Here is a 57,671-nt window from a genome sequence, read left to right on the forward strand (position 1 = left end):
TTCGTTTCCCCAATTTAATAATAACAGGTGGTGTGTTGTGGCCAAGGCGACAATCGATGACGTAGCAGCGCTGGCAGGCGTGTCTATGAAAACAGTCTCACGGGTAATGAATAACGAACCCAATGTGCGGCCAGCAACGCGTGAAAAAGTTGAAGCTGCAGTAGCTCAATTGGATTATCGCCCCAATATGTCGGCGCGCAGTTTGGCTGGCAACCGCTCTTATCTTTTGGGATTGTTATACGGAATTCCGTCTGCGCATTACGTGTTGGATATTCAGGAGGGTGTGCTCGACATCTGCCGTCCCCAAGGTTACGAATTACTTGTTCACCCCTGTAATCATCAAGACCCTAATATCACCCAGGAAATCGTCGACCTGATGCGCGACAAGCGCATCGACGGTGTCATGCTGACTCCACCGATTTCCGACAACATGACATTAATGCATGCGCTCAAACGCATGTCTGTACCTTTTGTGCGTGTTGCTCCCACAGAGAGCAAAGGCTTATCACCCTACGTTGAAACCAACGATCAGGAAGCCTCTTACGATATGACCTGCAAACTGATTGCTTTGGGGCACACACGCATTGGATTTATTTGCGGACACCCGGATCACCGTGCCGTGACTTTGCGTTTTGATGGCTACAAAGCTGCACTGATTGAAAATGATATTCCGCTCTCCAATGATTTGGTTGCGAACGGTTTGAACTCTTTTGAATCGGGTGAGGCCTGTGCACGCAAATTGTTGGAAAAAAAATCTCGTCCCACGGCTATTTTTGCGGCCAACGATGACATGGCGGCGGGTGTGATGATGGTTGCGCATCAATTAGGCATTAAAATTCCGGAAGAATTATCGGTAGCCGGTTTTGACGATACCCCGGTTGCTCATCAAATTTGGCCAGCCTTAACAACGGTTCGCCAACCAATTCAGGCGATGGCGAAAAAAGCTACGGAATTATTGATAAAACAATTGCGCGGCAAAGACGTGCAGTTACCTGCGAGTATGCTGACATCAACAATTATTGTGCGGGAATCAACGGGTGTTGCACCGAAGAAGCATTCTTGATTAATTATTCTGCATAAAAAAGCCGCGGTAGTAATGCCGCGGCTTTTTTATTTTCTAACAAATGTTTAAACCAACACTGGTTTCAATGCTGGAGTATTGTGAATCAACCAGGCAGCAGAACCAACTAAAGCCGCTTTATCGTTCACGATTACTTTGATTGAAATATCACTTACGTAACCGCGCATCGGACCTTTGTTTTTGTAGCGCTCTTCAAAGTTTGTTTCAGGCAAAATGCTCATCAGCTTTGGCGTAATACCGCCACCAATTACCACGCCGCCGCGTGCACCGGTAGAAACAGCTTTATCACCAGCAACTGCACCCAATGTATTGCAGAAGGTAATTACTGCTTCACGGCAAATTGCATCTTCATTAGCCAAACCTTTGGTGCTTACATCAGCAGGAGAATAGTTTTGTGCTTCTACGCCAGCGATGCTCGCCAAAGCGCGGTACAAATGTACCAAACCAATACCAGACAAAATATTTTCTACCGATACGTGTGATTGCTCTTTCAGTAGATAAGATTTGATCGCTAATTCTTTTTCTGTGGTGGGCGCAAAGCTCGCATGGCCACCTTCGGTAGGAATAATTTTCCAGCTGCCGTTTTCAGGCACCAATAACGCCATACCAAAACCTGTACCTGGGCCCATTACACAAATCGGGGCTTCCGGGTCTGAATCGGCAGAGTAGAGGGTTTTGGTTTCTTCTGCAGATAAGAAAGGTACAGCGTAAGCCAGTGCGGCAAAGTCGTTAATGACGTGCAGGGTTTTCATGCCCAACTGATCGCGCAGTTCATTGATATTGAACTTCCAATCAAGGTTGGTCATTTGCGCGAAACCATGCTCAATCGGGCCAGCAATCGCTAAGCACGCAAATTCGGGCATATCAATTTTGAACTCGGCGCAGCAGGCTTTAATCATGCTGCCCATGTCAGGGTAGTTGGCGCATCGCAGCGTAATTTGCTGTGCGCTCGTATAGTTAGGTTTGCTGGTGTTAGGAGCCTGTTCGACCAAGCCAAAGCGAGCGTTGGTGCCGCCGATATCTGCAACCAATAAAAAGCCCATGCGTTAGTCCTCTAAGTGTATGGAGTTGGAGTTTTTCTAATGTGGTGAAAGTAAAAGGTTGGAGTATTGAAGTGGAGACTCTAAGCCAGCTTTCGGGTGTTGATTATGACTTATTTCTGAGTACATGGAAGTCTATGTGTCATTGACAGCGCTGTCAATAAACAGTAGCCTACACATATTCGGTTAAGATGCGGTTTTTACTCAACTTTTTGTTGATAATTTCCATCAGAAAGCCATTTTTTAAGAGTAAAATTGCGTCAGTGCTGGAGGCGGTTGCAGCGTCCTAGCGTGTGTTGTTGGAAATCTAATAAAAGATGTAATAAGCATCTCGATAAGCATGTCTTAATCCTGATTATTTTGTAAAACCTGCACCTTCATAGTTCCATGAAGCGGTGCTTTATTTGTATTTTAAATTTATCAGTAACTTGGAGGTTTAGAAGGTGATGTGGCCTACGCTCACGCACGCGGTAAAAAAAGATCCTGCCATCGAACAAAGAATCGATGAGCTTTTGGCTCGCATGAGCGTGGAAGAAAAGGTAGGGCAGTTGATTCAACCTGAAATTCGTCACCTGACAGCCCAGGATGTTAAGGATTACCACATTGGGTCAGTGCTCAATGGTGGTGGTTCTGTTCCTAATGGCAACCGCTACTCAAAAGCAGCTGATTGGCTGGCTATTGCAGATGCTTATTACCAAGCATCTATGGATGAAAGCGATGGCAAAGTAGCCATTCCTATTATGTGGGGTACTGATGCCGTTCACGGTGTGGGCAATATTGTGGGCGCGACTTTGTTCCCTCACAACATCGCTCTGGGCGCAGCTAACAATCCCGAATTAATTCGCCGCATTGGCCAGATCACTGCGACTGAAATCGCGGTGACGGGGTTGGATTGGGATTTCTCTCCAACTGTCGCAGTGGCACGTGACGACCGTTGGGGGCGCACTTATGAATCTTATTCCGAGCATCCTGAACTCGTGCGTTCCTATGCGGGCAAGATGGTTGAGGGCTTGCAAGGCGTTGCTAATACTGATGATTTCCTCGCTAAAACGCGTGTAATTTCTACCGCAAAACATTTCCTTGCCGATGGCGGCACCCTAAACGGGATTGATCGCGGCAACACCATGGTTGATGAAGAAGCCCTGCGCGATATTCACGCTGCGGGTTATTTCAGTGCGATTGAGGCGGGCGTGCAAACTGTTATGGCCTCGTTCAATAGTTGGCAGGGCGAACACATGCACGGCCACAAATATTTATTGACCGATGTGCTCAAAGATAAATTGGGCTTTGATGGTTTGGTTGTTGGCGATTGGAATGGACACGGTTTTATTGCTGGCTGTACAGCGCTTGATTGCCCCAAAGCGATCAATGCCGGCCTTGATGTTTTTATGATTGCTGATCCTGAGTGGAAAACGCTTTATAAAAACACGCTTGATCAAGTAAAGAGTGGCGTTATTTCAATGGAGCGTACGGACGACGCCGTTCGCCGTGTGCTCCGTGTAAAATTGCGCGCTGATTTGTGGAACAAAGGTTTGCCTTCCACTCGTCCATTGTCGGGCAAAGATGAATTGCTCGGCGCCGCCGCTCACCGTGAAGTCGCTCGCCAAGCAGTACGGGAATCCATTGTGTTATTGAAAAACAAAAATAATATTTTACCTCTATCGCCAAGCGCCAATATTTTAGTTGCCGGCGACGGTGCAGATAATATCAGCAAGCAAACCGGTGGTTGGTCAGTCAACTGGCAGGGCACTGGTAACACCATGGCAGATTTCCCCGGTGCGACCACTATCTGGATGGGTATTGAAGCTGCAGTTAAGGCCGCTGGCGGTAAAGCGACCCTCAGCCCTGAGGGTACTTATAGTGAAAAACCTGATGTTGCTATTGTGGTGTTTGGTGAAGATCCCTATGCAGAAATGCAGGGTGATGTGCAAAACGTATTGTTGAAATCGGGTGATACTAAAGATCTCGAATTGCTGCGCAAACTTAAAGCCGATGGCATTCCCGTTGTTTCTTTGTTTGTGACGGGTCGTCCACTGTGGGTTAACCGCGAGTTGAATGCATCTGATGCATTCGCTGTTATTTGGCAGCCTGGTACTGAAGGCGCAGGTATTGCCGATGTGATTTTCAAATCAACCGATGGCAAGCTGCGTTACGACACCAATGGACGTTTGACCTTCTCCTGGCCCAAGCGTCCGGATCAAGCGCCTTTGAATATTGGCGATGAAAATTACGATCCGCTTTTCCCGTACGGTTTTGGTTTGAGCTACAACGACAAAGATACTTTGAGTAGCGAGTTGTCTGAAGAAGGCATCCAGCATCAGGCAACTACTGATGTGTTGGAATTGTTCAAGCGTCGTCCAATGAGCCCCTTCTCGATTATTCTGGAAGGAAAAAATAACGACCGCGCTGATTTGAATGGCAACATTGCAGCCGTTTCTTCGCTCACGGTAACAGCGGTTGACCGTGATGTTCAGGAAGATGCCCGTCGCGCGCAATGGAATGGTAATGGCGAAGGCTTGGTTGCAATCTCAACATTGAATCGCCAGGTATTGAGCGATTATCTGCATGCTAATTCTGCATTGATCTTTGATGTAAAAGTTGATGATGCACCTAAAGGCAATGCACGTGTGCGCATAGGTTGTGGCCCTTCATGCTATACCGAGGTTGATCTCACTGCGCAATTCAAGGCTATTAGCGGTCAGGGGTGGAAGACGATTAAGGTCGATTTAGTATTATTCCCGGATGCAGGAACTGACTTCGGCTTGAAGCGCACCCAGGAAGAGCTGTTTGAGCTAGTGCTCGAGCCTTTCTCATTAGTTGCCAATGATAAGCTCGATTTGGTTTTCTCGAATGTTCGTATTGAAAAGAATGCTGGACAGAACGGGCAAGTTCGTTACGAATAATGCTCTAATATCCAGCCATAAAAAAAGCCGCCTAGTGCGGCTTTTTTTATGGCTGCGATTTGGCTTTGGTCGGCAGGTAAAAAAGAGTGCAAGGCGATAACACCGGTTTGTAGAGAAACATGTTGCAAACAAACGTGCATTCTTTTGAGGCTTGCACGTTTCAAAAAGTACACCTATGAAAACCTCGAGTGGGGGTGTCTGCCTTTAAATGGAGCAAATGCTTAAGTCGCGGTGCATTTTTTTGTAATTAAATGGCGCACAGATTTTTAACGAAATGTTTATTTTTAGCGCGATATTTTTTAATCGGTCACCAACAGAGTGCGTTACCAAATTGTGACAAAAAATACACGTTAAAAAAATCGCTTTTGTAACTGGTTGATTTGAATGGACAAAATATATTTATTTGGCGCATTTTTTTTGTTTGGCATAGGCCTTGCTCTAGTGAAAATTACTCATGCCAATAAAATCTAACTTCAAAACTTAGATAAAAATGCGATGAAAATATTTTAATTGCGTCGCAAAAAAATTAGGCAAGTGTGATTGTTACTAACGCTAACTTTTGGAGAAAGTCCTATGAAAAAACACACTGCTCATCTTCTTTGCGCTGCAGCCGGTTCATTATTTTTTTCTGCACAGAGTGCGCACGCCGCGCAAACCTTAACCGAAGGTTTGGTGTCAGGCAGTACAATTAAAGTAAATGTTCGCACTCGCTATGAAGATGTGAGTTGGGATGGTTATGAAGATGCAAACGCTCTTACCATAAGATCACGTTTGTCTTATCAATCTGGTGCCTGGAATGGTTTCGCCATCACTGCTGAAATGGATAACGTTACTGAAGTTGATCACGACGTTGATTACGCAACTTGGGCTGCAGATCCAATTAATGCGGGTACAAAAAAATACGCACAAATTTTTGATCCACAGGGCACTGATTTTAATCAGGCGCTGGTGTCTTACACTACGTTTAATAATTCCATTAAGTATGGTCGCCAACGTATTATTTTAGATAACGCGCGTTTTATCGGTAACGTGGGCTGGCGCCAGAACGAGCAAACTTATGATGGTATTTCATTTACCAACAAATCAATTCGCTACACCAATATTTTTGCTGCGCACATCACTAACGTAAACCGTATTTTTGGTAACGCTGTTCCTGTGCAAGGTGATTACAAACAAGATACCAATTTGTTTAACGTGAGTTACACCGGATTTGAAGCAGGAAAATTAACGGGCTACGCATATCTTATCGATAATGTTGATGACGCAACTTTGGTGGGAACTGGCGCAGCGGCAAATAAATCTGCCGCTATATCCAGCAATACTTATGGTGTGCGTTGGTCGAGCACTGCAAATCCATCGTTTATGTACACATTGGAATACGCCAAGCAAAAAGGTGCTGGTTCAAATCCATTGGATTACAGCGCAACCTACAGCTTGATTGAGGCGAGTACTACTATAGGTCGTTTTGTACCCTTAATCGGTTATGAAGTCTTGGGTTCAGACAATGGCAACAAAGGCTTCGCAACACCCTTTGCAACACTGCATATTTTTAATGGCTGGGCAGATCGTTTCCTTGCAACACCAAAAGAAGGTATCAAGGATATATACGCAAGTTTGACCACCACTGTAAAAGGTGTGCAATTGGTTGCGGCTTATCATAGTTATGAAGCGGATGAAAAAAGTCTTGCAGCGGGCGCAACCCTGGGCAAAATTATTGACTACGGTAATGAATGGAATTTGAGCGCCAGCAAAAAAATCGGTGCAGTTGTTTATACCGCTAAATATGCCACCTTTGATAACGGTAACTGGGTACAAAAAATCGGTACTAAATCTTTAGTTTCCGATACCTCAAAAGTATGGCTTCAGGCTGATTGGAATTTCTAATTGCAGCCAATAAAAAAATCCCCGGTAGATGCCGGGGATTTTTTTTACGTCATTCGTATTTAAACTTCCTTAGTGCTTTCGTCACTCGCTTTAGTTTCTAGCTTGGGCGCAGGAATAATATCTGCGTCCGCATCCCACAATCCGCGATAACTTAATTGTTGCCACGCCCAGCGCAACCATTTCAATAATGATGCTGCGAACCACAGCGACCAAATTAAAATAATGACTTTGTAGCACCATAGCGGCAAGGAAATTACCCAAGCGGTGGGGAATGCCAAATCGCTGTGGTCTTGGTACCAGTAGAAATTATTGCCATAAGTATTGTGACCTACGATATGCATATCGGGTGAACTCAATAATCCGTCTGGCAAGGTGGTAACTAATGCAAAGAACACGAACAATGAAAGTGCGAATAATCCAAGTTGCAAAAATCTGAATTTCCATTTGCTACCAATGGCGCTGAGTTTTCCGCGCTGGCTTAATGCCAACAACCAAACGGCGAACCAAATAAAGGTTCCCATGTTCAGTGTGCAAATTCCCAAACTGAGCAATATCCATTCATATGGTTTAAGTGGTGTTAATTGCGCGCGGCCTAAACCATAAGCCACGATTGCCATAACAACCAGCATTCCCCAAAGCAAAATGCTTGGGCCAATTTGTGGCCCGCCTACCCATAGCACCCAGCGGTTATAAGGAATTCCCATAGAGATATTTTGGTTGCTGCTACCATTCTCCAAATTAAATAAAGGTGTTTTGGTGAGCAATCCAATAGCATCGTCTTGCTTCCAATTGATACTGACTTTTTGTGAGCCTGGGTGTAATGGAACTTTTAAAACACCTTTAGTGGAGCTGATTAGTTGTTCGGTGTTGTCAATTTCCAGTTTGGAAAGCTGTGCACCCTCCGGCAAGGTAAACGTGTATTGCCCGCCTTGATTGGAGCGAATATTTAAATTCAAAATGCTCAAGCTGTTGTGATTACCGGGGTTATGAGAGAGCGAGGCTTCATCAACCGTAATGTGTTGTCCTTGCGTTGCCTGAGGGCGATGCACATCAATTGTTAAGCTTTCACCGGGCCAAGGTTGCCATACAGGAATATTTTCGTGCTTCGCCATTTGTATGGGTGCTATACCGGTAGTTTGAGAATGCCAACGAGGCGAAATATCCAGCGTCCAAATTTCAACCCAGGGAACATTTTGTGCTGCTTGTAATTTAATGGGCGAAATTTCTTTAAGATTAGATGACCACTCAAATTCATCGTCATCGCTCTCTAAATGCACGGCCACTTTTCCGTTGGGATTTGCTTTGGTTGTTAAAGGTGATTCACCATTTAATATGGGTACTTCAATATTAATAGTGCCAACAGCAGGTGCAACTCGTGTAACTGTGGTAACCAGCGTCCAATCCAAATCGAGTTTTAATGTGCGTTTAACAAGCACAAATGCTGCGATGGGATCCGGGCGTAAATGTTCTGTTTGTGATGCGCTTTGATCGCGCTCAACGCGTTGTAATTGCAATGATTGGCTGCTTTGTTCTGCGTTTGGTAATCCACTTAGTTCCCAGCCACTGGTTGTCGGTGTGACATTGTGCAATGGAAGAGGGAATTGTAAATTCAGCGCATCGTGACCTTGAACATTAGCGCTAATTCTCAAGTTGTGTTGCCCTTTAGGTAAGCTCACTAACAAGCTTTGATCGGCGGCTTGAACTAAAGCGGCGGGTTTCCCATCCACAGTAACTTGGTTTGGCCACCATTGTTGATGATCTGCGGGTAAGGGGAATGCAATTAAATCATTTGCGTTTACCACGAGGTCGAGCGTCAATTGATCTTGCTTGATATCAATGTTTACACGTTCAATGGCTGCGCAATGTGGTAAACATTTTGGCTGTTCTGTAAGTCGTGCTTCCAACTCTTTAAGAATAGATGGATCAATGGTGACATCGGCTTGTGCGGAGTCAGGCGTAAACAAAATAGAGCTTCCCACCATCAAACAAGATGCGAGACCCAATACGCGGCTACCTGGAAATTTCAAACTCGGTAATTTTGCATCGTTTGATGATAAGAATTTTTTCAGCAAAACAACGGCCATCAATAAAGGCAATAAAATCGCGAGTAAATTGCCGAGCTTGTTAAACCACGGTGAAATTAAAAATAGCTTGGTGGTTTCGTCCTGTTTGATTGGGCCATCCCAATATAAGTTCACAGATTTCTGATCGTGAGTGGGCACCGCAATTCCAGTTTGTGTTTGCTGCGATGGATCGTATTTTTTATCGAAGCGTCTATCGGTTTTCACACCGGGAATTCGCTGTAATGACTCGGCAACGTTTGAATCCGGGAATTTTCCAAAATCTTCGGCTTCTATGCTGTCAACGTCAGCTCTTTTAGGGGCGGGTGCAGCGGCCATTGATTCAGTAACCCTTGCAACCACAACTTCTTCCGCAACTTCCGGTGAAGGAGCTTCTACTGTTTTCATTGAGAGCGGTGCGTATTCTTCTCGTGAGCTAAAAATAGATGAGGTGCTAACGACCCAGAAGTTTTTGTTTTCTAAAGACGGATTTATCATGATGCGCGCTTCGCGCACTGCAAAAGGCAAAGTGATAATTGCCAGGCTTAAAAAACTTAAATAACCATAACGCACTAACCAAGTTTTGAATTTTCCGGTCACCAGGGTTGTGAGTGCTATAACAGCAATTAAATTTAACCAAATAAATACCGGCGCGCCTAAACGTTGATAAACAACAATTAAACCAAGACCAGCTAGTACGCCCAGCTGGATTGATGTAATGCGTGCGAAGGCAACGGCAATAATTAATACGGCGAACATATCCCACAAGGTCCATTTAGAAAGCCAGGTGCCTATTTCATTGCTGGTACCTGTCGCAGTAAAAAGTGACCAGCCCGGTGGAAGGAATAGAGTGGTGTGCAGATTATTTAATTCCTGATTCCAACCGCTTACGGGAAGTGTGAGGCTGCGTTCAAGTTTACTCACAGCTTGTAGCGATAAATTGCGGGAGCGAATTTCCAAGCCAGAATTCTGGTTTTTATCCAGCTGTGTAACCAGCTGCGGTTCGCCATCAATTTTTGCACTGGTCAACTCAACAGGTTTAATCATTTCTATGCGTGAGCTGTAGATTTCGCCATTGAGCGTATCGTTAAAAATAAAACCTTTTCCATCAAATCCTAACCAGGCATTGCGTTCCAACTGCAAATTGCTGGCAACATCTTTATTTTCACCGCGATACAGCTCTTCCAAAGTGAAATGCGTTTGGGGTGTTACTAAATAAGCGGGTAAATTTTTCCAATCATCGGGTAATTGTGTTTGTTGGGGATCAACTGATTGCGCGCCGGAGATTTGCACGCTACGCAGTTGGCGCTGCGCTTCGAACACCCAAATTTCTTCTTGCGGCCAAAATTCGTTGGTGACTTTATAAGAAATGTCTTTGTGGCTAGTGGTGGAAGTGCTGACGAGAGTAATTTCCCAAGTGCCGGGTTTTAATTGCACGCGCAGGCTGCCATCTTTTTCGATGTGGGCAGGCAATTCGCTTTCAAATTCCACTACAGTAAAACCATCTAACAAAAGTTGCCCGAGTTTAATTTCACGTTCTTTGCCGCTCACGCCTAACTGCAATTGCGTGGTGATTTGCAAAGGAATCCCATCGTCAATTTTTCTAAATACGCGAACACTTAATGCATCTTGATGTGCGGCAACACTCTTGGGTTGGTTGTTGGCGAGCCAGAGTTGATTGTTACCTTCCAGTGCCGGGTTGTTCACGCTTTTTCCATTGAGCGTCAATTGAATCAAACCGGTTTGCGCTGGAATGCTAATGGTGCGCGGCATTTCTGCCCAGCTGAGGTTACCGGTAATTTGGTGTGAGCCGGGCGTTAAATAGGCTTCGGGTGTGCCATTGCGGTCGCGCGTGGTGATATTGCCGAGGCTGCTGCTGATGTTATGCGGCCACAAACTGGCGCTGCCGGGCAATGCGACCCAATCGCTTTTATAAACATCAATTCTCTGCGTGAATTTAGCGCCCTTGTCGTTAGCTTCAATCGTTAAGCCGGAATACCAGTGGCAGGTGCGATTGCCGGTGTTGAACTGGAATGGGCAATTTAATTCGGGATGTTTTTCGAGCACCCAGGGTTTCCATTCTTCGAGGGATTTGGGGATTTCAGCGGCGAGTGAATAGCTACTGATGACTGCGACAAGAACTCCAAATAAACGAGCTAATAGCTTAAGCATGCAAGGATTCCTTTTTGTTACTGACAGTTTTTTATCGAATGTGTGGCGAGTATACGAGCGATAGGGGAGGCCTGCGCAAGATGCTATGCGATGATTACTTAAGGATGTGTGAATATTTGTACGAAGTGTGACGCATAAATAAAAAAGCCGCAGATCAAACAATCTGCGGCTTTCGGTTCTCTATTATTCAGCTAAGAGTTACTTGGCTGGATAGTCGCGCTTCACGCTACCGGTGTACAGCTGGCGTGGACGGCCGATTTTGTATGAAGTGCTAACCATTTCATCCCAGTGAGAGTACCAGCCAACAGCACGGCCCAAAGCGAAGATTACGGTGAACATTTCAGTTGGGATTTCAATGGCTTTCAAAATGATGCCGGAGTAGAAATCCACATTCGGATAAAGTTTTTTGCTGATGAAGTAAGGATCTTCCAATGCGATTTGCTCAAGGCGTTTAGCAATCGCCAACAATGGAGAGTTTTCCAAACCTAATTCACCCAATACTTCGTCACAGGTTTGCTTCATTACTTTGGCGCGTGGGTCAAAGTTTTTGTACACGCGGTGACCAAAGCCCATTAAGCGGAAGCCTGAAGTTTTGTCTTTAGCGCGAGCAACGCAGGATTCAATGTTTTCCACGCTGCCGATTTCTTCCAGCATTTCCAATACAGCTTCGTTGGCGCCACCGTGAGAAGGGCCCCAAAGTGTAGAAATGCCGGCAGCGATTGCTGCGAATGGGTTGGTGCCAGATGAGCCAGACAAACGCACGGTAGATGTAGATGCGTTTTGCTCGTGGTCAGCATGTAGAACAAAAATACGATCCATAGCTTTGGCGAGAGTTTGGCTCACATTGGGAGCTTCACCCGCTTTGCCGAAGGTCATATGCAAATAATTTTCGGCGTAGCCCAGGCTTGTATCCGGGGCAATAAATTCTTCACCTTTACGGTGTTTGTACACCATGGCTGACAGAGTTGGCATCTGGCCAATCAGACGATAAGCAGTCAGCTTGCGGCTTTCAGCGTTAGTAATGTCGATTTCAGCGTGGTACACACCTGCCAGCGCAGCAACAGCACTGCATAAAATAGCCATTGGGTGAGTGTCACGCTTGAAGCTTTTGATCACGTTGACGACAGATTGGTCAACATTGGAGTTGTCTTTGATTGCTTGGGCAAATTCGGCTTTTTGCGCTGGAGTTGGCAATTCGCCGTTGAGAAGGAGGTAACAGGTTTCGATGTAATCAGAGGAGACAGCAAGTTGTTCGATGGGGTATCCGCGGTGAAGGAGAATTCCTTCGTCGCCATCAATAAACGTAATCTTGGATTCGCATGAGGCGGTGGACATAAAGCCCGGGTCAAACGTGAAAAAGCCATTCTTGGTAATGCTGGTGACGTCAATAACGTCTGGTCCGACACTGCTGGCATAGATAGGTAAGTCAATCGTGCTATCAATACCATCAATCGTTAGGTGTGCTTTCTTGTCAGTCATTACTGACTCCTGTGCTTACTAATAGGACTAATGTGCTTGAGTTGTATGAGTGGTGCCGATCATTCTCTATATAGAAAGAGTAATACTTCGATACTAAACACACCTGCAAGTTGCATGCTCAAGTTATGTAAAACCTTGCGTAGCTTTTTTATGGCTACGTCATAGACTAGTCGAGTTTCGACCCTGCCGTTTGTTTGCGGTCGGCATTATAGATGAGTTATTTGCTGCAACGAAAGTTTTTGCCAGTAAATAGGGCGCATTTGACCAAACTTTTTTTCACTAATTTCAGTGTGTTCCGACTGGTCTGTTAAATGTCGATTTATTTTGCACTATCTTGGTTCTCAGGTGTGTTTTCGTGCGCCGTCATGGAACAAAAAAATCGCCAAAAAAACGGGAAAGTCTTTGATATTGCAGAAATTTTGAGCGATTGGGTGGATTCCCAAAAACATCGTGTTGTTTTGGTTTTTGTCGCGGCATTTTGTTTGTAATTCCGGGGCTCCCTCTCTATAATGCTGCGCGACTTGCAGGATGCCTCGGCGATGCCCCAAAAACACTCATTTTTGACGCTGCCGATGCTCATTCTTAATAACCTGCCCGCATGGGCTAAAAGGTGCATTAAACCGTGAACAAGAAAAGACCTGTCAACCTCGATATTTCCACCATCAAACTTCCCATCACTGCTGTTGTATCTATTCTTCACCGCTTCTCAGGCATTTTTCTATTTGCCGGTGCTGCAGTGTTGTTGTGGATGCTTGATTCGAGCCTCGATTCACAAGAAAGTTTTGCAGCTGTGCGTGATGCCTCCGCAAATCCAGTTTTTAAATTTGTGTTGTGGTCAGTGTTGTCCGCGTTGGCGTATCACGCTGTGATGGGTTCTCGTCATTTGCTGATGGACTGTGGTGTGGGCGAAAGCCTGGAAGGTGGTAAGCGCGGTGCAACCATCGCCCTCGTATTGGCCGTTGTATTGATTGCACTGATAGGAGTTTGGGTATGGTAACTTCCGTAACAAGTTTTGGCCGTAGTGGTCTCTACGACTGGTTGATCCAGCGTATCGGCGGAGTGGTAATGGCCGCTTACCTTATTTTCATTGTTGCATTTATCGCTATGAATCCCGAGTTAACCTATGAGCAGTGGAGCGCCTTACACGGCCAGCTGTGGATGAGGGTATTCAGCTTTGCGACTCTACTTTCCTTTATTGCCCACGCCTGGATTGGTTTGTGGGTTGTCTTAACAGATTACTTGACTGAACGTTTGATGGGCAGCAAAGCCACTGTATTGCGTATTTTAGCGCAGGTAGTTTTGGGTGGCGTTTCCTTGACCTATTTGGTCTGGGGCATCGAAATACTGTGGGGTTTTAAATAATGGCTAGCATTCGCACGATTTCTTTTGACGGTATTGTGGTTGGCGGCGGCGGCGCTGGTATGCGCGCGGCTTTACAACTGGCTCAGTCAGGCTACAAAACCGCAGTAATTACCAAAGTATTCCCAACCCGTTCGCACACTGTATCTGCCCAAGGCGGCATTACCTGTGCAATCGCAAGTGCTGACCCTAACGACGATTGGCGCTGGCACATGTATGACACCGTAAAAGGGTCAGACTATATCGGCGACCAGGATGCTATTGAATATATGTGTTCAGTGGGTCCAGAAGCGGTATTCGAATTGGAACACATGGGCTTGCCATTCTCCCGTACCGAAGAAGGCCGTATTTACCAGCGTCCTTTCGGCGGTCAGTCCAAGAACTTTGGTGAAGGCGGTCAAGCTGCTCGTACTTGTGCTGCTGCTGACCGTACCGGTCACGCCTTGTTGCACACGCTTTATCAAAGCAACGTAAAAAACAAAACCGTATTTTTGAACGAGTGGTTTGCTGTTGACCTCGTTAAAAATGCTGATGGTGCTGTAGTAGGTGTTATTGCAATTAACATCGAAGACGGCGAAACCGTTTATGTAAAAGCCAAAGCCACTGTTTTGGCAACTGGCGGTGCGGGTCGTATTTATTCTTCTACCACTAACGCACACATCAATACCGGTGACGGTGTTGGTATGGCCTTGCGTGCAGGCTTCCCTGTACAAGATATCGAAATGTGGCAGTTCCACCCAACAGGCATCGCCGGTGCTGGTGTGCTGGTAACTGAAGGTTGCCGCGGAGAAGGTGGTTACCTCATCAATAAGCACGGTGAGCGTTTTATGGAGCGTTATGCTCCTAATGCGAAAGACCTTGCAGGTCGCGATGTAGTTGCGCGCTCAATGGTTTTGGAAATTCTTGCCGGTAACGGCTGTGGTCCTAACGGTGATCACGTACTTCTCAAACTCGATCACCTCGGTGAAGAAGTTCTGGAAAGCAAGTTGCCAGGTATCTGTGAATTGTCACGTACCTTCGCACACGTAGATCCGGTTTATGCTCCTGTTCCAGTGGTTCCAACCTGTCACTATATGATGGGTGGTATCCCAACCAATATTAATGGCCAAGCTTTAACACAAGATGCTAACGGCACTGACGTTGTGATTGACGGTTTGTTCGCCTGCGGTGAAGTTGCTTGTGTATCTGTACACGGTGCTAACCGCTTGGGCGGTAACTCACTGCTCGACTTGGTTGTGTTTGGCCGTGCAGCTGGTCTGTATATCGAGAAAGCCTTGCGTGAAGGTGTTGAGCACAAAAATGCAACCCAGGCTGATATCGACAAAGCTATGGCGCGCTTGAACAAAGTGAACACATCTAACACTGGCGAGAGCGCTGCCGTGCTGCGTAAAGAGCTGCAAACCATTATGCAAAACTACTTCGGTGTATTCCGCAAAGGCGAATACATGCAGAAGGGTATTGAGCAATTGGCAGAGCTGCGCAAGCGTATTGAAAATGTATCAATTACCGACAAGAGCAATGCATTCAATACCGCACGTATTGAAGCTTTGGAATTGCAAAATCTGTTGGAAGTGGCTGAAGCAACTGCAGTTGCAGCTGAAGTGCGTAAGGAATCTCGCGGCGCTCACGCTCGTGATGACTTCCAGGATCGCGATGATGCTAACTGGTTGTGCCATTCACTTTATTTCCCCGGTGAGAAGCGTGTTGCCAAGCGTGAGGTGAATTTCAAACCTCATACTATGGAAGCCTTCCAACCTAAGAAACGCACCTATTAATTTCGGGGATAAAGATATGTTGAAAGTTGAAGTTTATCGCTACAACCCTGACACCGATAAAGCGCCTTACATGAAGACTTACGAGTTGGATACTGGCGGTAAAGATTTAATGGTATTGGATGTTCTTGAGTTATTAAAAGCCCAAGACGAAAGTCTGGCTTACCGTCGCTCATGCCGTGAAGGTGTGTGTGGTTCAGACGGTATGAACATTAACGGTAAAAACGGTTTGGCCTGCATCAAGCCAATCTCTGAAGCTACCGGCGGAAGCGGCAAGTTGGTATTGCGTCCGCTCCCAGGTTTGCCAGTAATTCGTGACCTCGTTGTAGACATGACTCAGTTCTACGATCAATACAAAAAGATCGAGCCTTATTTGCAAAACGATACTCCAGCTCCTGCGATTGAGCGTTTGCAATCGCCAGAGGACCGTGAGAAGTTGGATGGTTTGTACGAATGTATTTTGTGTGCGTGTTGTTCAACTAGCTGTCCATCCTTCTGGTGGAACCCCGATAAGTTCATCGGCCCGGCTGGTTTGTTGCAGGCCTACCGATTCCTGGCAGACAGCCGCGATTTGGCGACTGAAAAACGCCTGTCCAAACTGGATGACCCCTTCAGCGTATTCCGCTGTCATGGCATCCAAAACTGTGTTGCCGTATGTCCTAAAGGTTTGAACCCAACTCGAGCCATCGGCCATATCCGCAACATGTTGTTACAGAGCGCTACCTAAGAGTGGCGCTTTTCTGTATCTGAAAGCTTGAAATTTGTGGCTTAGCAGCATTTTGCAGCTAAGCTTTTAGACTGTTCGCTGTCCCTGTCATCTCGACTGAAACGGTGGCGACTTAAAAGCGGCGTCTTTTGCCACAAGCGACGGACGTTATTGTGTAGCTAAATTAATTGGCTAATTGATAGCAGGGTGTAGCAAAGCCAATGTCGGCAATGTAAGCCCGTGATTAAGGTGAGTTGAATGCAAGACAGCATTATGGAGCATTTTTGGAGTAGTTCGCACATCTCTGGTGGGAACGCTGCATACGTCGAAGAGCTCTACGACACATATTTACACAATCCCAATGCCGTTCCAGAAGAATGGCGTAACTACTTTGATCAGTTGCCTCGTGTAAGCGGCGTACTGACTCAAGACACTCCCCATTCAGTTATTCGCGCTCAATTTGAGCAACTGGGTAAGTCCCGCATTCGCACTGTGGCAGTTGCTGGCGGTTCTGTCAGTGCAGAACACGAGCGCAAGCAAGTTAAAGTGCTGCAACTCATTAGTTCCTACCGTTTTCGCGGTCACCAAAAAGCTCAGCTCGATCCATTAGGCTTGATGCAGCGCGATGTGATCCCGGATTTGGACTTAAGCTTCCACGGCTTAACCAATGCGGATCTGGATACTGTATTCAACACCGGTAATTTGTACATTGGCAAAGAAGAAGCCACGCTACGCGAAATTATTGAAGCATTAGAGAAGACCTACTGCGGTCATATCGGTGCTGAAATCATGCATATTACGCCATTAGCTGAAAAGCAATGGTTGCAACAACGCCTTGAGAGCGTGCGTTCAAACCCCGAATTTAGCAAAGAGCAAAAATTGGCTCTGCTGGAGCGTTTGACAGCTGCCGAAGGCCTTGAGCGTCACCTTGATAGTAAATACCCAGGTACGAAACGTTTCGGTTTGGAAGGTGGCGAGAGTTTTATCCCGCTCGTGGATGCCTTGGTAAAACGTTCCGGTACTTACGGTGCCAAAGAAATTGTTTTGGGTATGGCGCATCGCGGTCGCTTGAATACCTTGGTCAACGTGTTCGGTAAAAATCCTGCGGAACTCTTTGCTGAATTTGATGGCAAACGTTCATTGAATACCTCCGGCGACGTGAAATATCACTCAGGTTTTTCATCAAACTTGATGACTCCCGGTGGTGAGTTGCACATGGCGATGGCGTTTAACCCGTCGCACTTGGAAATCGTTTCTCCAGTAGTTGAAGGTTCTGTACGCGCGCGCCAAGATCGTCGTAAAGACACTAACGGCTCCAAGGTAGTACCTATCAACGTACACGGCGACGCTGCATTTGCAGGTCAAGGTGTGGTGATGGAAACATTCCAAATGTCCCAAACCCGCGCTTACGGCACCGGTGGTACTTTGCACATTGTGATCAACAACCAGGTTGGTTTCACCACCAACAAGCGTGAAGATTCTCGTTCAACCGAGTACTGCACCGACGTTGCAAAAATGATCGAAGCACCGATTTTCCACGTGAACGGTGATGATCCAGAAGCAGTATTGTTTGTTGCACAATTGGCCGTTGATTACCGTTACGAATTTAAGAAAGACGTAGTCATCGATTTGGTTTGCTATCGTCGCCGCGGTCACAACGAAACTGATGAGCCATCAGCAACTCAGCCGTTGATGTATCAAGTTATTCGCAACCAAAAAACTACCCGTACTTTGTATGCCGATAAATTGGTTGCAGCAGGTTTGTTGTCGCAAACTGCAGCTGATGATTTGACCACCAATTATCGTGCAGCTTTGGATCGTGGTGAGCACGTTGCCAGCGGTTTGGTGAGTGAGCCGGATCGCAGTTTGTTTGTGGATTGGACTCCTTACATCGGTCACGATTGGCAAACCCCAGCAAACACCGGTATTGATTTAAAAACCTTGCAAGCTGTTGCTGGCAAAATGCTGACAATTCCAGAAGGCATCGTAGTTCAGAAGCAAGTTGAAAAAGTGTACGAAGACCGCCGCAAAATGGCTGGTGGTGCATTAGCACTCAACTGGGGTATGGCAGAAACCTTGGCTTACGCCACTTTGCTTGAACAAGGTTACTCTGTGCGTATGACTGGCCAAGACGTAGGTCGTGGTACTTTCTCGCATCGCCACGCGGTTGTTCACAGCCAAAAAGATGGTAGCTCTGCAACGCCATTAAAGAACGTGAATCCTTCAGTAGATTTTGACTTGTACGATTCTTATTTGTCAGAAGAAGCAGTTCTCGCTTTCGAATATGGCTACGCCACTACTGCGCCAAAAGGCCTGGTAATTTGGGAAGCGCAATTCGGGGACTTCGCCAACGGCGCACAAGTTGTGATTGACCAATTCATCACCTCTGGTGAACACAAGTGGGGTCGTTTGTGCGGCTTGACGATGTTGTTGCCACATGGTTATGAAGGCCAGGGCCCAGAGCACTCTTCTGCACGTTTAGAACGTTTCATGCAGTTGTGTGCTGAGCACAATATTCAGGTTTGTATCCCATCAACACCGGCGCAGGTTTTCCACATGTTGCGTCGCCAGGCGATTCGCCCAATGCGTCGTCCGTTGATTGTGATGAGCCCGAAATCTTTGCTGCGTCATGAATTGGCAACATCAACCTTGGAAGAATTGGCGAATGGCCAGTTCCAAAACGTGATTGATGATGCGGTTAATCCAGACAAAGTTGAGCGTGTGATTCTGTGTAGTGGCAAGGTTTATTACACCTTGTTGAAAGAACGCACTGAGCGCAAACAAGAAAACGTTGCCTTCATTCGTTTGGAGCAGTTGTATCCGTTCCCGGATGTTGAATTGAAAAACATCCTCAGCAAATACAAAAATGTGAAGAGCATTGCCTGGTGTCAGGAAGAACCAATGAACCAAGGCGCTTGGTACAGCAGCCAACACCATTTGCGTCGTGTTGCGCATGAGCTTTACCCAAGTTTGTATTTGGAATATGTGGGTCGCGAAGCTTCGGCTGCGCCAGCGGGCGGTTATATGTCTGCACACATTGAAGAGCAAAACCGTTTTGTAAATCAGGCGCTGAACTTCTCTGTTTAATCAGAGACTCAGCGTAAAAACTAACAAGTCATATACCAAGCCGAGAGAGAAGGAATAGTAATGAGTATCGAAATTAAAGCCCCAACGTTCCCTGAATCAGTAGCTGACGGCACCATCGCAACCTGGCACAAAAAGCCGGGCGAAGCAGTAAAGCGCGATGAGTTAATTGTTGATATCGAAACCGATAAAGTGGTTTTGGAAGTTGTTGCGCCTGCTGATGGCAGCATCGCTGAAATTATTAAAGGCGAAGGCGAGACTATTCTGAGCAATGAAGTTATTGCCAAGTTTGTTGAAGGCGCTGTTGCCGCCGGTGCTGCACCTGCTGCCGCGCCAGCCGCTGCTCCTGCAGCTGCACCAGCTGCCTCTGCAGAGAAATTGGTAAACCCAGCTGCACGCAAATTGGCTGACGAAAAAAATGTAAACACTGCTGCAGTTGATGGTACTGGCAAAGGTGGCCGCGTGTTGAAAGAAGACGTAGCTAACCATGTGAAAACTGCTCCAGCTGCTGCACCAGCCGCTAGCGTTGCAGCTCCAGCGCTTGAAGCAGTGGGTGACCGCGTAGAAAAACGCGTTCCAATGACTCGTTTGCGTAAGCGTATTGCTGAACGTTTGCTTGAAGCATCTAACACCACTGCAATGTTGACCACTTTTAACGAGGTGAACATGGCGCCAATCATGGCACTGCGCGCGAAATACAAAGATCAATTCGAAAAAGCACACGGCGGTACTCGCTTGGGCTTTATGAGTTTCTTCGTAAAAGCGGCTGCAGAAGCTTTGCGTCGATTCCCTGCGGTTAACGCGTCTATCGATAACAACGATATCGTTTACCACGGTTATCAAGATATCGGTGTTGCAGTTTCTACCGATAAAGGTTTGGTTGTTCCAGTGTTGCGCAATGCAGAAAGCATGAGCTTGGCCGGTATCGAAAGCACCATTCGCGATTTCGGTTTGCGCGCACGCGATGGCAAGTTGGGCATTGAAGAAATGTCTGGTGGTACTTTCACTATCACCAACGGCGGTACTTTTGGTTCATTGCTTTCAACTCCCATTTTGAACTTGCCGCAATCTGCAATTCTCGGCATGCACAAAATTCAAGAGCGCCCAATGGCTGTTAACGGCAAAGTAGAAATTCTGCCGATGATGTACTTGGCTTTGTCTTACGATCACCGTTTGTTGGATGGTAAAGACGCCGTGCAATTCCTCGTGGCAATCAAAGATTTGCTCGAAGATCCAGCGCGTATTTTGTTAGAGATTTAATTTTTTGAAACGCTCTTGGTAACCCAAGAGCGTTTTTTTATGTAAATGATTGCTGCTCAAAAGGCGTTAATCGAAATTAATAAATTGAAGCTAGTAAAATGCTAGCCAATTAAAGTAGGAACAAATTATGTCTGAAAAATTTGATGTGATAGTTATCGGCTCAGGCCCTGCAGGTTATGTTGCTGCAATCCGCGCCGCGCAATTAGGTTTGAAAACCGCGTGTGTTGAGAAGTGGAAAAACGAAGAGGGCAAGGGCGTTAACGGCGGTACTTGCTTGAACGTTGGTTGCATTCCTTCAAAAGCATTGCTCGATAGCTCTTACAAATACCACGAAGCAAAAGATGATTTTGCTGTTCACGGTATCACCGCTTCAGGCGTAGAAATTAATGTTCCTTCGATGATTGCGCGTAAAAACCAAATCATCAAAAACCTCACTGGCGGTATCGCTGGTTTGTTCAAAGCTAACGGTGTTACCAGCTTGTTTGGCACTGGTAAATTGTTGGCCGGCAAAAAAGTTGAAGTAACTGACTTTGAAGGCAAAGTTACTGTTTATGATGCAGAAAACGTAATCCTTGCGTCAGGTTCTAACCCAATCAATATTCCTCCAGCTCCAGTTGATAACGATGTAATTGTTAACTCAACCGGTGCATTGGAATTCTCTGAAGTTCCAAAACGTCTCGGCGTAATCGGCGCAGGCGTAATTGGTTTGGAGTTGGGTTCTGTATGGAATCGTTTGGGTTCTAAAGTAACCGTGTTGGAAGCATTGGATTCATTCCTCGCCATCATGGATCAACAAATCGCGAAAGAAACCCAAAAAATCCTGACCAAACAAGGTTTGGATATTCGCACCAGCTCACGCGTTACCGGTTCAAAAGTAAACGGTAAAGAAGTTACCGTAACTTATTTGGATAAAGACGGAAAAGAACAGCAAGAAACTTTCGACAAGTTGATCGTTTGCGTTGGTCGTCGTCCATTCACTGAAAATCTGTTGGCGGGCGACAGCGGCGTGAATTTGGATGAACGTGGTTTCATCTTTGTTAACGAATTCTGCGCAACCAACGCTCCAGGCGTTTGGGCAATCGGCGACGTAGTTCGCGGTCCAATGCTCGCGCACAAAGGTTCAGAAGAAGGTGTAATGGTTGCTGAGCGCATTGCGGGTCAAAAATCGCAAATGAATTACGACATTATCCCTAACGTTATTTACACGCATCCAGAAGTTGCTGCAGTGGGTAAAACTGAAGAGCAAGTTAAAGCTTCTGGTGAGCCATACAATGTGGGTACTTTCCCATTCGCTGCGTCTGGTCGCGCAATGGCAGCTAACGAAACCCAAGGCTTGGTAAAAATTATTGCTCACGCCGTAACTGATCGCATTCTTGGTGCCCACATTGTTGGCCCAAGCGCTGCTGATTTGGTACAGCAAGTTGCGATTGCAATGGAGTTCGGTTCCAGTGCAGAAGATTTGGGCATGATGGTGTTTGGTCACCCAACTTTGTCTGAAGCTATCCACGAAGCAGCATTAGCAGTGCATGGTCATGCCATTCACATCGCTAACAAGAAGAAGCGCTAAGTAAAAACTTACGTAGTTAATTGAAGAGTCCCAAAGAGTTCTCACCACAGGCGGCCATCTACTCACAAGGTTTATGGCCATCGATAACCCCAGTTGACACGCTCATTTCACAAACGTGTTCAACTTCGTCAAATGGAACAACACCATGAATTTGCACGAGTATCAGGGTAAGCAGTTGTTTGCCCAATATGGCTTGCCAGTCTCTAAAGGCATTGCTGCTGCGACCGTAGAAGAAGCTGTTGCAGCTGCAGATCAAATTGGCGGCGATACCTTCGTCGTTAAAGCTCAAGTACACGCTGGTGGCCGCGGTAAAGCGGGCGGCGTGAAGTTGGTTAAGAGCAAAGAAGACATTCGCGCATTCGCTGAAAAGTGGTTGGGCAAGAATTTGGTGACCTACCAAACTGACGAAAAAGGCCAACCAGTAAGCCGTATTTTGGTTGAGACTTGCACTGATATCGCTAAAGAATTGTACTTGGGCGCTGTAGTAGATCGCTCTTCACGTCGTATCGTGTTCATGGCATCTACCGAAGGTGGTGTTGAGATCGAGAAAGTTGCACACGACACTCCAGAGAAAATCCTGAAAGTTGCCGTTGATCCGTTGGTTGGCGCTCTGCCTTTCCAAGGTCGCGATTTGGCTTTCAAACTCGGTTTGGAAGGCAAGCAAATTAACCAATTCGTGAAGATCTTCTTAGGTCTTGCACAATTGTTTAAAGAGAAAGATTTGGCGTTGTTGGAAGTGAACCCATTGGTTATCACTCCAGCTGGCGATTTGCACTGCCTGGACGCAAAACTGGTTATCGATGGTAACGCTTTGTACCGTCACCCAGAATTGAAAGCTATGCAAGATCCATCACAAGAAGATGCGCGTGAAGCTCATGCCGCTGCTTGGGAATTGAACTATGTTGCTCTCGGTGGCGACATTGGTTGTATGGTTAACGGCGCTGGCTTGGCGATGGGCACCATGGACATCGTTAAATTGCACGGCGGTCAACCTGCTAACTTCCTCGACGTAGGCGGTGGCGCAACCAAAGAACGCGTTGTTGAAGCGTTCAAAATCATTTTGTCTGATGACGCTGTGAAAGCAGTATTCATCAACATCTTTGGCGGTATCGTTCGTTGCGACATGATTGCTGAAGGTGTAATTGGTGCGGTTAAAGAAGTAGGCGTGAAAGTACCTGTTGTTGTTCGTCTGCAAGGTAACAATGCTGAATTGGGTGCGAAAGTGTTGGGCGAAAGCGGCCTGAACATTATTGCCGATACCGACTTGACTGGCGCTGCCAAGAAAGTTGTTGCAGCTGCTGCGAATCAATAAGGGGCTAAGAACATGAGCGTTTTAATTAACAAAGACACCAAAGTAATTTGCCAGGGTTTCACCGGCGCACAAGGTACTTTCCACTCTGAACAAGCGATTGCTTACGGCACCAAAATGGTTGGCGGTGTAACTCCAGGTAAAGGTGGTCAAACTCACCTCGGTTTGCCAGTGTTCAACACTGTTGCTGAAGCTGTTGCTGCGACTGGCGCTGATGCGTCGGTAATCTACGTTCCGGCTCCTTTCTGTAAAGACTCTATCCTTGAAGCAGCTAACGGCGGCATCAAGTTGATCGTGTGTATTACTGAAGGTATCCCAACTCTCGATATGCTTGACGCAAAAGTGAAGTGTGACGAGTTGGGCGTGCGTTTGATTGGCCCTAACTGCCCAGGTGTTATCACTCCAGGCGAGTGTAAAATCGGCATTATGCCAGGCCACATCCACAAGCCAGGTAAAGTAGGTATCGTTTCTCGTTCAGGTACTTTGACCTATGAAGCAGTGAAACAAACTACCGATTACGGTTTCGGTCAATCTACTTGCGTAGGTATTGGCGGTGACCCAATTCCAGGCTCTAACTTCATCGACATTTTGAAGTTGTTCCAGGCTGACCCACAAACCGAAGCTATCGTAATGATCGGTGAAATCGGTGGTTCTGCGGAAGAAGAAGCGGCTGCTTACATCAAGGCAAGCGTGACTAAACCTGTTGTGTCTTACATCGCTGGTGTAACTGCTCCAGCTGGTAAGCGTATGGGTCACGCTGGTGCGATTATTTCTGGCGGTAAAGGTACTGCAGACGAAAAGTTTGCTGCCCTTGAAGACGCTGGTGTAAAAACTGTTAAAAGCTTGGCCGATATCGGTAAAGCACTGAAAGAAATCACTGGCTGGTAATATTAGTCAAGTGAACAAAAAAGGCGCCTTATGGCGCCTTTTTTCGTTTAGCAGTTCTCGGCAATCATTATTTCGATTGACGACGAATCCCGAACATCGCGAGCAATCCGCCTAACAACATTAATACAGAGCTAGGCTCAGGAACCTTGGTGCTTACAGTTTCCAAAACGCCGTATTTAGGGCCAGAGTAGCTGTTGTTGTCATCCAAATCATTCCATAAACCAGATACATAAGTATGGACATACTCTTCACCGGTGCCAGCATCATTAGGTTCGCCTCCAGCCCAATTAGCAAAGGTTACGGCGTCACCATTGGTCCAAGCCCAGGTTGATGCATGGGGAGCGGTTCTATACAAGCCGATCCAAAGCGAATTTTGAAGTCCGAAAGTATTAATAATAAAATTATTTTCGTTTATATCGTTGACTGCAACCAGATGTCCGCCTTGGGTCACAGCGAAAGCTTCACTATTTGTCCAGTTATCGGAAGAAATTAGGGTGTAATCGTGTCCACCAAAACTAAACGCACTGCCCACTAAACTAATTGCGTTAGCGCTGGAAGCGGTTAAGGCTAAAACACCTGTCAATGCGAGTATATTTAGTTTTTTCATGTCATCTCCTTTCATCATTAAGTTTGATTAGCATAGAGTGAAATTTGTACAACAATAAAGCGGAAAGCAATATTCAGACCCATGAATTTTTCTTCTTGAAATAGAGGAAGTTATCGAATTTAACCTTAAGGCTTCGGTTGGTTGTGTAAACTAATTCGACGAGAGTTCTATTGTTAGTTTAACGTCTCACCTTTATTCCACGGAGGCTTCATAGGCCATGGATACAGATTTACTCCGCAGATTACTCCGGGCAAAAGATCAAATGGATAGTCATTCTGAAGATGACTGGTCCGTTGAACGTCTCGCGCGCATTAGCTGCGTGTCGCCTGCGCATTTTGCGCGTTCCTTCAAAAAAGCCTTTGGCATTCCACCTCATCGCTACTTGCTGTCGCGACGTATCGAAAGAGCAAAAGCAATGCTTCGCAATACCGACCAAGCTGTAACTGATATAGCTTTTGGAACGGGCTGGCTGAGTATGGGAACATTCGGTAGAACCTTCCGTGATATAACTGGGTCCAATCCTGAAACCAATCGAGCTAGTTCGAGAGTTGCCGACATCCCTGCTGAAATTCCTTTGTGTGTCCTCAAAGAAATTGATCGTCCAAAGTTAAAAAGAGCAGTTTCGGAGAAGCGGAGCCAAGAGCGTTTGGGCCAGAATGACGATTCGAACAATGACTTATCAAGCGAGGCGTCAACATGAGTGAAGGTGTACAAGTGGTAGGAATTTACGTGCGCGATCAACAAGAGGCACTGGAATTTTATGTAAAAAAAGTTGGGTTTATGGTCCATACCGATGTGCGTAACGGAGACTACCGATGGCTTACGGTTCAATACCCGGGGCAGATGCTTTTCCAGCTCGGTCTATTTCTTCCCGGGCCGCCAACAATTGATGCGGCAACGGCTAAATCGGTAAATGAGGTACTTGCCAAAGGCGCTATGCCACCATTAGTTCTGGAAGTGTCAGATTGTTTTGCCACTTGCGAGCGTTTGCGAGCAGCTGGAGTGGAGCTCATACAAGAGCCTGTTGAACGTTATGGAACCGTTGATGCCGGCTTCCGCGACCCATCGGGTAACGGTTGGAAATTACTGCAATCGCGGAGGTCATAATATGAAGAGCGCGTATTTGCTTCGTAATTTCCATCGATGGACATCGTTGGTTTTCGCACTCACTGTCGTTCTAAACTTTGCGGTTAGGGCAAGTGGAGAGCCACCAGCGTGGATTACTTATTCTCCGCTAGCTCCTTTAGCAGTTCTCTTTCTCACAGGCACTTATCTCTTTGCAGCACCGTATTTTAAAAAATCAGTTGAAGCCTAACCGTATAATTGTCTCCCAAACTGCGTGGCGCAAAGTGCCGTTAAAGTGATAATTATGACTTCTCGAAGCTTGGCAAGCGTTCCATTGATTCGGAAAGATTACGCTTAAGATGGTAAAACCTGTATATAACAACAACTGTTTGCGTATACAGGTTTTTTGGTGTAGTCTAGGTTCATAGCTGAAGAGTGTGCGATGTCTCTCGGCGTATAATCCTAATATATCGTCTTACTACTAATTTTTTATGTTGAGGTGTCAAATGGATGCGAACAAAGAAAAGGCTTTACAAGCTGCGCTAAGTCAAATTGAACGTCAATTTGGTAAAGGAACTGTTATGCGTATGGGCGACAAAGAACAAGTCGCCATTCCTTCTATCTCCACCGGTTCTATAGGGCTTGACGTAGCCTTGGGAATTGGCGGTTTACCCAAAGGCCGTATTGTTGAAATATATGGTCCAGAGTCCTCGGGTAAAACTACCTTAACCTTGCAAGTTATAGCTGAAGCTCAACGCGCTGGCGGTAACTGTGCGTTTATTGATGCGGAACATGCGTTAGATCCAATCTATGCGGCGAAATTAGGCGTAAATGTTGAGGATTTGATCATTTCCCAGCCGGACACTGGTGAACAGGCTCTTGAAGTAACCGACATGTTAGTCCGCTCAGGTGCGGTTGATGTATTAGTCGTCGACTCGGTGGCAGCATTGACTCCTCGCGCTGAAATTGAAGGTGAGATGGGTGATCATCATGTGGGCTTGCAGGCACGTTTAATGTCGCAGGCGCTACGTAAAATCACCGGTAACATTAAAAATGCCAATTGCCTGGTGATTTTTATTAACCAAATTCGTATGAAAATCGGCGTTATGTTTGGCAACCCCGAAACCACTACTGGTGGTAATGCGTTGAAGTTCTACGCATCTGTGCGTCTCGATATCCGTCGTATTGGCGCAGTTAAAGAAGGTGAAGAGGTTATTGGTTCCGAGACTCGCGTTAAAGTAGTTAAGAACAAAGTGGCGCCACCTTTTAAACAGACCGAATTCCAAATTCTTTACGGATCTGGCATCAATCGAATGGGCGAAGTTGTGGATTATGGCGTGAAGCTGGGCATGATTGACAAAGCGGGTGCTTGGTATAGCTATCAAGGAAATAAAATTGGTCAGGGCAAAAACAATGTTATGAAATTTTTGCAAGAAAACCCTGTCATAGCAAAAGAGCTAGAAGCAAGAGTTCGTACTGAATTGCTTGAGTCTCCAGCATTGTCCCTCAGTGCAAATGGTGCCGATTCTGCGGACGAAGTGGAGATGTCTGAATAAGTTGTTAGCGTTTCTTGCTTGCACGGGGGGAACTCGTTAACAATTGTTCAAGTATGTGCTGCACTGTTGCGTGTCATAGGTAGTCTGAGTATGCTGCGCAACAGAGTTTTAGCTCTGCTAAACATTTTATAGATGCAGCCAAGAGGTTCGAAATGTTAAAAGCCGGTTTATTCAGTTTGTTGGTAGCGCTTATGTGTTTAAGCGGCTGCGCCACCAAACCTTATGTAGCTACAGATTACGAAGCCAGCTATAACTTTGCTGCGCTTAAATCTTTTGCGGTAAAAAGCGCTAAGCAAGATACTAAAGAGAACATTCTGATATCCCCATTTACCTTAAGTCATATTCATGCTTTGGTGAACGGAGAACTGGCAAAACGTTATCAATCGGTAGGTGAGTCAGCTACGCCAGATTTTTATGTAACCTATCATGTAGTGATGGAGGAAAAGCTTGAGCCAACTGCTTATGATCAAATGTATGGCTTTGGTTTTTGGGGTAGGGGATATCGTTATCCATCTTCAATGTTTTACCGTCCCCCGCTTGATGGTGGCATAAGAGTTTACAATCAAGGTAGTTTGATTATCGATATGGTGGATGCTAAAACACAACAGCCGATCTGGCGTGGTGTTTCAGAAAAACGATTGAATAAGGGCTTAAACCCCCAAAAGCAACGTGAAATTCTGACAAGTGCGGTTTTGGAAGTGCTGGCACAATTTCCTCCCGTAAAGTAATTAGTATAAATTGTTAAAAATCGGCCGCTATGCGGCCTTTTTTTATGGGCGACTCAATGACAGTTCATGAAATTACACCCGCGAGCATACGCATGTCGGCCATGAATTTTTTAGCAATGCGTGAGCATTCTGCTCATGAGCTTAAAGTTAAGTTAAGCAAAAAATTTGATCATCCTGATTGGATTGCCAGAGAGTTGGAAAAATTGAAGCAGGACGGATTGCAGAGCGATGAGCGTTTTACAGAGGCATATATAAGTATGCGCTTAAGACAGGGAAAGGGAGCTTTGGTTATTCGTCTCGAGTTAAAAGAAAAGGGTATTTCGGATGCACTTGCCTCACAATATTTGTCGAGCCACACGGACTGGAATCAACTTGCGTTGAAGGCTTACGTCAAAAAATTTGGTAATACACTCGTTTCCGATATGAAGGAAAAATCCAGGCGAATTCGTTTTTTGACCGCAAGGGGGTTTTCCTCAGCCAATATTCAATACGCTCTTAAGCAATCATTAGAAGGCGATGATTAAGGTAGTGCGTTGATGTATGTTAATATTTATTAGTTGTAATATGTTCATCAATTAACAAGTGTTAAACTCGAGCGAATTTTCTGGGCAAAAGGATGCTATAGCCTGAATACAACGAAAACATTTTTTATTAAGATGTTTTCATTGCTAACCAATCGAGAGTAATTATGCCTTTGCCTTCACCAGTACGCTTATTAACTTGCGCACTCTTTCTTGTGTCTTTCCACGCGTTTGCTCAAAAGTCAGATAAACCAGAGACGCCTTTAGACGTCATTGTGCAGTCTGTGGCTCCTCGTGAATTACAAAATAATATTGAAGCGCTCGGCAATCTGCGGGCTTATGAATCTATCGTAATAACGGCTAAAGCCACCAAAACCGTAACGCAAATTCGTTTTGATGACGGGCAACGTGTTAGCAAAGGCGCTACCTTAGTTGAGATGACCAATGCGGAAGAATCCGCGTTGATGGAAGAAGCTCGCTTGACAGCAGAGGAGGCGAAGAAACAATTAGAGCGCACCCAATCACTTGCCAAAAATGGCGCAGTCTCACCTTCATTGCTTGATCAGCGCACTCGCGAATATGCAGCAGCTCATGCGCGTTTTAATGCGCTGCAAGCACGGTTTAAAGATTTAATTATCACCGCGCCTTTTAACGGTGTTGTCGGTATTCGCGATATTAGTCTCGGTAGTTTAATTGCTCCGGGGCAAGTTATCACCACGCTAAATGACGATAGCAAAATGAAGTTGGACTTCACTGTCCCCGCTATTTACCTGCGCAGTTTACGTATAGGTTTACCGATAGATGCCCAGAGTCATGACTTGGGTGATAAAACATTTAAGGGAAAAATTTTTAGTATTGATAATCAGGTTGATGAAACTACTCGTTCTATAAAAGTTCGCGCTATTTTTGATAACCCTGGGTTTGAGCTTAAGCAAGGGTTGTTAATGACGGTGGTGATTCGTGCAGATATTCGTAAATCGTTAGTGTTGAGCGAAGCTGCATTGGTGCCTATGGGCAGCAATAATTTTGTATTTGTTTTGCAGCCAAATAAAGATGGCAAAAATGCTCAATGGATTGCCGAAAAACGCCAGATTTATATCGGCCAACGATATAAAGGTTTGGTTGAAATAGTGGGCGGATTGCAAGAGGGTGAAAAAGTTGTAACCCATGGTTTGCAAAAAATACATGCAGGTCAAGGCTTGAATATTATGGCGGAACAATCAAATGACCCAGCTAAAAAGCCTGAGCCTCTATCAGAGTTGCTAAAGCAGAAAAAACCTGAGGGCAAATAATTATGATGCTCTCAAACGTTTCAATTCGACGACCGGTATTTGCGTCAGTAATTTCGTTGCTGTTATTGGCTTTTGGTATTCTCGCTTTTGATCGACTTTCATTACGTGAATATCCCAATATAGATCCACCCATTGTATCCATTCGTACTTCCTATCCTGGTGCTGCAGCAAATATTGTTGAAACACGCATTACCAAACCTCTTGAAGATCGTATCGCCGGTGTGGAAGGTATTCGCTACATTGAATCCAGTAGTGAAAATGGCGTTTCCAATATCACAGTGACATTTAATATTGAGCACGATATTGAAGCCGCAGCAAATGATATTCGCGATAAAGTTTCCAGTGCAGTCAGTTCATTACCTATCGAAGCAACCGCGCCTGAAGTACAAAAAATAAATTCCGATGATGAAGTTATTGTGTGGATGAGTCTCGCTGGTGACGGCATGTCGGTACCGGAGTTATCGGATTATGCAAAACGCTATGTGGTAGATAAGTTTTCTGCGGTAGAAGGTGTTGCGCGTGTACGCATCGGCGGTGAGCAGCGTTACGCAATGCGTGTGTGGCTCGATAGAAAAAAACTGGCCGCACATAATTTAACGGTGAATGATATTGAAAGTTCACTGCGTAACGAAAACGTGGAGCTTCCCGCTGGTAGCGTTGAATCTAAAGATCGGCAATACACGGTGCGTATGGCTCGCACCTATCGTACCGATGAACAATTTGCGAACCTTGTAGTGAAACACGCCGCCGACGGTCATTTAATTCGCTTGGGTGATATTGCGAAAGTTGAAAAGGGCACAGTGGAGGATCGCAATTTATTTCGTGGTAATGGCATAGCGCAAGTGGGTATAGGTATTGCGAAGCAGTCCACGGCAAACACCCTCGATGTTGCCCGCGGAGTGCAGGCGCAGCAGAAACTTATGAATGCCAGTTTGCCAAAAGGCATGAGTATTGAAGACAGTTACAACAGCGCTATTTTTATTGAGCGAGCCATTCACGAGGTTTATATCACGCTGGTGTTGGCGGTATCTTTGGTTGTGTTTGTAATTTATATATTCCTCGGCAGTGTGCGCGCAATGTTGATTCCCGCCGTTGCTGTTCCCGTTTCCATTATTGCAACTTTCACTGTACTTGCAGCGATGAATTTTTCCGTGAATATGCTGACACTCTTGGCTTTGGTGTTGGCGATTGGTTTGGTAGTGGATGATGCGATTGTAGTATTGGAAAATATCGTGCGGCACATTGAAGAAAAAGGTAAGCCAGTGTTACTTGCTGCTTACGATGGTGTGCGTGAAGTAGGCTTTGCTGTAATTGCGACAACTCTGGTGCTGATTTCTATTTTTATTCCCATCGTATTTGTAAAAGGTGACGTAGGCCGATTGTTTTCCGAGTTTGCCATCACTATGGCTGCGGCCGTGGGATTCTCAGCATTGGTGGCTTTAACGCTTTCACCAATGCTGGCTTCAAAAATTTTGCGCAAAGAAACTCATCGCACGGCTTTAGTTGAAAAAGTAGATGTGAGGATGCATCAACTGCGTGATTACTATAAAAAAGTAATTCTGAAAAGTTTGCGTAAAAAACCAATTACCATCGCTATTTTTGTTGCAATGCTCGGCATATGTTTTTTAATGGCCGTGTTTATTCCCAGTGAATACGCACCGAAAGAGGATCGCGGCAACTTTCAGATTATGGTCAATGGTCCCGAAGGTGCGACCTATGATTATATGGAAGAATACATGGCCGAAATTGAAAAACGTATTATGCCTTATGTGGAGTCAGGAGAGGTTTCGCGTTTAATGGTGCGCGCACCGCGCGCGTTTGGCTCCTTTGAAAGTTTTAACGCAGGTATTGCTATTGTGGCACTCAATGACTGGAGCAAGCGTCGCAATGCGTTCGTCATTATGGATGAAATTAAAGCCAAGTTAGCGGATTTGCCTGGAGTGACGGCATCGCCCGTTATGCGCCAGGGATTTGCAGGTGGTTCATCAAAGCCCGTGCAGTTTGTGATTGGTGGCGGAACTTACGAAGACCTTGCGAAATGGCGAGATATTTTGCTGGATAAAATTAATCAGGATAATCCGGGCCTGGCGAATATTGATTGGGACTACAAAGAAACCAAACCACAAATTGAAGTGCGTGTTGATACCAATCGCGCAGCGGATTTGGGTGTAAGTGTCAGCACCATAGGCCACACCTTAGAAACGCTGTTGGGTTCGCGTAAAGTGACTACCTATATTGAACAAGGCGAAGAATACGATTTGTTAATTCAAGGTGAGCGAGATGAACAGCGCACTAAAAATAGTTTGGAAAATATGTATGTTAGGTCTGATTCCACAGGTAAATTAATTCCTTTGGCAAGTTTGGTGAATTTGGTTGAAGTTGCTGATGCCAGCCGCTTGAATCGTTACAACCGTGTGCGTTCGCTAACGATTGAAGCTGCGCTCGATAAAAACTTAACCTTGAGCGAAGCCCTGGATCATCTCAATCAACTGGTGAAGGACAATTTGCCGGCAAATGCAACCGTGGATTATCGCGGCATGTCACGCGACTTTAAGAACTCCAGCGGTTCAATGTTTTTTATGTTTGCCTTGGGAATTTTAATTACTTATTTAGTTTTGGCGGCACAATTTGAAAGTTATGTGCATCCCTTTGTCATTATGTTGACTGTTCCTTTGGCGATAGCAGGTGGCTTGCTAGGTTTATGGATTACCGGGAGTACGCTGAATTTATATTCGCAGATCGGTTTAATAATGTTGATTGGGCTCGCTGCAAAAAATGGTATTTTAATTGTTGAGTTTACCAATCAATTACGTGATCGCGGCGTTGAGTTTACCCAAGCTTTGCTTGAGGCTTCATCAGCGCGTTTACGTCCCATCATTATGACCAGTTTGACTGCGGTAGCGGGCGCTATACCTTTGGTTATATCATCGGGCGCGGGTTCAGAAACGCGATTCGTTATTGGTGTGGTGGTAATTTCAGGTGTGATAGTGGCAACTTTTTTCACCTTGTTTGTTGTGCCTGTTGCCTATACCTTGCTGGCAAAAAATACCGGTTCGCCAAACGATGTGAGTAAAAAGCTTGAACAAGAAATTGCTCGTTTCAATGCAGTGGATGATTAATCGCTATTCGCCTGAGCCTATTGCTCAGGCGATGTGCTTTGCATAATAAAACTAATAATGATCAATGCGAGGACAGTATGAACAACAAATTATTCTTCATTCTGGCGACTGCATTTTTTGCCGTAACGCTATCTGCCTGTAATCTTTCTTCAGTAAAAAAATCACAGCAGGAAATATGGCGATTCGACTCATTAACTCGCGTTAATGGCTATAGTTTGGAGCAGCAAGGGCAACCTAAAGTGGTGGATAGCCCTTATGGAAAAGCTGTTAGTTTTGATGGCGATGGTGACCGTTTATTGGTGAACGCTAATCCCCTGGGAGATGCTAACGAATTCACTATTGAGATCGTCTTTAAACCGAATGATGTGTTTCCCAAAAATCACGAGCCGCGAATTTTTCATATCGAATCTGCCGATAATCCCAATCGCCGGATTACTATAGAGCTGCGCTTGAATGATAAAAAACAATGGTACTTCGATGCTTTTATCAAATCCGATAAGTCGCAATTTACGCTGATTGATCCCGCGAAAGTTCATCCCGTTGGTGAGTGGGCTCACGCTGCTATGACTTTTAAAAATCGCGAATTTATTTCTTATGTAAACGGCGAAAAGGAATTAACCGGGCAGGTAGATTATTTAACAATTCCTGCCAATGCGAAAACATCCGTGGGCGCGCGTATGAATCAAATCCATTGGTTCAATGGAGAAATTTTGCAAGTGAGGGTGACAAGGAAGGCTTTGCTACCGGAAGATTTTGTATTGCTGGGTAACCTGAAGAAATAACTATTTGCAGATGCTGGATAGGTTTCCCTATCCAGCTCTTTGCTAGCTCAATACTTTAAATCTTAATTCTGTTTTTTAAGAAGCTCACAATATCCGCAACTGCGATTTCTTGCTTCTCTGCATCGCGGCGGCCTTTGTATTCGATATTGCCTGCTTCCAAACCGCGGTCGCCAATAACTATGCGATGTGGAATGCCCATCAAATCAGTGTTCGCGAGTTGTACACCCAAACGTGCTTTTTCATCGTCCATAAATAAAACATCAATGCCAGCCGCTTGCAGCTCGGTGTAAATTTCTTCTGCTTTTTTCGCAACGGCTTCGGATTTGTTCATGTTGATAGGCACGATTGCTACATGGAAAGGTGCGATAGCATCAGTCCAGATAATGCCATTCTCATCAAAGTTTTGTTCAATAGCCGCAGCAACAACACGGGTTACACCAATGCCGTAACAACCCATAATCATGGTTTGTTCTTTACCGTTTTCATCCAGCACACGTGCTTTCAGTGCTTCAGAATATTTAGTGCCGAGTTGGAAAATATGGCCAACTTCTATGCCGCGTTTTATTTCAAGCGTGCCTTTACCGCATGGGCTTGGGTCACCGGCAACAACATTGCGAATGTCCGCAACTAAAGTTAACTGTGCATCGCGCGCCCAGTTAACACCTGTGAGATGGAAGCCGTCTTTATTGGCACCGCAGACAAAATCAGCCGCGTGTGCCGCAGAGTGGTCAACGATGACGGGAATATTCAAACCCACTGGTCCAATCGAACCAACGCTTACGCCTAACTCAGCTTTAATGCGTGCTTCAGGTGCGAAAGTGAGTGGTGATGCAACACCCGTTAATTTTTCCGCTTTGATGTCGTTAAGCTCGTGATCGCCACGCAAGACTAATGCAACCAATGGTTGAGTTTTATCTTCACGCACATCACCCAGCACGATTAAAGTTTTCAACGTTTGCTCTGGTGAAACTTTCAAAAATGCGCAAACTTCTTCAATCGTGTGAGCACCAGGTGTTGCAACTTCTTTCATAAGATGTTGTGGAGCAGGGCGCGGTGTTGATGGTGGCAAAGCTTCTGCCTTCTCAGTGTTCGCTGCGTAATCGCTACCATTACTGAACACAATAGCATCTTCGCCGCTTGCAGCTAATACGTGGAATTCGTGTGAGAAAGCTCCGCCGATGGAGCCTGTATCTGCCAACACCGGGCGGAACTCTAAACCTAAACGCGTAAAAATATTGCAGTAGGTTTGATGCATAACATCGTAAGTTTCTTGCAAAGATTCGGTGCTGTTATGGAAAGAGTAAGCATCTTTCATAATAAATTCGCGCGAGCGCATTACGCCAAAACGTGGACGCACCTCATCGCGGAATTTGGTTTGGATTTGATAAAAATTCGCGGGCAATTGTTTGTAGCTGTTGATCTCACCGCGAATTAAATCGGTGATAACTTCTTCATGGGTTGGACCAAGGCAGAAGGGGCGATTGTGGCGATCATTAATGCGCAGTAACTCTGGCCCATATTGCTGCCAGCGGCCAGATTCTTCCCAAAGCTCAGCCGGTTGTACCACAGGCATCATGACTTCTTGCGCGCCGGATTTATCCATCTCGGTACGCACAATATTTTCGACTTTACGCAGCACGCGTAAGCCTAACGGTAACCAGGTATAAAGGCCCGAGGCGAGCTTGCGGATCATGCCCGCGCGCAGCATAAGTTGATGGCTGATGACTTCTGCATCGGCAGGGGTTTCTTTTAAGGTAGCAATTAAAAATCGGCTGGAACGCATAGATTGTCTTCTTTGCAATGTGGCTATAATGGGGATAATTTAAGGCGCTTATTCTACGGTGCCAAATGCAATTGGTACAGAAGCCGATTGGTACAGAAGCCCGGTCATTCTCAAAGGTGAAACTTATGTTTGAACTCCACCCCCGCCTTGCGGCAGATTCGGTAGTCATTGGGCGTTTTGATTTGTCGCTCCTATTGCTCAGTAAAGATGCAAATTACCCCTGGTGCATTTTGGTGCCGCAGTTGGAAGGTGCATTTGAAATCCATCATTTAAGTGACGAAGAACAAATTCAGCTTATACGCGAATCGAGTCGCTTATCGGAAGTCATGACCAGCCTGTTTGATGCGCATAAAATGAACGTGGCTGCTCTAGGTAATGTGGTACGCCAATTACATATCCACCATATAGCGCGCTTTGAAAACGATCCTGCGTGGCCTCAACCTATCTGGGGAAAGCTGCCAGCAAAAGATTACTCAACACAAGAATGGGCAGAGCTGGTTAAGCGTTTGCAGAATGCATTGGTTGGTGAGGGTTTTACTTTGGTTTAATCTTCGATGTAGATTTTTTGTAGTCATAAAAAAACCCCGCATTGCGGGGTTTTTGTTTTTCAAAAGGAGGCCTAATTACAGAGCCATTTCTTTCAATTTTTTCAACGGACGAACTTTTACAGAAGTGCTAGCTGGTTTGGCTTTGAACATTACTTCTTCGCCGGTAAATGGATTGATGCCTTTGCGAGCCTTGGTGGCTGGTTTTTTCACGGTAGTGATTTTCAGCAGGCCTGGCAGAACGAATTCACCAATGCCTTTCTTCTTAACATGACCTTCAATCACGTTGGTCAATTCATCCAACACTGCTTGAACTTGCTTTTTGTTCAACTGAGTTGCATCAGCAATTTGTTGCAACATTTGAGTTTTGTTTTGACGTTCAGCAATTGGTTTAACAACAGCTGGAGCAGCTTTCACAGCAGGTGCTTTTTTCGCTGGAGCAGCTTTAGCAGCAGGCGCTTTTTTTGCGGCAGGTTTGGCAGCAGCTTTTGGTGCGGCTTTAGCAGCAGGTTTAGCAGCGGCTTTTGGAGCAGCTTTTACGGCAGGTTTAGCAGCAGGTGTTTTTTTGGCAACCATGGTGGATTCCTTTATCGTAGATGATCAATGGGTATGTTTATTCTGTAAGCAAGCCGCTCAATCGGTTGATTCACGTACTTGGCTCTGAACTACATTGTGAACAGCATGAGGCTTGCTCAAAAACCCCTGTTTTTATAGGTTCAAAATACCTATTGCAAGGATTGGAGCTATATATAAAGGATAAAAACGGAATCAGCAACCAAAAACTACGCTATTTCCCGAAGAAAAGTGCAAATTTATGTTTTGTGTGAGTTTTGCACATGCTAATCGGGGCGTAGTGCGAGCAATCTAAATACAAAGGTTTAAATATGTAGTGTTTGTAATTCAGGCTCGGGCTCGCCGTATTGCCAAACATAATCGAAGGTTTCGCGGAGTCGTGTGACTTCTACAGCGGCATTAAAGTTTGCAAAACCTTTGTAATTATTATCGTCATTTTTATAGAGCAGTGCACTTGTGTCGCACAACATAAATCCCATCTCGGTATTTTGTGGCTCGACTGTCAATTTACGTAACAGGATTTTGCTGGACAGGCGTTGATGAAGCTTGGCGAGATCATGGCCAGTTTCAGCTAATGGTTTGGTGTTCTTAACAAGGATTTGTACTTGCGCGTGGCGACTGCTGCGCACAAAGTTTGATATAGCTTGTACAAATTCCGGCGCGCCATACAACAACACATCCAAATCGTGGCTCAAAATGGCAATAGTGCGTCGTGATTGTTCAATAAGCTTCAATGAGTGCTCTTGAAAATCATGGAGCGAGTCCAGCAAAAAAAGATCTGCACTGACAGATGATACTTCGCTCATAAACTATTGCTCGTCTCTTGAGGGGAATGTCGCTAAGAAGAATGCCACATTTCAATGTGTGGGATGTCTGCATCCATAAACACCGCGCCACGTGCGCTAAACCCCAAGTGCTCGTAAAAATCTTGGCGAGTCGTTTGGGCGTTAAGATAAATCAAGTGCTCAGGATATTGCTGCTGACAATACGTAATGATGCTATTCATTAAATTACGGCCAATACTTTGGTTGCGGTATTTGGATAAAACCGCAACGCGCCCTATATGGCACAGCAGTTGATTCTGCCGATTCTCTATTAATAAGCGCGCACAGGCAATAGCATTGTTTTGGGGTGTTAAGACCAGGAAATGAATAGCACTTTCATCTTTGTCATCCCATTCATCAGCAACGGGAACTGCTTGTTCTTGAATAAAAACAAGTTCGCGAATTTCACGAAGCTGTTGCTGACGTGCTTTCCAATCGGTGGATATAAATGTATAGGTCATATGTATTTGGGAGTCGCCATTCTCGCGCAGCGGGATCCAGTTGTTAACAAACTAAAATCAAGAGCTGGATCCCCGCTACGCGAGGATGACGACTCCCCATCGAATAAGTGCTGGATAGTAACGCTCGTTATGCATGCGCTTTATCCAACCCACTAATAATTCTTATTCATCTACCAATAAAGTTTCTTGATTAATCAATTGTGTAATGACTGCACGATCGAACAAGTCTTGTACGAGCGGCTTTAATTGTTCCCAGCTAATTTCAACTTCCGCAGATACCAGCTCTGCTAGCTCGCGCGAACACGGGAAAGCTTGGCCGTCGGCAAATAATTGAGTTCCCTCGTTGCTGGTATGGAAGGCAACACGCGCAGCCGGGTGGCGCCATAACATTTGCCCCTCCGCAAGCGCAGCTTGCCAATCGTCAGCTGTAATTTCATCATCACTTTCGATGTCATCCTGCCCATATTTGCGCTCGGTCATGTGTTTGCCAAACCAATGGGCGATATTTTCTGCAGTGAAATGCTGCTGAATAATTTCCTGGATTTGCGCAATGGCATCGGCGTTAATTTCGCCGGGGTTGGATTGCAGTTTTAAATAAGGATCACTAAAGCGCGCATCGTTATTTAAGGTTTGCGCAATATCGTGGCTCAGTTCATCCACAATGGCTGAATGACTAGGGGCACGGAAGCCTATGGAGTATGTCATGCAGTCGCCTTGCGCAACGCCCCAGTGCGCAACGCCCGGTGGAATGTAAAGCATATCGCCCGGCTCAAGAATCCATTCGTCTTGGGTTTCGAAGTTTTCCAAAATATGGAGTTGTGTACCTTGCAAGTGAGGTGAATTTACATCGCAATTTTGGCCGATTTTCCATTTACGTTTGCCCATGCCTTGCAGCAAAAAAACATCGTAGTAATCGAAATGTGGCCCAACGCTACCTTGGTCAGGCGCAAAGCTAATCATGATGTCATCCAGGCGCCAGTTGGGGATAAAACGAAAGTTATCCAGCAGCAAATTCACTTCTGGCACCCATTGGTCAACTGCTTGAACGAGCAATGTCCAATGGGTTGGCGGTAAGTTCGCAAAAGTATCCTCATCAAAAGGTCCGTTGTGTAATTCCCACGGTGTTTTACCTTTCTCCACCACAATGCGCGATTCAACTTCTTCTTCCAACGCCAAGCCTGCAAGTTCATCGCCGTCGATGGGTGATTGGAAATTAGGGAATGCATTGCGAATTAATAAAGGTTTTTTTTGCCAGTATTCCAACAGGAATTGTTGGATTGGCATATTGCCGAGATGAGTGAGGGCGCTTGTCATAATTTTTTCTTTCTAAATGAGTTTGATTGCCTGCGGCAGGCCTCACTTTTCTTTGCTTCGCCAAAGAAAAGTAAGCAAAAGAAAGGCGACCCAGCTCGTTCGTGTTTCCTGCGCGTTTCGGAAAATTGCCGTCGTTCCGACGCGACATCCTTGTCGCGTAGTCACTAAAACGCACGTCCTGTGCGTTTTCCGGCAATTTTCCTCCAATGCTCGGCGAACTCACATGGGGCCCATCGGTGCCAACTGCAGATTCTTATGTGTTGGAAAAAACTAAGGGCTCCGAGGAGCCCTTTATTGTTCGTGATTAAATCGCTTTGGCCTGCGCTACGGCATTCCCAATATAATTCGCTGGTGTCAGCTCACGCATGGCTTGTTTTGCATGCTCTGGAATATCCAAAGTCTCTACAAACGCTGCCAATACTTCTTTGGTAATGGTTTGACCGCGAGTCAGCGCTTTCAATTTCTCGTAAGGCTCATCAACATTGTAGCGACGCATAATGGTTTGGATTGGCTCAGCCAAAACTTCCCACGCATTATCCAAATCTTGCGCCAAACGCGCGCGGTTGATTTCAAGTTTGCTCATGCCTTTTAAAGTTGAAGCAAAAGCAATCATCACATAGCCAAAACCAACGCCCATGTTGCGCAATACGGTTGAGTCAGTAAGGTCGCGCTGGAAGCGAGAGATAGGCAATTTTTGCGCGAGGTGAGTGAATACCGCGTTGGCGATACCCAGGTTACCTTCAGAGTTTTCAAAATCAATTGGATTAACTTTGTGTGGCATGGTGGATGAACCCACTTCGCCAGCGATGGTTTTTTGTTTGAAGTAACCGTAAGAAATGTAGCCCCAAATGTCGCGGTCGAAATCGATCACTATGGTGTTGAAACGTGCTATGGCATCAAACAATTCAGCGATGTAATCGTGCGGTTCAATTTGGGTGGTGTAGGGGTTCCATGTCAGGCCGAGGCTTTCAACAAATTGTTGTGCGTTGGCTTGCCAATCCACTTCCGGGTAAGCAGAAATATGTGCGTTGTAGTTACCAACAGCACCGTTAATTTTGCCGAGCAATTCTACTTCTTTTACCAATTTCAATTGGCGACGCAAACGTGCGGCAACGTTTGCCATTTCTTTACCAACGGTAGTTGGTGATGCAGTTTGACCGTGGGTGCGTGAGAGCATGGCATCTTCTGCGTAATCGTGCGCGAGTTTTACCACGCCATCGATAATCGCTTGTGCATCTTTAATAAATTCTTCGCGGCCTGCTTTCAACATTAAAGCGTGCGACAAGTTGTTGATGTCTTCAGAGGTACAAGCAAAGTGTACGAATTCCAAAACAGCTTCTAATTCTGCGTTGCCCGCAAATTTATTTTTCAGGAAATATTCAACAGCTTTTACGTCGTGGTTGGTGGTGCGTTCAATAGTTTTAACGGCTTGCGCATCAACTTCGCTAAAGTTTTCTACTATGGCATCAAGCAGCGCGTTGGTGGCTGCGCTAAACGCGGGAACTTCTGGGATTCCTGCATGACGGCTAAGTTGTTGCAGCCAACGTACTTCTACTTCTACACGGAAACGGATTAAACCAAATTCGCTAAAAATTTTACGCAGTGCAATGGTGCGGTTGCCGTAGCGACCATCAACCGGAGAGACGGCGTTGAGTGCGGTGAGGGTTGCAAAGGAGTCGTTAGATGTAGGAGCCATGCGGGTTCTCTTGAAAGTAAAATTAAAAACAAAAAATAAATTGGGCGGTTAGCAAAACAAGTAGGTATTGGGCACGCCTGATTGATCGGCGCACTATCTCTTGGTAGCTCTTCGGCTAACTGATCTCTGTTTTATACCTCTGCAGGAGAGGTTTGACCCTGTTTTGAAAAGGTCGCCATCATAACTGAAAACGCCTGATTTTTCAGGCGTTTTCAGTGAATCAATAAGGTAAATTGCGCAATAGCTTATCGACTTCGGCAGCCATGGCTTTGCGTTGGAGCAGGAGTTGCCAGCGCGTTCCGCCGAGTTGTCGCCACAATATGGCAGAGCGAATAGCGGCCAATAAGAGTGCGCGAATTTGGCTGGCAATACGGGTTTGCTGCAGATAATTGTAGTCGCCCATTACCTGAATGCGAAAACGGAAGGTGCTAATTGTTTCGCTGTAAATTTGGCCCAGATTGCCAATCACATTGTCATGGGTGGAAGAAAAATGTTCGGCTTGGCCTGCTGCCTGCGATATACGGGATGCAATGGTGTTCAGCATGTCGCGGCGACCGGCCAATTTTTTTTGCAGATGCAAGGCGCCCAGTGCGTAACGCATAGCTTCCTGATGTTTGTGTTTACCCGCGAGCATATCGCGCAGGGCCTCGAGCCCGATGCGTAAGTGCTGAGCACTGCCACCGTAAACTGCAAGTGTGCTGGCGGGGTTAAGGTCAAACAGACTTTCTATACTGCATTTATAGGCATCCGGTTGGGTCTGCCCGGTTTTGGCAACTTGTTCCACCAAAATAGCTGCTTGCACAACACCCGCTAAGGCGAGGGTGATTTCTTGAAGGTTTTTGCTCACAAAGGGTTCCCTACTAGAAAGTTAGACGTTGTCCGTAGATTCAATAACGGCACCGCCAAGACAAACATCGTCCTGATAGAAAACGACAGATTGTCCGGGCGTGATTGCGCGTTGCGGTTCGTTAAACAACACATCCAATTTGCCATCGGCCAGAATAGTGACGGTGCAGGCTTGATCTTCCTGACGGTAACGATTCTTGGCGGTACAGGAGAAGCTAGATAAGGGCTCCTTGTCGCTTTTTAAAGCCCTGTCAGGAAAAGACCCCTTAGGAGAAGAGCTGTTAGTAATAGGAACCCCATTAATCCAATGCGCCTGTTGTGCAACCAGGTGATTGGTGAAGAGGAGCGGGTGGTTGGTGCCTTGGACTACCACGAGCACATTGCGGTTTAAATCTTTTTGGGCGACAAACCAGGGTTCTTCATTTGCGCCTTTAACACCGCCAATACCCAGACCTTGGCGCTGGCCAATGGTGTGGTACATCAAGCCCGAATGCTGACCGATCACAGTGCCGTCTGGCGTTTGGATTTCTCCTGGTTGTGCAGGCAAATATTGCTGCAAAAAATCCTTAAAGCGGCGCTCGCCAATAAAACAAATACCGGTGCTGTCTTTTTTGTTGTGGGTGACCAAGCCGTGTTCTTCCGCGATGCGGCGAACTTCCGGCTTTTCAATATCGCCAACAGGAAACAGGGTTTTCGCAAATTCTGCTTCGCCAACGGCGTGCAAGAAATAGCTTTGGTCTTTGTTAGGGTCGAGGCCCTTGAGCAAATAGGTGCGCCCATCTCGGTCCGCGCGGCGAACATAATGACCGGTGGCAATCAGGTCGCCGCCCAGCATACTGGCGTATTCCAGGAATACTTTGAATTTGATTTCACGATTGCACAGGATGTCCGGATTCGGTGTACGGCCGGCTTTGTATTCTTCTAAAAAGTGTTCGAAAACGTTATCCCAGTATTCCGCTGCAAAGTTAGCGGTATGCAATTTGATACCAATCTTATCGCAAACGCGTTGGGCGTCAGCGAGGTCTTCTTTTGCTGTGCAGTATTCAGTACCGTCATCTTCATCCCAATTCTTCATAAACAGGCCTTCCACCCTATAGCCCTGTTGTTTGAGCAAAAGGGCAGAAACGGAAGAATCAACACCGCCAGACATGCCGACGATTACAAGAGGTTGGGTTGAAGCTTGGGACATAAGGCGAACTACGGCTGGGAAAATGAGTTGCGCATTTTACGCGGGTTAGCGCAGCAGTTCCAAGAAAAAGCGGATGATTCTGAAGTTGGCTGGATTTTCGGTCAAAAAAAAGAGCCACAAGGGCTCTTTTTCAAATCGCCGAATTTATTTCAGTCTACGGCGAGCGGCAAGCAAACCGGCAATACCCAAGCCGAACAATACAAATGGACTTGGTTCGGGCACTTTGGCCAGCTTCACTCGGCCATCAATTGCGTCATTGCCGCAAGACATGGTCCAGTGTGCATCTAAAGTGAAGCTTTGTTGCAAACCAGCAATGTTAGAAAGATCAAAAGTGAAGATGCTGTAATAGGATTTATCGTTACCTAAAACACCGCTTCCTTCAGAAAAGTTGCTGCCATTAGCCGCAACTAATAATGTACCGCTAGAAACGCCGTAAGGGGCGCTGTAACCGCCGTTGTTGTAGTAATAAATATCGTTGTTCCAGCTGTTGGCTTTATAAAGTCCAGCGGTATCAACACCAGATACGTTACCTTGCGCGCTGATTTTAACGTTGTCGGCATAATTCTTAGTCAAGTTGCCGAAATCGATAGCGTATTCGTAAGTACCTTTGTTGCCATCGAAAGACAACGCCAAATCACCTGCGTAATAGCGGTGGCCATCGCTATAAAGTTGACCGTTATTGCTTACGATATCAAAACCGGTTTGTAAGCCGATGGAGAGTTTATTGCCTTGCAGTTTGTAGAATAAGTATTCCGCATCAAAGGCTTGACCGCCCCAGCCTGGAGTTAATTGGTAGTTACCAGTTCCTGATTGGTCTTCCGATCCGAAAGCGGTCCAACCAGCGAATACAGGAAGTTGACCTGCGAAGCTTGCGCTGCTGGTAATAACCAATGCGAGTGAAGCGAAAAGTTTCAGCAATTTATTCATATTGTTAACCAGAAGTGTGATTGTGTTTGCTTTATCGCGTGACGCTTGTCACACAATGTGCTTATAACAAAGCAATCTCTAGGCCATTTATGAATATCTAGCTAAATCAAGACTTTAAAAAAACTATGAAAATTTAGATGTCAAAAATGTCGACATGGGCGACATTGTTTTTACGGAAGCCATCAACCTATAACCTCCAGAGGAAAGCGACGGCCAGCGCGGTAGTCATCAATAATTTGTAGGGTCATGGGGCTGCGCAGTTGATCTTTGCGGGCAACTAGCTCTTCATAAGTAAGCCAAACAGCCTCGATTATGCCGGTATCCAGTTTGCGTTGGGGATCGTGGCTCAGTGCTTCGCCAATAAAGGTGGTACGCAGGTAGGTCACGCCATTGCTCGGTGCGGTATAGAGGTTTACGCCTACAACACCGGTCAGCTTTACCGTCCAGCCAGTTTCCTCCAAGGTTTCACGGATGGCAGCTTGGTGAAGAGTTTCGTCGGGGTCGAGATGACCTGCAGGCTGGTTGTAAACAAGCTTCCCGTCAGAGTCTTCGTAAACCATTAAAAAGCGATTGTCGCGCTCAACAATAGTTGCAACAGTTACGTGGGGTGCCCAGGTCATAAGCTAATCCTTGAAAGGGGCAGCTCCGCTATTACAGAGCCGTTTAAAAAGTTGTTGGTAAAAAAATGAATGTTATTCGGCAGGTTTGCGCGAGGGCTTAACAATAACCTTGGTCGTGACCTTGGGGTTTGCCGCCGGTTTTGGAGTTGATTTGTTCGGACGATGTTGCTGCGGATTGCCCGCTTTATTTGCCGAAGGGGTGCGTGGCCTTTGGTTCTCACCGCGTTTTTGATCTTGTGGTTTTCTTTGGGCCGAGCTGCGTTCTTTAGAGTCCTTCTCCGTTGGTTTTCGGTCACCTCTGACAGGCTTACCGTTGCGACTACGTGGCATTTCTGCCATGGCAGATTTAGGCAAGTTAACCGTTGTCGTTTTGTATTCGCCTGGGGCAATGCCTTCCAAGGTCCAATTGCCAATTTTTACGCGCACCAAGCGTAAGGTCGGGTGGCCAACGGCAGCGGTCATACGGCGGATTTGGCGGTTTTTCCCTTCGGTGATAACTATCTCAATCCATTGGGTTGGGATGTTAACCCGGCTACGAATGGGCGGATCGCGCTCCCAGAGTTTTGGGGTAGGGATCAAACGGGCTTCGGCGGGCAGGGTGATGCCATCATTTAATTCCACGCCTTGGCGTAACTTAGTTAAAGCATAGCTATTGGGGGCGCCTTCCACTTGAACCCAATAGGTTTTAGGCAATTTGTGCGCAGGGTGGGCGATGTGATGTTGAACCTGGCCGTCATCGGTCAGTAGCAACAGGCCTTCAGAATCATGGTCGAGCCTACCCGCCGGGTAAACATTAGGCAGCTTAATGTACTGCGCTAATGTAGGACGATTTTGGTCACCAGTGCTACCAGCGGTGAATTGGGAGATCACGCCAAAGGGCTTGTTAAATAAAATCAATGAAGACATGGAGTTGGGCAAATCCCTTAGGGATGTAAACGGAAACGGGAATCATTTTGATGACTCCCGCGAATGCCAAAAGTTTACAGCACTGTTATACTGCGCGCGATTTTTTTAAAGGTTCTTTTTGTTAAAGGCGCCTTAATTCGGCTCTGGGCCGAAATTTCCCTTTCATAACCTTTCATGGCAAAGCTCACAAAGCACGGCTCACAAGGCATAGTCCCATGGTAAGTCTTATGGAAAGTCTCATGAAAACTACGGAGTTAAAGTAAAAAATGACCGATTCTAAAATTATCTACACCCAAACCGACGAAGCCCCCGCACTAGCCACTTACTCTTTACTCCCCATAGTTCAAGCCTTTACCAAATCCTCTGGCATTGCCATTGAAACTCGCGATATTTCGCTCTCAGGCCGCATCATCGCCGCCTTCTCAGAATTCTTAAAGCCAGAACAGCGCATCGGCGATCACCTTGCCGAGCTGGGCAAATTGGCGACTACGCCAGAAGCTAACATTATTAAATTGCCAAATATCAGCGCATCAGTTCCACAACTGAAGGCTGCGATCAAAGAATTACAAGCAAAAGGCTATGCCTTACCTGATTACCCTGAAGTACCTGCAAACGATACCGAAAAAGACGCAAAAGCGCGTTACGACAAAATCAAAGGCTCTGCTGTAAACCCTGTGTTGCGTGAAGGTAACTCTGACCGTCGTGCGCCATTGTCAGTAAAAAATTACGCGCGTAAAAATCCACACAAAATGGGCGCATGGGCGGCGGATTCAAAATCACACGTTGCGCATATGGACGCGAATGATTTTTACGGTAGCGAAAAATCAGCGTTGATTGCTGATGCAGGCAATTTAAAAATTGAATTGGTTGCGCAAGACGGCAGTGTGAAAGTATTAAAAGAAACTGTAAAAGTATTGGCTGGTGAAATCGTTGATGCATCTGTATTGAGCAAAAATGCGTTGCGTACTTTTATCGCGGCGCAAATTGAAGATGCAAAAAATACCGGCGTGCTTTTGTCTGTGCACTTGAAAGCCACCATGATGAAAGTGTCTGACCCGATTATTTTCGGTCACTTCGTATCTGTGTTTTATGCTCCAGTGTTAGAAAAATATGCCGCAGAAATTAAAGAGCTCGGTGTAGATGTTAACAACGGTATCGGTGATCTATACACCAAAATTAAATCTCTACCTGCGGACAAACAAGCTGCAATCGAAGCAGATATCGCAGCGCTTTACGCAATTCGCCCTGAATTGGCAATGGTAAATTCCGATAAAGGCATTACCAACTTACACGTACCAAGCGATGTGATTGTGGATGCGTCTATGCCAGCTATGATTCGCGATTCCGGCAAAATGTGGAATGCTGATGGCAAATTGCAAGACACTAAGGCATGCATTCCAGATCGTTGCTATGCGGGTGTTTATCAAGTTGTTATCGACGACTGCAAGAAAAACGGTGCATTCAATCCTGTGACTATGGGCAGCGTTCCCAACGTAGGTTTGATGGCGCAAGCAGCAGAAGAATACGGTTCACACGATAAGACTTTCCAAATTTCTACCAACGGTGTTGTGCGTGTAACTGACGCAGCGGGCAAAGTGGTGTTGGAACAAAACGTAGAAGCTGGTGATATTTTCCGTGCTTGCCAAGTGAAAGATGCACCAATTCAAGATTGGGTAAAACTTGCCGTAAATCGCGCGCGCGCTTCTGCAACACCGGCCGTATTCTGGCTTGATCCAAAACGTGCTCACGATGCGCAATTGATCAAGAAAGTTGAAACTTACTTGAAAGATCACGACACAGCTGGCCTTGAGATTTACATCAAGTCTCCAGAAGAAGCGATTCAATATTCGTTGGATCGTATCCGCGCTGGCAAAGACACTATCTCCGTAACCGGCAACGTATTGCGTGATTATCTCACCGACTTATTCCCCATCATGGAGCTTGGAACTTCTGCAAAAATGCTGTCGATTGTTCCTTTGATGAACGGTGGCGGTTTGTTTGAAACAGGTGCGGGCGGTTCAGCACCTAAGCACGTACAACAATTCGTAGAAGAAGGTCACTTGCGTTGGGATTCTTTGGGCGAGTTCTTGGCTTTGGCGGAATCTTTGGATCACTTCGGTAACGTGACCAAAAACGCAAAAGCAAAAGTGTTTGCTAAAACTCTCGACCAAGCCAACGGTTTGTTCCTCGACAACAACAAGTCACCAGGCCGTGCAGTAGGCGAGTTTGATAACCGTGGCAGCCACTTCTATTTGGCTATGTACTGGGCACAAACTCTTGCTGCGCAAACTGACGATGCGGCTTTGGCTGCAGAATTTGCACCTTTGGCGAAATCGCTTACCGAAAACGAAGCTAAAATCGTTGCCGAGCTGATTGCTGCAGGCGGTAAGCCAGTTGATTTGGGCGGTTACTACCGTTTGGATGATGCAAAAGCTTCTGCCGCTTTGCGTCCAAGCGCGACCTTCAATGCTGCCTTAGCCACATTGGGTTAATTTAAGTAGCATGAAAAACCCCTTAGGCGCAGGTCTAAGGGGTTTTTTTATGTTGAATTATTTATTACCGGCTGAGTATCACGCAGCCAGAAGCTTTTACTAAGCTAAAATGAAGTTTAGGAGATCTCCTCCCGCATCGCTGGGCTACAGGTTTTGTGTCATAAATCTATTAATAAAAGTGAGCCATTACAATGCCAGTAAGCCGCACTTTCGTGTTGGTGTCTAAAATTATCGCAGGCTGCTTATTGGTCGTGTCCGGTGCGGTCTGTGCTGCGCCACAGCAGCTTATTATTTCGCTTACGGCTTCCCATGATATAAATCATGAGGACTATTACTTCACCCATTTATTAACCTTGGCTCTCGCTAAAACTGAACGGCAATACGGGAAGATTGAAATTTCAGAGCTGCCAGTTAGAACTGTCGATAAACGGCTGCGTTCGGAATTAATCGCTAAAAATATCGATTTATTGTGGTCACCCACATCACCGGAACTTGAAGCAGAGCTGTTACCGGTTAAAGTCTCTTTACTTAAAGATCTCAATAACTATCGCTTGTTACTCATCAGGCCTGAGATGCAGGCCGATTTCTCGCGAGTAAAAACGCTCAACGACTTACGCAAGTTCACCGGTGGTATGAGCGCTCAATGGATAGATGCCGACATTATGCAGGCGAATGGTTTGCCCTTGGTGAAGGCAGTTGGCTACGGCAAATTGTTCAAAATGTTGGCAGCCAAGCGGTTTGATTATTTCTCTCGCGGGCTTTATCAAATCCAGACAGAGGTTAACTTTTACCCCGACTTACATTTGGCGATAGAAAAGGACTTGATGCTCCAATATCCAAACCACGTTTATTTCTTCGTGCATAAAGATAATAAGCTATTGGCGGAGCGCTTGAAGGTGGGGCTAGAGCTGGCACAAAAAGATGGCAGTTTTGATCAGTTGTTTAACAGCATTCCCCGCTATAAATGGGGTATGGAGCAGTTGAAGCTGAATCAGCGCCGGGTGATCCATCTTCAATATTTGGATAAAACACCTTCAATAAATCCCAAGTGACAGGTCGTTAGTTATGTCAATAACCATCCCTGCTGAAATAGGCCAGCCCTTGGGGTTCGGTTGCCAAGCTCAATTTAGGCAGTTGCTTCGGTTAAATCCTGGCTTACTTGCTCACTGGTTTCCGGTGCGCAAATATTCACCGCATGCAAACCTTTATCGCCTTTAGTGATCTCAAATGAAACCTGCTGACCGGCTTTAAGGGTTTTATAACCATCCATCTTGATTGCAGAGTAATGTGCAAACAAATCTTCGTTGCCTTGGTCGGCTAAGATAAAACCGTAACCTTTGGCATTGTTAAACCACTTGACTGTACCTGTGGGCATGTTGAATTCCTGCGCCTTGGCACCATATAGGTATATGTTGCCTTCGTTATTATTACCCCAAAGAGTTTGGGACTTGTAGGCTCACGCGTTCTTTTGACGCTAAAGAGAAAGGTTTAGCGTCAAATTGCTGATTATTTGTTCAGCGTGACGTGTTTTTTATCCAACATTTGACCCAATGTCAAGTTTTCAACGTATTCGTTGTCGTTATGCCTATGAGTTACAATGTCGTCAACAATCCAATCATTTTATTTTTCTGTTGAATCTCTATGGGCAATCTAATCAACCTTCAACTAACCTTAAATCAAGATGGCGATTCCGAGGGCGGGGATCTTGACGGCAATCTCGCGGTCCTAGAATCGAAACCGAAATTAAAACGTCCACCTATGTATAAAGTGATGTTGCTCAACGACGATTACACTCCGATGGATTTTGTTGTTGAAATTTTGGAAAAATTTTTTGGCATGAATCGTGAAAAAGCAACGCATGTGATGTTAACGGTGCATATTCATGGAAAAGCGGTTTGTGGCATCTATACTCGTGATATAGCGGAAACGAAAGCCGCGCAAGTTAATCAATATTCCAGGGAGCACCAACATCCATTGCTGTGTGATATTGAAGCAGTAGAGGATGATGAGAAGTAGTAGTTCGTATGCTTTTTTTGATCAAGAGGGTATGAGTGATGTTGAGCAAAGATCTAGAAGTAACTTTGAATCTCGCCTTCAAGGGTGCGCGTTCGAAGCGCCATGAGTTTATGACAGTTGAGCACTTGTTGCTCGCGCTGATCGACAATGATTCTGCTGCAAGTGTTTTGCGTGCATGCGGTGCAGATTTATCCAGCCTACGCAAAGAATTAATTGAATTTGTTGATTCTACAACACCTCTTATTCCTGAGCACGACGCTGAACGTGAAACCCAACCTACACTCGGTTTTCAACGTGTGTTGCAACGCGCCGTTTTCCACGTGCAGTCATCCGGTAAACAAGAAGTTACTGGCGCTAATGTGCTAGTTGCAATTTTTAGCGAGCAAGAAAGCCAAGCTGTTTATTATTTGAAACAGCAAAGCATTGCACGTATCGATGTTGTTAATTTTATTACTCACGGCATTCATAAAGTTTCTGGCCATACTGATCACACTCATGATCACCAAGCTCAGGAAAATCATGATGAAGAATCTTCATCTGGCGAATCAAGTTCATCTAATCCTCTTGAAAATTACGCCAGCAATTTAAATGAAATGGCGATGCAGGGGCGTATAGATCCGCTTGTTGGTCGTGCAGATGAAGTGGAGCGTGTGTGCCAAATTTTGTCGCGTCGCCGTAAAAACAATCCGCTGTTGGTGGGTGAATCTGGCGTGGGTAAAACTGCAATTGCAGAAGGCTTGGCCAAGCGTATTGTAGATGGTGATGTGCCAGAAACACTAGCGGATAGCGTGGTTTACTCGCTGGATATGGGCGCTTTGCTCGCTGGTACAAAATATCGCGGTGATTTTGAGAAGCGCTTTAAAGGTTTGTTACACGAACTCAAAAAGCAAAAGAAATCAATTTTGTTTATCGATGAGATCCATACCATTATCGGCGCCGGTGCTGCATCAGGTGGAGTAATGGATGCATCGAATTTATTGAAGCCTTTATTATCTTCTGGTGAAATCCGTTGCATGGGTTCAACTACTTATCAGGAATTCCGCGGAATTTTTGATAAAGATCGCGCGCTGTCTCGTCGTTTCCAAAAAGTGGATGTGGATGAGCCGAGCGTTGATGAAACTTATCAAATTTTGAAAGGTTTAAAGAGCCGTTTCGAGAAACACCACAATTTGCGTTATACCGATGCTGCTTTGCGTTCAGCTGCAGAGTTGGCCGCGCGTTATATCAATGACCGCTTCTTACCAGATAAGGCAATTGATGTGATTGACGAAGCGGGTGCTTATCAACAATTGCAACCTGCGAGCAAACGCAAGAAAACAATTGGCGTAACTGATGTGGAAAATGTTGTTGCAAAAATTGCACGTATTCCTCCAAAAAGTGTGTCGTCTTCTGATAAAGAACAATTGCGTAAATTGGATCAGAATTTGAAGATGACTGTGTTTGGTCAGGACGCCGCAATTGATACGCTTGCCACTGCAATTAAATTGTCGCGTGCAGGTTTGGGGGCCTCAGAAAAACCTATTGGTTCTTTCCTATTCTCAGGCCCAACCGGTGTTGGTAAAACAGAAGTTTCTCGCCAACTTGCTAAAGCAATGGGCATGGAATTAATTCGCTTCGATATGTCGGAATATATGGAGCGCCACACTGTATCGCGTTTGATTGGTGCGCCACCAGGTTACGTAGGTTTTGATCAGGGTGGTTTGTTGACTGATGCAATTACTAAGCAACCACATTGCGTATTGTTGTTGGACGAAATTGAAAAAGCGCATCCAGAAGTTTTCAATTTATTGTTGCAAGTTATGGATCACGGTACGCTCACTGACAACAACGGGCGCAAAGCAGATTTCCGTAATGTCATTTTAATTATGACAACCAATGCGGGCGCGGATGTTATGAGCCGTGCATCGATTGGCTTCACTCATCAAGATCACACAACTGATGGAATGGAGGCAATCAAGAAGATGTTCACGCCTGAGTTCCGTAACCGTTTGGATGCAATCGTGCAATTCGGTCCATTGACCTTGGCAACCATTAAAACTGTGGTGGACAAGTTTGTTATGGAGTTGCAAACACAGTTGGACGACAAACACGTTACGCTGGAAATTACCGAGTCTGCGCGCGAATGGCTGGCGATTCATGGTTACGACGTGCAGATGGGGGCTCGCCCAATGGCACGTTTGATTCAGGATAAGCTTAAAAAGCCGTTGGCTGAGGCGATCCTGTTTGGTGAGCTGTCTCATGGAGGCGGTACGGTGGAGGTTGATCTTGATCCTATCAGTGATCAGCTTGATATCCACATCACCGCTAAACAATCCACTCCGCAGACTGCCAAGGTGTGATGCCTGTAGTGCTGATGCTAGAAAAACAAAAAGCCGCTGAATAAGCGGCTTTTTTTATGGCTGTCTCACCAGGTTTCGCTGAAACCCTCGCTGTGAGTCTTAACGCGCGCGGTAGGTAATACGGCCTTTGGTTAAGTCGTAAGGTGTCATTTCAACCTTAACTTTGTCGCCAGTCAGGATACGGATGTAGTTTTTACGCATCTTTCCAGAGATATGGGCAGTGACTACGTGGCCGTTTTCCAATTTAACGCGGAAGGTGGTATTTGGCAGTGTATCAACGACTTCGCCATCAAATTCAATGTTGTCTTCTTTTGCCATGCGGCACAATCCTCAGGTATGACTAAAACGTATGGGAGGTAAAAATAGGCGCGAATTGTGCCTGAAATAGCCAGCGCAGCCAAGAGAAAAGCGTCGATAGGTGCCTTTTTTCCATCAATTAGGGCCTAAGCCCCCATCAACGGCGTGACATTTCACTAATTGAGGCGCAACCAGCGGCGATTGATAAGTAATTCGAGGGGTCGATAATCAGTTTTGTAGTTCATCTTGTCGCATTGCTTAATCCAGTAGCCTAAGTAGACATAACTTAAACCCAGCTGCTTGGCTTTCTGGATTTGCGCCAAAATCGCAAACTTGCCAAGGCTGCGTTCGCTTAAGGCTGCATCGTAAAAGGTGTAAACCGCAGAGAGGCCGTCGTCCAAGTGGTCGCAAACCGAAACCCCAATTAAAGCTCCCTCCAAACGGAATTCCAGATAGCGGGTTGCACCCCATTCGCTGGTTAAAAAAGCTTTGTACTGTTCTTCTGACGGAGGGTACATATCCCCGTCCTGATGGCGCCCTTCAATGTAGCGGGAATAAAGGTTGTAGTGTTCGAGTGTATCTATGCGGTCAACAGTAGTGATGCTCAGGTCTTGATTCTTTTGCCAACACCGGCGTTGGCTGCGGTTGGGCCGGAAAAGGTTTACAGGAATGCGGCAAGACATGCAGGCCTGGCAGCTCGAACATTGAGGGCGATACAGATGGCCGCCGCTGCGGCGGAAGCCTAGAAGTGAGAGTTGGCTGTATAGGTTAACGTCAATGGTCGCTTCTGGATCTACAAATACCGTTGTCGCTTGTTCGCCATCGATATAACTACAAGGATGCGGTTGGGTCGCAAATAATTTCAATGTAGAAAGATCGGTCATGTTGGCCTCTCCGTATTCTGATTCCCATTCTGTGGGCACAAGCTTGGCCAATTCTCAGGTGTGAGCTTTGACCAATTTGGAGGATAGTTGGGTGTAACCTTTACAAAGTTTATCAGGAGTTGCTGAAACTCTTCACGCGGAATTTCAACTGCGCCCAAACTAAATAGATGTTCGTTCGCTACCTGGCAATCAATAAGTTGAAACTCCCAAGCTTGTAACTGTGCAACTAAAAAAGCTAAACCCACTTTGGACGCATTGTCAGCACGGCTGAACATGGATTCACCAAAAAATATTCTACCCAATGCCATTCCGTATAGGCCACCGACTAATTCTTCTTGATCGTCGTTTTTCCGCCAAACTTCTACCGAGTGCGCGTAGCCACGCTCATGCAATTCCGAATAACCCGCAATAATGTCTTCGCTGATCCAGGTGCCATCTGCATAGCTGCGCGGTGCAGCGCAGGCGCGCATAACATCACTAAAACAATGATCAAATGAGACGCGGTAAGTTCCACTGCGTATAAGTTTACGCAGACTTTTTGAAACATGTAATTGTGTTGGATAAATCACCGTGCGTGGGCTCGGGCTCCACCACAAAATCGGATCGCCTGGATTAAACCATGGAAAAATTCCTTGATGATAGGCTGCCAGGATTCGTTCGGGCGATAAATCACCGCCCACAGCTAATAAACCATTGGGTTCATTCAGCGCGAGTGCAGGTGAGGGGAATAAAATCTCAGAGGGATTTAACCAGGGAATTTGAGCCATGGGTGTGGTTTTATCTATCTAAAAGAACATCGTCAGAATTTAAAGGTTTATATAGTCACATATTGGAGGGCACTTGTCATAAGGGCAAAATAATTTTTTAACCTTGAGAGAGATTGGCGTGATTTTTGTGTGTAATTTGATGAAAGGCTAGTAAAAATAAAACTGTCAATATTTTGAATTTAATTGCAGTGTTAATTCGTTTTTACGGCTATGCTTAAGCAAGGGTTTGAAATTGATAGTAATAGTTTTTCAGCATCGGTTTGTTTGTGTTTGCAATACGACTTTTTCAGGTTGAAGCAGATTGCAAGGTTAATCGCTTAGTTGAGGTAAATTATGAGCATTTTCAGTCACTACCGTGAGCGTTATGAAGCCACTCAGCAGGAAGAGCTAAGCATCAAGGAATATTTGGATTTATGTAAAAAAGATCCGAGTGTATATGCCTCCGCGGCCGAGCGTATGCTCATGGCTATCGGAGAGCCGGAAATGGTAGACACCGCTTCCGATCCTCGCCTCAGTCGTATCTTCTCCAACAAAATGATCAAGCGATATAAAGCCTTTGGTGATTTTTACGGAATGGAAGAATGCATTCAACAGATAGTGTCGTTTTTCAAACATGCCGCACAAGGTTTGGAAGAGAAAAAACAAATTCTTTATTTGCTGGGCCCGGTTGGCGGCGGCAAATCTTCTCTTGCAGAAATGCTGAAAACCTTGATGGAAAAAATGCCTATCTATTGCATTAAAGGCTCACCAGTATTTGAATCACCACTCGGATTATTTAATCCAGACGAAGATGGCAAAATTCTTGAAGAGGATTACGGCATTCCTCGTCGCTACGTAAAAACGATTATGTCGCCCTGGGCAGCAAAACGTTTGCAAGAGTTTCATGGCGATATTACGCAATTTAAAGTTGTAAAAGTTTATCCGTCCATTCTCAACCAAATCGCTATTACTAAAACCGAACCCGGTGACGAAAATAACCAGGATATTTCATCGCTCGTAGGTAAGGTCGATATTCGTCAATTGGAAGAGTTTCCACAAAACGATCCCGATGCCTATAGTTTTAGCGGTGGCTTGTGCCGCGCAAACCAGGGGTTGATGGAATTTGTGGAGATGTTTAAGGCACCGATTAAAGTATTGCATCCTTTATTGACCGCTACGCAAGAGGGTAACTTCAATAGTACCGAAGGTTTAGGTGCAATTCCGTTTGATGGCATTATTCTGGCGCACTCTAACGAATCGGAATGGCAAAACTTCCGCAACAACAAAAACAATGAAGCTTTTATTGACCGTGTATATATTGTCAAAGTGCCTTATTGCTTGCGTGTTAAAGAAGAAATGCTTATTTACGAAAAGCTTTTGCAAAATAGTTCGCTGTCAAAAGCACCTTGTGCGCCGGATACCTTGCGCATGTTGGCCCAGTTCTCTGTGCTGTCGCGCATTAAAGAGCCGGAGAATTCCAACGTTTACTCCAAAATGCGTGTCTATGATGGTGAAAATTTAAAAGATACGGATCCAAAAGCAAAATCTTTGCAAGAATATAAAGATGCAGCAGGTGTGGACGAAGGCATGACCGGGTTATCCACAAGGTTCGCTTTTAAAATTTTATCCAAAGTCTTTAACTTTGATCCTACTGAAATTGCTGCTAACCCTGTGCACCTTATGTATGTGCTTGAACAGCAAATCGAACAGGAGCAATTCCCCAAAGAGGTGCAAGAGAAATACCTCAATGGTCTAAAAGAATACATTTCACCAAAATATGTGGACTTTATTGGCAAAGAAATCCAAACCGCCTATTTGGAATCCTACGCTGAATACGGCCAAAATATTTTTGATCGCTATGTCACCTATGCGGATTTTTGGATTCAAGATCAGGAGTATCGTGATCATGAAACGGGTGAGATTCTCAACCGAGCATCTTTGAATGAAGAGCTTGAAAAAATCGAGAAACCGGCAGGCATTAGCAATCCCAAAGATTTTCGTAACGAAATTGTGAATTTTGTGTTGCGCGCGAAGGCGAACAATTCTGGCAAAAGTCCCGATTGGCGCAGCTATGAAAAATTGCGCACGGTTATCGAAAAGAAAATGTTCTCGAATACCGAAGATTTATTACCTGTGATTTCATTTAATGCCAAAGCTTCAGCGCAAGACAAGAAAAAACATCAGGACTTTGTGCAACGCATGGTTGAGCGTGGTTATACCGAGAAGCAAGTACGTTTGTTGTCTGAATGGTATTTGCGCGTGAGAAAATCGCAGTAAGTCAAATTTGCTTAAGATCAGTCATGATTGTGATTGCTCTTAAGCAAACGATAGATGAAGTGGTAGAAGAAAGTTGAATCCTCTTTGTATAAGGGTTGAGCATGAGTTACATCATCGATAGACGCCTCAATTCAAAAAATAAAAGTGCTGTAAATCGGCAACGTTTCTTGCGCCGTTATCGCGATCAAATTCAAAAATCTGTGTCAGATGCCGTTAGCAACCGCTCCATTAGGGATATTGATAAAGGCGGAAAAGTTAGTATTCCCGCGAAAGATATTGGTGAGCCCGTAATCCATCATGGTAACGGAGGTCATAACACTCGCGTGCTTCCCGGCAATAAACAATTCACTACTGGTGACAAAGTTAATCGCCCTCAAGGTGGTGCAGGTGGCGGTGGTGGAAAAAATGCCAGCGACTCTGGCGAGGGTGAAGATGATTTTTCGTTTACGCTCTCGCAAGAGGAATTTCTGGATTTTATGTTTGAGGGTTTGGAATTGCCAAACCTGATTAAACGCCAATTATCTGGTGTTGAAGAATTTAAAAAGGTGCGCGGTGGTATTGCTAACGAAGGGCAGCCTGGGCGTATTAATATTGTTCGTTCACTGCGTGCCGCAAACATGCGCCGTATTGCATTAACTGCGGGCAAGCGCAAACGTTTGTTGGAGTTGGAGGAACAATTAAATTTACTTGATCAGCAAGAAG

At 45.6% G+C, this 57,671-nt stretch carries 46 protein-coding genes (1 of these 46 cut by a window edge); 27 read left to right on the plus strand and 19 right to left on the minus strand.

From position 1 onward, the window contains the following. Window positions 1-37 precede the first annotated feature (37 nt). Window positions 38-1,063: a LacI family DNA-binding transcriptional regulator gene (locus IE104_RS04115; protein WP_189416239.1), complete on the plus strand. Its 1,026-nt coding sequence runs from the start codon at window positions 38-40 to the stop codon at window positions 1,061-1,063. 65 nt (window positions 1,064-1,128) lie between these two features. On the opposite strand, the gene glk is transcribed toward IE104_RS04115, so the two are convergent. Next, complete coding sequence (gene glk, locus IE104_RS04120) at window positions 1,129-2,124, minus strand: glucokinase (protein WP_189416241.1); 996 nt, start codon at window positions 2,122-2,124, stop codon at window positions 1,129-1,131. Between the two features lie 443 nt (window positions 2,125-2,567). Here glk and IE104_RS04125 point away from each other — a divergent pair, with 443 nt between their 5' ends. Together IE104_RS04125 and IE104_RS04130 are read left to right on the plus strand one after the other, a co-directional pair. Continuing rightward, the gene (locus IE104_RS04125; protein ID WP_308429284.1) at window positions 2,568-5,024 is read left to right on the plus strand and encodes a glycoside hydrolase family 3 protein; all 2,457 of its coding nucleotides are present in this window, start codon (window positions 2,568-2,570) and stop codon (window positions 5,022-5,024) included. A 573-nt stretch (window positions 5,025-5,597) separates the two neighbouring features. Further along, entirely contained in the window at window positions 5,598-6,908 is a 1,311-nt protein-coding gene (locus IE104_RS04130; RefSeq protein WP_189416244.1) for an alginate export family protein, read from the plus strand. A gap of 59 nt (window positions 6,909-6,967) precedes the next feature. On the opposite strand, the gene IE104_RS04135 is transcribed toward IE104_RS04130, so the two are convergent. Next, window positions 6,968-11,140 (minus strand): hypothetical protein, encoded by a 4,173-nt coding sequence (locus IE104_RS04135; RefSeq protein WP_189416245.1) that lies wholly within the window; start codon window positions 11,138-11,140, stop codon window positions 6,968-6,970. Between the two features lie 198 nt (window positions 11,141-11,338). After that, entirely contained in the window at window positions 11,339-12,619 is a 1,281-nt protein-coding gene (locus tag IE104_RS04140; protein WP_189416246.1) for a citrate synthase, read from the minus strand. 622 nt (window positions 12,620-13,241) lie between these two features. On the opposite strand from IE104_RS04140, the gene sdhC reads away from it, so the two are divergent. The 9 genes from sdhC (at window position 13,242) to sucD (ending at window position 24,564) form a co-directional block, all read left to right on the plus strand. Further along, window positions 13,242-13,616: a succinate dehydrogenase, cytochrome b556 subunit gene (gene sdhC, locus IE104_RS04145; protein WP_189416248.1), complete on the plus strand. Its 375-nt coding sequence runs from the start codon at window positions 13,242-13,244 to the stop codon at window positions 13,614-13,616. Continuing rightward, the gene (gene sdhD, locus IE104_RS04150) at window positions 13,610-13,981 is read left to right on the plus strand and encodes a succinate dehydrogenase, hydrophobic membrane anchor protein (protein ID WP_189416249.1); all 372 of its coding nucleotides are present in this window, start codon (window positions 13,610-13,612) and stop codon (window positions 13,979-13,981) included. Before sdhC ends, sdhD begins: the two co-directional genes overlap by 7 nt. Next, on the plus strand, window positions 13,981-15,753 hold the full coding sequence (sdhA, locus tag IE104_RS04155) for a succinate dehydrogenase flavoprotein subunit (RefSeq protein ID WP_189416251.1): 1,773 nt from the start codon (window positions 13,981-13,983) through the stop codon (window positions 15,751-15,753). Before sdhD ends, sdhA begins: the two co-directional genes overlap by 1 nt. A 16-nt stretch (window positions 15,754-15,769) precedes the next feature. Beyond that, window positions 15,770-16,477 (plus strand): succinate dehydrogenase iron-sulfur subunit, encoded by a 708-nt coding sequence (locus IE104_RS04160; protein WP_189416252.1) that lies wholly within the window; start codon window positions 15,770-15,772, stop codon window positions 16,475-16,477. A gap of 237 nt (window positions 16,478-16,714) precedes the next feature. Further along, the gene (locus IE104_RS04165) at window positions 16,715-19,543 is read left to right on the plus strand and encodes a 2-oxoglutarate dehydrogenase E1 component (RefSeq protein ID WP_189416254.1); all 2,829 of its coding nucleotides are present in this window, start codon (window positions 16,715-16,717) and stop codon (window positions 19,541-19,543) included. A 60-nt stretch (window positions 19,544-19,603) separates the two neighbouring features. After that, complete coding sequence (gene odhB / locus IE104_RS04170) at window positions 19,604-20,800, plus strand: 2-oxoglutarate dehydrogenase complex dihydrolipoyllysine-residue succinyltransferase (protein ID WP_189416255.1); 1,197 nt, start codon at window positions 19,604-19,606, stop codon at window positions 20,798-20,800. A gap of 127 nt (window positions 20,801-20,927) precedes the next feature. Continuing rightward, entirely contained in the window at window positions 20,928-22,367 is a 1,440-nt protein-coding gene (gene lpdA / locus IE104_RS04175; RefSeq protein ID WP_189416257.1) for a dihydrolipoyl dehydrogenase, read from the plus strand. Between the two features lie 145 nt (window positions 22,368-22,512). Then, the gene (sucC, locus tag IE104_RS04180; RefSeq protein WP_189416258.1) at window positions 22,513-23,679 is read left to right on the plus strand and encodes an ADP-forming succinate--CoA ligase subunit beta; all 1,167 of its coding nucleotides are present in this window, start codon (window positions 22,513-22,515) and stop codon (window positions 23,677-23,679) included. Between the two features lie 12 nt (window positions 23,680-23,691). Further along, window positions 23,692-24,564 carry a succinate--CoA ligase subunit alpha gene (gene sucD, locus IE104_RS04185; protein ID WP_189416260.1) on the plus strand — a complete coding sequence of 291 codons (873 nt, stop codon included), beginning with the start codon at window positions 23,692-23,694 and terminating at the stop codon, window positions 24,562-24,564. Window positions 24,565-24,631: 67 nt separating this feature from the next. Here sucD and IE104_RS04190 read toward each other — a convergent pair whose 3' ends face one another. Beyond that, on the minus strand, window positions 24,632-25,171 hold the full coding sequence (locus tag IE104_RS04190) for a lectin-like protein (protein WP_189416262.1): 540 nt from the start codon (window positions 25,169-25,171) through the stop codon (window positions 24,632-24,634). Between the two features lie 217 nt (window positions 25,172-25,388). On the opposite strand from IE104_RS04190, the gene IE104_RS04195 reads away from it, so the two are divergent. The 8 genes from IE104_RS04195 to IE104_RS04230 all read left to right on the plus strand — a co-directional run bounded on the left by IE104_RS04195 (window position 25,389) and on the right by IE104_RS04230 (window position 34,234). After that, the gene (locus IE104_RS04195; RefSeq protein WP_189416263.1) at window positions 25,389-25,871 is read left to right on the plus strand and encodes a helix-turn-helix transcriptional regulator; all 483 of its coding nucleotides are present in this window, start codon (window positions 25,389-25,391) and stop codon (window positions 25,869-25,871) included. Next, entirely contained in the window at window positions 25,868-26,278 is a 411-nt protein-coding gene (locus IE104_RS04200) for a VOC family protein (protein WP_189416265.1), read from the plus strand. Before IE104_RS04195 ends, IE104_RS04200 begins: the two co-directional genes overlap by 4 nt. A gap of 464 nt (window positions 26,279-26,742) precedes the next feature. Beyond that, window positions 26,743-27,792 (plus strand): recombinase RecA, encoded by a 1,050-nt coding sequence (gene recA / locus IE104_RS04205; RefSeq protein WP_189416267.1) that lies wholly within the window; start codon window positions 26,743-26,745, stop codon window positions 27,790-27,792. A gap of 152 nt (window positions 27,793-27,944) precedes the next feature. After that, window positions 27,945-28,520, plus strand: coding sequence for a DUF4136 domain-containing protein (locus IE104_RS04210; protein WP_189416268.1), 576 nt, complete (start codon window positions 27,945-27,947; stop codon window positions 28,518-28,520). Between the two features lie 56 nt (window positions 28,521-28,576). Beyond that, entirely contained in the window at window positions 28,577-29,044 is a 468-nt protein-coding gene (locus IE104_RS04215) for a regulatory protein RecX (protein WP_189416270.1), read from the plus strand. A gap of 164 nt (window positions 29,045-29,208) precedes the next feature. Next, entirely contained in the window at window positions 29,209-30,333 is a 1,125-nt protein-coding gene (locus tag IE104_RS04220) for an efflux RND transporter periplasmic adaptor subunit (RefSeq protein ID WP_189416272.1), read from the plus strand. Window positions 30,334-30,335: 2 nt separating this feature from the next. Then, window positions 30,336-33,452 carry an efflux RND transporter permease subunit gene (locus tag IE104_RS04225; RefSeq protein ID WP_189416273.1) on the plus strand — a complete coding sequence of 1,039 codons (3,117 nt, stop codon included), beginning with the start codon at window positions 30,336-30,338 and terminating at the stop codon, window positions 33,450-33,452. 77 nt (window positions 33,453-33,529) lie between these two features. Further along, complete coding sequence (locus IE104_RS04230) at window positions 33,530-34,234, plus strand: LamG domain-containing protein (protein ID WP_189416274.1); 705 nt, start codon at window positions 33,530-33,532, stop codon at window positions 34,232-34,234. 55 nt (window positions 34,235-34,289) lie between these two features. Here IE104_RS04230 and IE104_RS04235 read toward each other — a convergent pair whose 3' ends face one another. Next, on the minus strand, window positions 34,290-36,017 hold the full coding sequence (locus tag IE104_RS04235) for a proline--tRNA ligase (protein WP_189416276.1): 1,728 nt from the start codon (window positions 36,015-36,017) through the stop codon (window positions 34,290-34,292). Window positions 36,018-36,142: 125 nt separating this feature from the next. On the opposite strand from IE104_RS04235, the gene IE104_RS04240 reads away from it, so the two are divergent. Then, a complete protein-coding gene (locus IE104_RS04240) occupies window positions 36,143-36,565 on the plus strand; it encodes an HIT domain-containing protein (RefSeq protein ID WP_189416277.1) in 423 nt (140 codons plus the stop codon). A 75-nt stretch (window positions 36,566-36,640) separates the two neighbouring features. On the opposite strand, the gene IE104_RS04245 is transcribed toward IE104_RS04240, so the two are convergent. From IE104_RS04245 to IE104_RS04290, 10 genes are all read right to left on the minus strand, one after another. Then, entirely contained in the window at window positions 36,641-37,138 is a 498-nt protein-coding gene (locus tag IE104_RS04245) for an HU family DNA-binding protein (RefSeq protein ID WP_189416279.1), read from the minus strand. A 302-nt stretch (window positions 37,139-37,440) separates the two neighbouring features. Beyond that, window positions 37,441-37,941 (minus strand): DUF7931 domain-containing protein, encoded by a 501-nt coding sequence (locus tag IE104_RS04250; RefSeq protein ID WP_189416281.1) that lies wholly within the window; start codon window positions 37,939-37,941, stop codon window positions 37,441-37,443. 32 nt (window positions 37,942-37,973) lie between these two features. After that, a complete protein-coding gene (locus tag IE104_RS04255; protein ID WP_189416282.1) occupies window positions 37,974-38,420 on the minus strand; it encodes a GNAT family N-acetyltransferase in 447 nt (148 codons plus the stop codon). Between the two features lie 162 nt (window positions 38,421-38,582). Next, window positions 38,583-39,734 (minus strand): cupin domain-containing protein, encoded by a 1,152-nt coding sequence (locus tag IE104_RS04260; RefSeq protein WP_189416284.1) that lies wholly within the window; start codon window positions 39,732-39,734, stop codon window positions 38,583-38,585. Window positions 39,735-40,038: 304 nt separating this feature from the next. Next, the gene (purB, locus tag IE104_RS04265) at window positions 40,039-41,430 is read right to left on the minus strand and encodes an adenylosuccinate lyase (protein ID WP_189416285.1); all 1,392 of its coding nucleotides are present in this window, start codon (window positions 41,428-41,430) and stop codon (window positions 40,039-40,041) included. Between the two features lie 220 nt (window positions 41,431-41,650). After that, on the minus strand, window positions 41,651-42,277 hold the full coding sequence (gene hflD / locus IE104_RS04270; RefSeq protein ID WP_189416286.1) for a high frequency lysogenization protein HflD: 627 nt from the start codon (window positions 42,275-42,277) through the stop codon (window positions 41,651-41,653). Between the two features lie 21 nt (window positions 42,278-42,298). Beyond that, a complete protein-coding gene (mnmA, locus tag IE104_RS04275) occupies window positions 42,299-43,465 on the minus strand; it encodes a tRNA 2-thiouridine(34) synthase MnmA (RefSeq protein WP_189416288.1) in 1,167 nt (388 codons plus the stop codon). 144 nt (window positions 43,466-43,609) lie between these two features. Then, window positions 43,610-44,392: a PEP-CTERM sorting domain-containing protein gene (locus tag IE104_RS04280; protein ID WP_189416289.1), complete on the minus strand. Its 783-nt coding sequence runs from the start codon at window positions 44,390-44,392 to the stop codon at window positions 43,610-43,612. 182 nt (window positions 44,393-44,574) lie between these two features. Then, window positions 44,575-45,012: an NUDIX hydrolase gene (locus tag IE104_RS04285; protein ID WP_189416290.1), complete on the minus strand. Its 438-nt coding sequence runs from the start codon at window positions 45,010-45,012 to the stop codon at window positions 44,575-44,577. Window positions 45,013-45,084: 72 nt separating this feature from the next. Beyond that, window positions 45,085-45,918 carry a pseudouridine synthase gene (locus tag IE104_RS04290; RefSeq protein WP_189416292.1) on the minus strand — a complete coding sequence of 278 codons (834 nt, stop codon included), beginning with the start codon at window positions 45,916-45,918 and terminating at the stop codon, window positions 45,085-45,087. A gap of 266 nt (window positions 45,919-46,184) precedes the next feature. Here IE104_RS04290 and IE104_RS04295 point away from each other — a divergent pair, with 266 nt between their 5' ends. Together IE104_RS04295 and IE104_RS04300 are read left to right on the plus strand one after the other, a co-directional pair. Then, window positions 46,185-48,410 (plus strand): NADP-dependent isocitrate dehydrogenase, encoded by a 2,226-nt coding sequence (locus IE104_RS04295; protein WP_189416293.1) that lies wholly within the window; start codon window positions 46,185-46,187, stop codon window positions 48,408-48,410. A gap of 191 nt (window positions 48,411-48,601) precedes the next feature. Then, entirely contained in the window at window positions 48,602-49,462 is an 861-nt protein-coding gene (locus IE104_RS04300) for a transporter substrate-binding domain-containing protein (protein WP_189416295.1), read from the plus strand. A gap of 74 nt (window positions 49,463-49,536) precedes the next feature. On the opposite strand, the gene cspD is transcribed toward IE104_RS04300, so the two are convergent. Beyond that, on the minus strand, window positions 49,537-49,785 hold the full coding sequence (gene cspD / locus IE104_RS04305) for a cold shock domain-containing protein CspD (RefSeq protein ID WP_189416296.1): 249 nt from the start codon (window positions 49,783-49,785) through the stop codon (window positions 49,537-49,539). A 266-nt stretch (window positions 49,786-50,051) separates the two neighbouring features. On the opposite strand from cspD, the gene clpS reads away from it, so the two are divergent. Then, window positions 50,052-50,426, plus strand: coding sequence for an ATP-dependent Clp protease adapter ClpS (gene clpS, locus IE104_RS04310; RefSeq protein WP_189416297.1), 375 nt, complete (start codon window positions 50,052-50,054; stop codon window positions 50,424-50,426). A 38-nt stretch (window positions 50,427-50,464) separates the two neighbouring features. Beyond that, window positions 50,465-52,765: an ATP-dependent Clp protease ATP-binding subunit ClpA gene (clpA, locus tag IE104_RS04315; RefSeq protein WP_189416299.1), complete on the plus strand. Its 2,301-nt coding sequence runs from the start codon at window positions 50,465-50,467 to the stop codon at window positions 52,763-52,765. Window positions 52,766-52,864: 99 nt separating this feature from the next. Here the strand turns inward: clpA and infA are convergent, their stop codons facing one another. From infA to aat, 3 genes are all read right to left on the minus strand, one after another. Then, the gene (infA, locus tag IE104_RS04320; RefSeq protein WP_189416300.1) at window positions 52,865-53,083 is read right to left on the minus strand and encodes a translation initiation factor IF-1; all 219 of its coding nucleotides are present in this window, start codon (window positions 53,081-53,083) and stop codon (window positions 52,865-52,867) included. 155 nt (window positions 53,084-53,238) lie between these two features. Further along, window positions 53,239-53,946 (minus strand): arginyltransferase, encoded by a 708-nt coding sequence (locus tag IE104_RS04325; RefSeq protein WP_189416302.1) that lies wholly within the window; start codon window positions 53,944-53,946, stop codon window positions 53,239-53,241. Continuing rightward, complete coding sequence (aat, locus tag IE104_RS04330; RefSeq protein WP_189416303.1) at window positions 53,943-54,713, minus strand: leucyl/phenylalanyl-tRNA--protein transferase; 771 nt, start codon at window positions 54,711-54,713, stop codon at window positions 53,943-53,945. The genes IE104_RS04325 and aat overlap by 4 nt, the downstream gene beginning before the upstream one ends. A 333-nt stretch (window positions 54,714-55,046) precedes the next feature. On the opposite strand from aat, the gene IE104_RS04335 reads away from it, so the two are divergent. Both IE104_RS04335 and IE104_RS04340 read left to right on the plus strand, forming a co-directional pair. Then, window positions 55,047-56,969, plus strand: coding sequence for a PrkA family serine protein kinase (locus IE104_RS04335; protein ID WP_189416305.1), 1,923 nt, complete (start codon window positions 55,047-55,049; stop codon window positions 56,967-56,969). A 101-nt stretch (window positions 56,970-57,070) separates the two neighbouring features. Then, window positions 57,071-57,671 carry the start of a YeaH/YhbH family protein gene (locus IE104_RS04340; protein ID WP_189416306.1) on the plus strand. The gene runs 674 nt beyond the window's last position, so only the first 601 of its 1,275 coding nucleotides appear in the window; the start codon lies at window positions 57,071-57,073; its stop codon lies off the right edge, out of view.

This window comes from Cellvibrio zantedeschiae, from assembly GCF_014652535.1.
Lineage (GTDB): Bacteria > Pseudomonadota > Gammaproteobacteria > Pseudomonadales > Cellvibrionaceae > Cellvibrio > Cellvibrio zantedeschiae.

What these genes read in the sequence shown, in the direction of transcription:
- odhB (WP_189416255.1), top strand. Translation starts at nt 19,604, where the DNA reads ATGAGTATCGAAATTAAAGCCCCAACGTTCCCTGAATCAGTAGCTGAC.
- IE104_RS04125 (WP_308429284.1), top strand. Translation starts at nt 2,568, where the DNA reads ATGTGGCCTACGCTCACGCACGCGGTAAAAAAAGATCCTGCCATCGAA.
- IE104_RS04165 (WP_189416254.1), top strand. Translation starts at nt 16,715, where the DNA reads ATGCAAGACAGCATTATGGAGCATTTTTGGAGTAGTTCGCACATCTCT.
- purB (WP_189416285.1), bottom strand. Translation starts at nt 41,430, where the DNA reads ATGGCTCCTACATCTAACGACTCCTTTGCAACCCTCACCGCACTCAAC.
- IE104_RS04235 (WP_189416276.1), bottom strand. Translation starts at nt 36,017, where the DNA reads ATGCGTTCCAGCCGATTTTTAATTGCTACCTTAAAAGAAACCCCTGCC.
- IE104_RS04300 (WP_189416295.1), top strand. Translation starts at nt 48,602, where the DNA reads ATGCCAGTAAGCCGCACTTTCGTGTTGGTGTCTAAAATTATCGCAGGC.
- aat (WP_189416303.1), bottom strand. Translation starts at nt 54,713, where the DNA reads ATGGCTCAAATTCCCTGGTTAAATCCCTCTGAGATTTTATTCCCCTCA.
- recA (WP_189416267.1), top strand. Translation starts at nt 26,743, where the DNA reads ATGGATGCGAACAAAGAAAAGGCTTTACAAGCTGCGCTAAGTCAAATT.
- IE104_RS04285 (WP_189416290.1), bottom strand. Translation starts at nt 45,012, where the DNA reads ATGACCTGGGCACCCCACGTAACTGTTGCAACTATTGTTGAGCGCGAC.
- IE104_RS04140 (WP_189416246.1), bottom strand. Translation starts at nt 12,619, where the DNA reads ATGACTGACAAGAAAGCACACCTAACGATTGATGGTATTGATAGCACG.
- IE104_RS04325 (WP_189416302.1), bottom strand. Translation starts at nt 53,946, where the DNA reads ATGACCGATCTTTCTACATTGAAATTATTTGCGACCCAACCGCATCCT.
- IE104_RS04335 (WP_189416305.1), top strand. Translation starts at nt 55,047, where the DNA reads ATGAGCATTTTCAGTCACTACCGTGAGCGTTATGAAGCCACTCAGCAG.
- IE104_RS04220 (WP_189416272.1), top strand. Translation starts at nt 29,209, where the DNA reads ATGCCTTTGCCTTCACCAGTACGCTTATTAACTTGCGCACTCTTTCTT.
- lpdA (WP_189416257.1), top strand. Translation starts at nt 20,928, where the DNA reads ATGTCTGAAAAATTTGATGTGATAGTTATCGGCTCAGGCCCTGCAGGT.
- cspD (WP_189416296.1), bottom strand. Translation starts at nt 49,785, where the DNA reads ATGCCCACAGGTACAGTCAAGTGGTTTAACAATGCCAAAGGTTACGGT.
- infA (WP_189416300.1), bottom strand. Translation starts at nt 53,083, where the DNA reads ATGGCAAAAGAAGACAACATTGAATTTGATGGCGAAGTCGTTGATACA.
- IE104_RS04240 (WP_189416277.1), top strand. Translation starts at nt 36,143, where the DNA reads ATGTTTGAACTCCACCCCCGCCTTGCGGCAGATTCGGTAGTCATTGGG.
- IE104_RS04210 (WP_189416268.1), top strand. Translation starts at nt 27,945, where the DNA reads ATGTTAAAAGCCGGTTTATTCAGTTTGTTGGTAGCGCTTATGTGTTTA.
- IE104_RS04215 (WP_189416270.1), top strand. Translation starts at nt 28,577, where the DNA reads ATGACAGTTCATGAAATTACACCCGCGAGCATACGCATGTCGGCCATG.
- IE104_RS04250 (WP_189416281.1), bottom strand. Translation starts at nt 37,941, where the DNA reads ATGAGCGAAGTATCATCTGTCAGTGCAGATCTTTTTTTGCTGGACTCG.
- IE104_RS04295 (WP_189416293.1), top strand. Translation starts at nt 46,185, where the DNA reads ATGACCGATTCTAAAATTATCTACACCCAAACCGACGAAGCCCCCGCA.
- sdhA (WP_189416251.1), top strand. Translation starts at nt 13,981, where the DNA reads ATGGCTAGCATTCGCACGATTTCTTTTGACGGTATTGTGGTTGGCGGC.
- IE104_RS04230 (WP_189416274.1), top strand. Translation starts at nt 33,530, where the DNA reads ATGAACAACAAATTATTCTTCATTCTGGCGACTGCATTTTTTGCCGTA.
- IE104_RS04160 (WP_189416252.1), top strand. Translation starts at nt 15,770, where the DNA reads ATGTTGAAAGTTGAAGTTTATCGCTACAACCCTGACACCGATAAAGCG.
- IE104_RS04130 (WP_189416244.1), top strand. Translation starts at nt 5,598, where the DNA reads ATGAAAAAACACACTGCTCATCTTCTTTGCGCTGCAGCCGGTTCATTA.
- IE104_RS04195 (WP_189416263.1), top strand. Translation starts at nt 25,389, where the DNA reads ATGGATACAGATTTACTCCGCAGATTACTCCGGGCAAAAGATCAAATG.
- IE104_RS04135 (WP_189416245.1), bottom strand. Translation starts at nt 11,140, where the DNA reads ATGCTTAAGCTATTAGCTCGTTTATTTGGAGTTCTTGTCGCAGTCATC.
- IE104_RS04245 (WP_189416279.1), bottom strand. Translation starts at nt 37,138, where the DNA reads ATGGTTGCCAAAAAAACACCTGCTGCTAAACCTGCCGTAAAAGCTGCT.
- glk (WP_189416241.1), bottom strand. Translation starts at nt 2,124, where the DNA reads ATGGGCTTTTTATTGGTTGCAGATATCGGCGGCACCAACGCTCGCTTT.
- clpA (WP_189416299.1), top strand. Translation starts at nt 50,465, where the DNA reads ATGTTGAGCAAAGATCTAGAAGTAACTTTGAATCTCGCCTTCAAGGGT.
- clpS (WP_189416297.1), top strand. Translation starts at nt 50,052, where the DNA reads ATGGGCAATCTAATCAACCTTCAACTAACCTTAAATCAAGATGGCGAT.
- IE104_RS04280 (WP_189416289.1), bottom strand. Translation starts at nt 44,392, where the DNA reads ATGAATAAATTGCTGAAACTTTTCGCTTCACTCGCATTGGTTATTACC.
- sucD (WP_189416260.1), top strand. Translation starts at nt 23,692, where the DNA reads ATGAGCGTTTTAATTAACAAAGACACCAAAGTAATTTGCCAGGGTTTC.
- IE104_RS04255 (WP_189416282.1), bottom strand. Translation starts at nt 38,420, where the DNA reads ATGACCTATACATTTATATCCACCGATTGGAAAGCACGTCAGCAACAG.
- mnmA (WP_189416288.1), bottom strand. Translation starts at nt 43,465, where the DNA reads ATGTCCCAAGCTTCAACCCAACCTCTTGTAATCGTCGGCATGTCTGGC.
- sdhD (WP_189416249.1), top strand. Translation starts at nt 13,610, where the DNA reads ATGGTAACTTCCGTAACAAGTTTTGGCCGTAGTGGTCTCTACGACTGG.
- IE104_RS04290 (WP_189416292.1), bottom strand. Translation starts at nt 45,918, where the DNA reads ATGTCTTCATTGATTTTATTTAACAAGCCCTTTGGCGTGATCTCCCAA.
- IE104_RS04260 (WP_189416284.1), bottom strand. Translation starts at nt 39,734, where the DNA reads ATGACAAGCGCCCTCACTCATCTCGGCAATATGCCAATCCAACAATTC.
- IE104_RS04225 (WP_189416273.1), top strand. Translation starts at nt 30,336, where the DNA reads ATGATGCTCTCAAACGTTTCAATTCGACGACCGGTATTTGCGTCAGTA.
- IE104_RS04200 (WP_189416265.1), top strand. Translation starts at nt 25,868, where the DNA reads ATGAGTGAAGGTGTACAAGTGGTAGGAATTTACGTGCGCGATCAACAA.
- sucC (WP_189416258.1), top strand. Translation starts at nt 22,513, where the DNA reads ATGAATTTGCACGAGTATCAGGGTAAGCAGTTGTTTGCCCAATATGGC.
- IE104_RS04190 (WP_189416262.1), bottom strand. Translation starts at nt 25,171, where the DNA reads ATGAAAAAACTAAATATACTCGCATTGACAGGTGTTTTAGCCTTAACC.